Raw genomic sequence first — 56648 nt, 5'->3', positions numbered from 1 at the left:
GCCCCTGCAATTAAAAAACACTAATAAAACCTGTAACCCAACCGTGGGTTCACTCGGCTGACCCCGGCCCGCCCCCCGGGCCCGGGGCCGGGGCGGGCGACCTCACCGACTCCGGCCGCGACGTCGGCGCCTCCGGGCGTGAGATACCCGAGGGCGGGTATCCGGGTCGCGACGACGTAGCACCCCCACCGCGCAAGCGAGACCTGCGGGCGGTGTGGCTGATCGCGCCGACGATGGTGATCCTGGCGATCGTCATCCTGTATCCGGTGCTGCGGGCCATCTGGCTCTCGTTCCAGGCCGACAAGGGCCTCGACCCGGTGACGGGCACGTTCACCAAGGGCGGCTTCGCCGGCTTCGACCACTACCTGATGTGGCTGACCCAGAACTGCGGTTCGGGGATGGGCTCCTGCCCGCCCGGCACCCTGGGCGCCGACTTCTGGCCGTCGGTCGGGATCACCTTCTTCTTCGCGGTCGTCACCGTCAGCATCGAGGTCCTGCTGGGCCTGTGGATGGCGACGGTCATGGGCCGCACCTTCTTCGGCCGTTCGCTGCTGCGCGCCGCGGTGCTCATCCCGTGGGCCATCCCGACGGCCGTCACCGCCAAGCTGTGGTTTTTCATCTTCGCGGAAAACGGCATCGCCAATCGCCTCCTCGGCACGTCCATCGCGTGGACAACGGACCCGTGGGCGTCGCGGTTCGCGGTGATCGTCGCCGACGTCTGGAAGACCACGCCGTTCATGGCGCTGCTCATCCTGGCCGGGCTGCAGATGATCCCGCAGGACGTCTACGAGGCCGCCAAGGTGGACGGCGCCAGCGCCTGGCAGCGCTTCACCCAGATCACGCTGCCGCTGGTCAAGCCCGCGCTGATGGTCGCGGTCCTGTTCCGCACCCTCGACGTGCTGCGCATGTACGACCTGCCCGCGATCCTCAACGGCGACAGCGGCGCCACCCCGACCACCACGATGTCGATCCTGGTGGTCGCGGACATCCGCAACGGCAACTTCAACAGCGCGTCGGCGCTGTCGACGCTGGTGTTCCTGATGATCTTCGCGGTGGCCTTCATCATGGTGAAGTTCCTCGGCGCCAACGCGGTGCGCACGCAGGACGAACAGCGCAAGGGAGACAAGCAGTGATGGCGGGACGGCACCGCAGCGACGAGCTGGCGAAGTCGCCCTTCGGACGCAGCGACGAGCCGGCCGCGGCGACCGGGCGTCGCAAGCGGTCCCCGTGGCCAAGCGTGCGCACCTATCTGGGCGCGGCCCTGATCCTGATCTGGGGGCTGGCCCCGTTCTACTGGATGGTCATCACCGCCTTCCGGGATGTGGACCACACCTTCGACACCACCCCGTGGCCGACCCATGTCACGCTGGACAACTTCCGGGACGCGCTGGCCACCGACAAGGGCAACGACTTCCTCGGCGCCATCGTCAACAGCCTGATCATCGGCGCCGCGACCACCGCGGTCGCCATGCTGCTCGGCATCTTCACCGCGTACGCGCTGGCGCGGATCGAGTTCCGCGGCAAGTACGTCGTGACCGGCATCATCCTGGCGGCCTCGATGTTCCCCGGTGTCGCGCTGGTGACGCCGCTGTTCCAGCTGTTCGGGGACATCGGCTGGATCGGTCAGTACCAGGCGCTGATCATCCCGAACATCTCGTTCGTGCTGCCGCTGACCATCTACACGCTCACCTCGTTCCTGGGCGACCTGCCGTGGGAGCTCGAGGAGGCGGCCCGGGTCGACGGCGCCTCGCGGGGGCAGGCCTTCCGCAAGGTGATCCTGCCGCTGGCCGCGCCCGCGCTGTTCACCACCGCGATCCTCGCGTTCATCGCGACGTGGAACGAGTACATGCTGGCGAACATGCTCTCCACCCGAGCGACCGAGCCGGTGACGGTGGCGATCGCCCGGTTCGAGGGCCCGGACTCCTTCTCCCAGCCGTACACCGCGGTGATGGCGGCCGGCACGCTGGTCACGATCCCGCTGGTGATCATGGTGCTGCTGTTCCAGCGCCGGATCGTGTCCGGCCTGACCGCGGGCGGCGTCAAGTCGTGAGCTGCGGCTCGTGAAGAACCGGGCGCGGCGACGCCAGCAGGCCGAGATGGTGATCGGGATCCTCGGGTTCTTCACGCTGATGGCGTTCATCGCGGCGGTGGTCGGGATCGTGCGCGGCGACCCAGGCGTCACGGAGTCGCTGGTGTTGGCCGGCTGCGTGGTGCTGCTCGGCCTGTCCGTCGCGGTGTGGCGCAGGGTGCGCTGACCCTCACCTGCTGAGGGTGATTCTGGTGACACGCCGAGGTCCGGGCGGCGAAACTTTGGCGCGTCATTGGCCGTGCGTTCAATTGAAATGTCAGGATGCAGGGAAGACTCGGCACCCGGACAGGAATCCTGCATGTGAGCTCGCCCACCAGCATGGCCCCGCAGTCCCCGCCGCCGCCCGAAGAACCGGGTGGTGGCGATCCGCCGGGCGGTGAGCCGACTCCCCCGAAGCGGGGTCGGCGCCGCCTGATCCTGCGGATCGCGGCCGGACTGGTGGCGCTGCTGCTGATCGTGCCCGCCGCGGTGTTCGCGGTGAGCTATTGGCAGGCGGAGGTGCCGCGCCCCTCGGACATGCGCACCAACCAGGTGGCGACGATCTTCGCCACCGACGGCTCGCCGATCACCAGGGTGGTGGCGCCGGAGGGCAACCGCACCGACGTCGAGCTCGCCGATATCCCCGAGCACGTCCGGCAGGCGGTGCTCTCCGCGGAGGATCGCGACTTCTACACCAACCCGGGGTTCTCGATCTCCGGGTTCGTCCGGGCGGCCCGCGACAACGTCCTCGGCAAGGCCAGCGCGGGTGGCGGTTCCACCATCACCCAGCAGTACGTGAAGAACACCCTGGTCGGCGCGGACCGGAACGTCGTCCGCAAGATGCGCGAGCTGGTCATCTCCTCGAAGATGGCCCGGCAGTGGTCCAAGGACGACATCCTCGCCGCCTACCTGAACACCATCTACTTCGGCCGCGGCGCGTACGGCATCTCCGCCGCGTCGAAGTCCTACTTCAACAAGCCGGTCGGCGAGCTGACGGTCGAGGAGGGCGCGGTGCTGGCATCGGTCATCCAGAGCCCGTCCAGCCTCGACCCCGAGACCAACCGCGCCAGGCTCGAGTCGCGCTGGCGGTACGTGCTGGACGGCATGGCGAGCCAGGGCTCGCTCTCGCAGGCGGACCGGTCGGCCGCGCTGTTCCCGGCGGTGGTGCCGTCGAGTCAGCTGGTGGACGCGAACGCCGCGCGCGGACCGGAGGGGCTGATCCGGGCGCAGGTGCTGGCCGAGCTCGCCGCGGCCGGGATCAGCGAGCAGCAGCTGAACACGGAAGGCCTGCAGATCACCACCACCATCGACCCGAGGGCGCAGAACGCGGCGCTGGAGTCGGTGCACGAGACGATGACGGGCGAACCCCCGGAATTGCGCACCGCGGTGGTGTCCATCGATCCGCGCAGCGGCGCGGTCCGGGCGTACTACGGCGGGGCGGACGGCGCCGGTTTCGATTTCGCGCAGTCGCCGCTGCAGACAGGGTCCGCGTTCAAGGTCTTCGGCCTGGCCGCCCTACTGAAGGAGGGCAAGGGCCTGCAGACGATGTTCAACAGCGCCCCGCTGACCGTCGGACAGGTGGAGATCACCAACGTGCAGGGCGACGGCTGCGGCACCTGCACCATCGCGCAGGCGCTCAAGCAGTCACTGAACACCAGCTTCTACCGGCTCACCCTGTCGATGGAGAACGGCTCACAGAAGATCGCCGACGCCGCGCACGAGGCCGGTATCCCGTTGCAGATCCCCGGGGTCGAGGGCGAGAGCCTGACCCAGGACGGCGGCCCGCCGGAGAACGGAATCGTATTGGGGCAGTACCAGTCCCGGCCGATCGACATGGCCTCCGCGTATGCGACGCTGGCGGCGTCCGGGATCTATCATCAGCCGTACTTCGTGCAGCGGGTGGTGACCGCGGACGGTGCGGTGCTGCTGGATCGTCCTGCGCCGCAGGGTGAACGGCGGCTGGACGCGGCGGTGGCCGACAACATCAGCCAGGCGATGCTGCCGATCGCGGCGTACTCGAACGGGCACGCCCTGTACGGCGGCAGGCAGTCGGCGGCCAAGACCGGGACCGCACAGTTCGGCGACACCGGGATGAACAAGGACGCGTGGATGGTCGGCTACACGCCCTCGCTGTCCACCGCGGTCTGGGTCGGTACCGAGCAGTCGCAGGCGATCGTGAACCAGTGGGGCGGATCGATTTACGGCTCCGGGCTGCCGTCGGACATCTGGAAGGGCACGATGGACGGCGCCCTCGAGGGCACCGACTGGGAGTCCTTCCCGTGGCCGGAGCCGATCGGGGGCCAGTCCGGGGTGCCCGCCTATTCGGGGGGCACCAGCAGCGGCGACGGCACCCGCACCACCGTGGGTGGCCCGGCGCAGCAGGCCCCGGCTCCGCAGGCGCCTCCGGTTCCCGATGGCCTGCCGCTGCCGCCCGCCCCGCCGGTGTTCGTGCCGCCCGCACCCCTTCCGCCGCCGCCCCCGCCGCGGAATGTGGAGATCCTGCCGGGCATCGTCATCCCCTTGCCGGGCTGACAGTTCGGTGAGCCCCGATTGATCCGACCCTGATCGTCCCAATGTCACACTCGTTCACTTCAACTGAACGAGTGTGACATTGGGACAGTTAGACGGCGCCAGTTCGAAAAGGCCCCCGCACGCGAATCGCGTGCGGGGGCCTTCGGGCTTCGAATCGACTCTTAGTCGTCGGCGCCGATGATGAACGCCTCGAGCTCGGCGCGGGCCTTGTCGTCGGCCATCTGGACCGGCGGGCTCTTCATCAGGTACGCCGACGCCGGGTAGACCGGTCCGCCGATGCCGCGGTCGAGCGCGATCTTGGCGGCGCGGACGGCGTCGATGATGATGCCCGCGGAGTTCGGCGAGTCCCAGACCTCGAGCTTGTACTCCAGGTTCAGCGGGGCGTCGCCGAAGGCGCGGCCCTCGAGGCGGACGTACGCCCACTTGCGATCGTCGAGCCACTCGACGTAGTCCGAGGGACCGATGTGGACGTTGCGGTCGTGGACCTTGCCGGACAGCGGGCCGGTGAGGTTCGAGGTGACGGCCTGCGTCTTCGACACCTTCTTGGACTCAAGGCGCTCGCGCTCGAGCATGTTCTTGAAGTCCATGTTGCCGCCGACGTTGAGCTGGTAGGTGCGGTCGAGCACCACGCCGCGGTCCTCGAACAGCTTCGCCATCACGCGGTGGGTGATGGTGGCGCCGACCTGGCTCTTGATGTCGTCGCCGACGATCGGGATGCCGGCGTCCTTGAACTTGGCGGCCCACTCCGGGTCGGACGCGATGAACACGGGCAGCGCGTTGACGAACGCGGCGCCGGCGTCGATCGCGCACTGCGCGTAGAACTTGTCGGCGTCCTCGGAGCCCACCGGCAGGTAGGACACGACGACGTCGACCTTGGCGGCCTTGAGCGCCGCGACGACGTCGACGGCCTCGAGGTCGGAGACCTCGATGGTCTGGGCGTAGTACTTGCCGATGCCGTCGAGGGTCGGGCCGCGCTGGACGGCGACGTCGAGCGGCGGGACGTCGGTGATCTTGATGGTGTTGTTCTCGCTGGCGTTGATCGCCTCGGAGAGGTCGAAGCCGACCTTCTTGGCGTCCACGTCGAACGCGGCAACGAACTGGACGTCGCGGACGTGGTACGGGCCGAACTTCACATGCATCAGGCCGGGCACGGTGGCCGTCTCGTCGGCGTCCTTGTAGTACTGGACTCCCTGGACCAAGGACGAGGCACAGTTCCCCACGCCCACAATGGCCACGCGCACCGAGGTGCTGTTCTCACCCATGGTCGGGTTCTCCTTCTTTCTTGGGTACTGCTGTTGATGTTTGTTCGGCCACGATCAGCTCGTTGAGCCAGCGCACCTCGCGCTCGCTCGATTCGAGGCCGAGCTGATGGAGCTGCCGGGTGTAGCGGTCGAGAGATCCGGTGGTTCGACCGACGGCCTCGCGGAGCCCCTCACGGCGCTCCTCGACCTGACGTCGCCTGCCCTCGAGGATCCGCATCCGCGCCTCGGCGGGGGTGCGGCTGAAGAAGGCCAGGTGAACGCCGAAACCGTCGTCCGTGTAGTTCTGCGGACCGGTGTCGGCGACCAGTTCGGCAAACCGCTGCCGACCGGCGGGTGTCAGCTCGTACACGCGGCGGGCCCGTCGCTTGGCGGCGCCCGTCGGGCCGGCGTCCTCGGCGATCAACCCGTCGGTCTGCATGCGGCGCAGTGTCGGGTAGAGCGAACCGTAGGAGAAGGCGCGGAATGCGCCCAAGAGCCCGGTCAGCCGCTTGCGCAGCTCGTATCCGTGCATGGGTGACTCGAGAAGCAGCCCGAGGATCGCGAGTTCGAGCATCACGCCACCTCCTGAGTCATGACCGATTGATGCGACGGCAAACTATATCGCGCCGATATATAGAAGCGTACGGGAATGCGCATTTGTGGAACAAGGTGTCACGGCTGGCCGGGTGCGGGTGGGGTCTGGACGCCGGGTTAGTCCGCCGCGGGATGGATCGCGAAGACCTCTCCGTCGAACCCCGCGGTCAAGTGGCCGGACCTGCCCGCCCGCCCATCGGACAGGTACATCGACACCTCGGGGCCCTGGTCCCCCGACTCGACGGACACGTGGACCGAATCCGGTTCCGCCACGCCGAGCGTCTGCGGGGCGCCCAGCAGCAGCCCGACCACCCCCGGCACGTCCAGCCGGTCCAGATCCACGGGAACGGTCTTGGGATCGCGGCCGGTCCGGGAATCGGGTGCCTCGAGCCCGTCCCGGTAGCGGATGTCCTGGTACATGCCCGGTGCCCCCGGCTCGGCGCGCTCGATCAGCGCGTACTCCGGATAGATCGTCGCCTCGTCCACCACCGCGTCGCCGTACTCCGCGCGCAGGTCCGCGATCATCCGGGCGAGGCCGGCAGCGGACAGCACGTTCTCGGGTCGGTCGGTGGCGGTCGCGTCGCCACCCCCGAGCCGGGAGAGGACGACGAGGCCCAGCGCGACGACGGCACCAATCGCGACGACGGCGGCGATCCAGCCGCGGCCGCGATCGGCGGGCGGGACGGGCAGCGAACCCGCCAGCTCGGCCGGGATCTGGAGGTCCGCCACCAGGGAGTCGAGCTCGGAGAGCGTGCGCGCGGCCATCGCCGCCTTGGTGCGGTCGCGGTGCTCGAAGTCCGAGAGCTGGCCGTCGCCGTGGGCGGAATCGAGGAGCCCACAGACGTCGACCCGGTCGGTGTCACGCGCGCGCAGGCGCAGCGAGGGTTTGCTCGGCACCCGCCGAGCATAGGAGCGCCGACTATCCGGTGGGCGAGTATGGGTACACGGCGGCGACCTCCCCGTTGGGTCGCAGATACATGTGGCCGCTCGCGCCGGTCGCCTCGTTGTTCACGTAGACGGACACCTGCGGGCCGTACCGACCGACCTCCATGCTGATGTGGCTGATCTCCCCGCCGGGCACCCGGAGCGAGTCCGCAGCGCCGAGGAGATGGCCGGCCAGGGCGCCGACGTCGACGCCTGCCAGGTCGAACGGCGGTTCGTCGCCGGAGTGGTTCGTCACCTCACCGGCATCGAAGCCGCCGCGGAAGGCGTACGGCTGCTCGCGGCCCGGCGCGTCGGGCACCACCCGGGCGAGCCCGACGTAGTCGCCGTAGAAGGTCGCGTCGTAGACGAGGGTGTCGCCGAACTTGTCCCGATACTTCTTGACGAACTGCTCGATGCCGCCCGCGGTGACGGTGTCGATCGGCGCGATGACGGTGGGCGCGACGTCGGCGTACTTGTCGGGCGCCGCCGGATTCGGCACCTGCCCGAGCTGCGCGACGGCCGGTGCCACCACACCCGTCACCACGGCGACGGCGGCCCCGCAGACGATCAGCGCCGGGCGGGGTGACCGTGCGGGCCGGGCAGGCGCGGCAAGCGTGTCGGTGAGGGCAGTCGGCAGCTGCAGGTCGGTGACCAGGGACTCCAGCTCGCCGAGGGTCCTGGCGGACATGGCCGCGGCCGTGCGTGACTTGTGTTCCTCGAAGGCCAGCTGGCCCTCGCCGTACCCGGCGTCGAGCAGCGTGCAGGCGTTCGAGCGGTCGATGTCTCGCGCCCGGGTCGTGTTGCGGCTGGTCACGGTCGAAATGATAGGAGAAGGTGCGCGCGGAGGGCCAAAAGTCGGAAAGTGGCGCGATCGACAGTGCGGACCGGCAATCCGCCGCGGCCGCGGCGCAGTCACTGGTGGGGCGGGGTACGCCGCGGGTGTCGGTCCGGCGTGTCGCAGCTCGCGGCGCCGCCAACCCGAGACCACGCAGGATTGCCCACGTACTCTGGTCACGTGCGATTGCAGCGGCAGGTGGTGGACTACGCGCTCCAGCGGCGATCCCTGCTGGCCGAGGTCTACTCCGGCCGGACGGGTGTCGCCGAGGTGTGCGACGCCGGTCCCTACCTGCTGCGCGCGGCGAAGTTCCACGGCAGGGGCTCCGACGCGACCTGTCCGATCTGCAGGAAAGAACAGCTCACCCTCGTTTCGTGGGTGTTCGGCGACAAGCTGGGCCCGGTCTCGGGTTCGGCTCGTACGTCGGAGGAGCTGGTTCGGCTGGCGACGACACAGGAGGAGTTCTCCGTCCACGTCGTCGAGGTGTGCCGCACCTGCAGTTGGAACCACCTGGTGCAGTCGTACGTGCTCGGAGCGGTGCCCGCCCCGAAACGGGCGCGCCGCCCCTCTGGTGCGCGCGCGCCGAGCCGCCGCATTGCGAGTGAGTGAGCACCACCCCGCCGAAACGATGTAACTGACACAGCCGTGTCTACGTGAGCACTGGAGATTCCTACGTGAGTTCCCCCTACGACAACATGCAGGGTGGTCGACCCGCCGGACCGTCGCGGCCGGGTGGTCCGCCGCCTGGCGGCCGTCAGCCCGGGTACTCACAGCAGAACCCCCATCCCGGATACCCGCAGGCCCGGCCCAATCAGGCGCCCGGGTATCCGCAGGCCGGTGCGCCGCGCCCCAATCAGGCACCCGGAGCCCCCCAGCCGAACTACGCGCAGCCGAATTACGCCGCGCGCGGCCAGGCGCCCCGCCCCGCCCAGCCCCGCCCCGCCCCGCCGCGCCCCGCCGCGCCGCGGACCGCCCCGGGCGGCGGCAACGGACCCGGCGGCAGGCCCCCGGCCGGTCCGCCGCCGAAGGCCCGTGGTGGTGCGTCCGGTGGGCAGCCGCCGAAGCCGCCTGCCAAGGCAAAGTCGAACCGCTGGAAGATCGTCCGCCGCACGGTGATCAGCCTCGTCGCCGTCGGTCTGGTGGTTCCCCTGCTGGCGTTCATGGTCGCCTACACGGCCGCGGACGTGCCCAAGCCCGGCGACATCAAGACCAACCAGGTCGCGACGATCTACGCCAGCGACGGCACCTCCGTGCTGAGCACGATCGTGCCGCCGGAGGGCAACCGCACCGACGTCACCATCGGCCAGATCCCGCCGCACGTGCGCAACGCCGTGCTCTCCGCCGAGGACCGCGACTTCTACACCAACCCGGGGTTCTCGGTCTCCGGCTTCGTGCGGGCGGCGCGTAACAACCTGCTCGGCAAGGAGGACGCGGGCGGCGGCTCGACGATCACCCAGCAGTACGTCAAGAACGCGCTGGTCGGTAACGAGCGCGCGCTCAGCCGCAAGATGCGCGAGCTGGTCATCTCCTCGAAGATGGCCCGACAGTGGTCCAAGGACGACATCCTTGCCGCCTACCTGAACACCATCTACTTCGGTCGCGGCGCGTACGGCATCGCGGCCGCCTCCAAGTCCTACTTCAACAAGCCGGTTGAGGAACTGACCGTCGAGGAGGGCGCCGTGCTCGCGGCGACCATCCAGCTGCCCTCGCTGCTCGACCCGGAGACGAACCCGACCGGCGCCGAGACCCGCTGGAACTACGTCCTCGACGGCATGGTCACCGCCGACACCCTCAGCTCCGCCGAGCGCGCCGGCGCCACGTACCCGCGGGTGATCCCGCAGTCCGAGGTCGACAACGGCAGCTCGGCGAAGGGGCCCGAGGGGCTGGTCCGCAGCCAGGTGATCAAGGAGCTGGCCGAGAACGGCATCAACGAGCAGGTCCTGAACACCGAGGGCCTGCAGATCACCACCACCATCGACCAGCAGGCCCAGCAGGCCGCGGTCGACGCGGTCACCACCAACATGGAGGGTGAGGACAAGGACCTGCGTACCGCGGTCGTGTCCGTCGACCCGAAGACCGGCGGTGTCAAGGCGTACTACGGCGGCGCGGACGGCGCCGGCTTCGACTTCGCGCAGTCCGGGTTGCAGACGGGGTCGTCGTTCAAGGTGTTCGGCCTCGCGGCGGCCCTCGACCAGGGCATCCCGCTGTCGAAGATGTACGACAGCAGCCCCCTCAAGCTCGGCGGCGTCACCATCAACAACGCCGAGGGTATGTCCTGCGGCACCTGCACCATCGCCGAGGCGACCAAGCGCTCCCTGAACACCAGCTTCTACCGGCAGATGATGTCCATCGAGAACGGCCCGGAGAAGATCGCGGACATCGCGCACAAGGCCGGCATCCCCGAGGAGATCCCCGGCGTCCCCGGCATCAGCCTGCAGGAGCCGAGCGGATCCTCCGAGTACGGAATCGTGTTGGGCCAGTACCAGTCCCGGGTGATCGACATGGCGTCCTCGTACGCCACCCTGGCGGCCTCGGGCGTCTTCCGCGCGCCGCACTTCGTGCAGAAGGTCGTCACCGGCGACGGCACCGTGCTGCTCGATCGCGGACCCGCGACGGCGGGCGAGGCCCGGCTCCGGCCCGCGGTCGCCGACAATGTCACCTCCGCCCTCCAGCCGATCGCGGCCTACTCCCGCAACCACGGCCTGGCAGGCGGACGTCCGTCCGCCGCGAAGACCGGCACCGCGCAGCTCGGCGACACCGGCGAGAACAAGGACGCCTGGATGGTCGGCTACACGCCGTCGCTGTCCACCGCCGTGTGGGTCGGCACCGAGCAGGGTCTGCCGCTGCAGAACAGCTACGGCGGACTGATGTACGGCTCGGGCCTCCCGTCTGACATCTGGAAGGACACCATGGACGGCGCCCTGGAGGGCACCGACGTCGAGTCCTTCCCGAAGCCCGAGGCGATCGGCGGCCAGGCGGGCGTGCCCGCCTACACCGCGCCGTACGTGCCGCCGAAGACCAGCGCCGCGCCGACGCCGACGCCCGCCCCCGGGCTGTCGCTGCCGCCGGTCGTGATCACCCCGCGCCAGGTGGAGGTCCTGCCCGGCGTGACGATCCCGCTGCCCGGTCTGGCACCGCGGCCGACGACGCCGCCCGCCACGGTCGATCCGGGTCCGTCGCCCGGCCAGCCGACCGAGGAGGAGGTCGAGGCCGAGGAGCAGGGCCTGAACCCGGCAGGCAATGCGCAGGGGGCGCCGATCCGGCCGAACCGATAGCCGGTCGGTAACGTCACACCGGTGGCCGAGCAACCTGACGACAGCACCGCAACGGTCGTTCCGCAGGAGGTCGCGGGCGCCGCGGTTCTCGCCTCGCCGGGCCCGCTCGCGGGCGACTGCCGGTCCGCGGTCGACCGGGATCTGCCCGGGCGCACCGATCCGATGGTGGCCGAGCTGTCCGGCGTCATCGGCGGGCCGGTCGGGCGGCACGCGCTGATCGGGCGGGCCCGCTTCCTGACCCCGCTGCGGGTGATCCTGCTGCTGGCGGTGGTGTTCCTCGCCCTCGGCTGGTCCACCAAGGCCGCGTGTATCCAGCAGGCCCCGAACGGGCCCGACGGAGCGTTGGGGCTGGACTGGAGCGGCAGCCGCCAGTACACCGCGCTGTGCTATTCGGACACGGTCCCGCTGTACGGGGCGGAGCGCCTCGACGAGGGCGCCTTCCCGTACAAGAAGTCGTGGCAGGAGGAGGCCGGCGACGGGTCGATGCAGCAGCGGTACATGGAGTATCCGGTGCTCGCGGGGCTCTACCAGTACGGCTCGATGAATGTGGCCAAGGCCTGGGACGCGGTCGCCTGGCTGCCGGGGGCGCTGCAGGTGGTCCTCTACTTCAACGTGGTCGCGTTGGGGCTGTCGCTGGCGTGGCTGGTCACCATCTGGGCGACAGTGCTGCTGGCAGGCCGCCGCGTCTGGGACGCCGCACTGGTCGCGGTGTCGCCGCTGGTCGTCGTGCACGCGTTCACCAATTTCGACCCGCTGGCAACGGCTTTCGCGGCGGGCGGGTTGCTCGGGTGGGCGCGCAGGCGGCCGGTGCTGGCGGGCGTGCTGCTCGGCCTCGGCGGCGCCGCCAAGATGTACCCGCTGTTGCTGCTCGGTCCGCTGCTGGTGCTGTGCCTGCGGGCCGGCCGGATGCGGGCGTGGTGGCAGGCCGTCGCAGGCGCGGCCGCGGCCTGGCTGGTGGTGAATCTTCCCATTGCGCTGCTGTTTCCGGACGGCTGGCGGGAGTTCTTCCGGCTCAATTCCGAGCGCGGGGCCGACCCTGACTCGATCTACAACGTGATCACCTCGTTCACCGGTTGGCGCGGTTTCGACGGCCCGCTTGGCGCGGGCGAGAGTCCGACGAACCTGAATGCGGTGTCGCTGGTGCTGTTCGCGGCCGCCTGCGTGGGCATCGGGTACCTGGCGCTGACCGCCGCCCGCAGGCCCCGGGTCGCGCAGCTGTGCTTCCTGGTGGTCGCGGCGTTCCTGCTCACCAACAAGGTGTGGAGCCCGCAGTACTCGCTGTGGCTGGTCCCGCTGGCGGTGCTCGCGCTGCCGCACCGCCGAATTCTGTTGGCGTGGATGACGATCGACGCCCTGGTATGGGTGCCGAGGATGTACTACTACCTGGGTGCGGCGAACAAGGGCCTGCCCGAGCAGTGGTTCACCGCGACGGTGGTCGTCCGGGACGTCGCGGTCGTCGTGCTGTGCGCGCTGGTGATCCGGCAGATCCGTCGTCCGGAGCTGGACCTGGTGCGCGGGGGCGGCGTGGACGATCCGGTGGGCGGGGTGCTCGACGGCGCCCCAGACCGGCAGCCGGGGTGGCTGCCGTCCTGGCTGCGCCCGCGCGCCGGTCGCGGCGCACGGGCGTGGTCCGAGGCGCCCGCTACTCCCTGACCCGGCACGGATCCGGTGGATTCGACATCGAAGTCGTGCCCCCACAGGCTCAGTGCGGGCGATTTCCGGCGACGCAATCCGAGTGGAAGGGATCAGACGTTCTGCAGTTGGCCTTCCAGATAGGCCGTGCGCACCTCTGTCAGCCGGCGGCCATCCGGCAACTGCCAGAACCACCACCCGTTGGCGCTTCGCCGCTGGATGACGCGAGCAGGCCCTGAAGGGGAGGTGAAGCGCGCTCCCTCAAGAAGCAGTTCACCGGTATCCAGCACCTCGCAAGTCCGATCACTGTGCTGAGCGGGGGCGGCGTGCAGGATGGTCCCGACCGCGAGATATCCGGAAGCCACGAGTCGACGAAGAGAGACGTCCTCCGAACCCTTAGTCGGAGGAACCGGACGCACGTGACTCTCCGGGACCGGCCATGTGGCCAGAAAGCTTTCGATGATCTCGTCCGTGCGGGCGTCAATGGCCTGCTCGTCCCAGCCGGCCTCACTCGCGTCGATCACCCGCTTATTCAGCAGGTAGACCTCGTGGTTCCTGATGCTCTCGCGCTTGCCGTGCGATCCGAGCCACGGCCCGTTCGATACCGAGGCATTCAACGAGCCGGTCAACAGGGTGAGGTTGCCGAGGCGATGGATGTGCGCATCACGGTCCACTGCAGCCTGGAGACCTTCGACGCCCCAGTGCGTCTTCCACTTAACGGGCATGAGGTGCTCAATCTGGCGCGGGACGCGTGGCGCCCTCACCCCGGTCTTCGACGGCGCTGTGCCTGTGTAGCCACGAAGGTGGTCTTCGGCCGCCTCTAGGAGCATCCGCAGGCGCGCCCGCTTCATCCGGCGGTAAGCGTTCTCCGTGCGAAGGTGCGCTCGCAACTCATCGTCATCGGGCCAGTAGGTCGTGTCGGCAGTCAGACGGGTCAAGTGGTTGCGCACGCGCGCAGCCAGGTCTGAGTCGGGTACACCGAGATGCGTTCCGATCAACTCGGACACGACGCGGCCGGACGAGCTCATGCTCAGCCGGAGCAGCATGCGCCGTACAAACCAGCTCTCCACATCCTTGGTCACTGCTTTGACTGTTTCGAGCGCGTATCCGTGCCCCGGGTCGAGCAACCATAGGAGCACCGGTTTGATTGCCTCCACGTCCGACAACTGCATTCTGTAGACGCTCATCGCGACGGTGTCGAGCGGCTTGTGATCGTCCTCGATCTCGCTAGTCCAGCCCTTGTAGATAGCGGCCATCGCGTTGATCTCACCGATGAGTTGCGACATAGGGCCGCCGTATTCGTGGTCGGCAAAGTGTTTGAACCGCCCGAAAGTGGAGCTCGGGCCAACGAGCTCACCTACCCGTGACACCAACCACTGGTTGAGGAAGTGCGAACTCCGCGACATCGGGAAACGGCCCACGCTGATCTCCCGTTCCCACCACTTGGTGTCGAAGATCCAGTCGGCCTTATAGAACGCGGCCGTGTCGACACCCTCGGCCGTGAGGCGTTGGAACACGTGGTTCTTGATCAGATCCGCCGACGTGAGCGGGGTGCCGCGGGCATTGAGGGTCTCAAAGATCGCCTGAGAATCTTCGTCCGCCTTCAGGTCGATCACTACCAGATTCAGTGCGCTAGTCAGCACCACGACTAGGGCCTGCGCACGTGCCGCCGCTTCGTCGCCGTCACCGATCCACGCGCCAACCTCCTCTGAGAAGTACTTATGTGCCAGCGGGATCCGGGCGTCTGCATACTCGAGCTCTGCGTGCTCGACGGGAGGCTCGGCGGTCATGACTTCGTCGAATCCAAGGCCGTCATCGTTGCTATGGCGCAGCTTTAGCGCAGAATCGCCGGTGGCATTGAAGAATGCCGGATTGTGCGTCAGCCCCTCAAGTTGTTGCGACAGCGCCGCGAAACCCTTCTCGCTAAGAATCGCCCCAACTGAGTCAAAAACGATCTGCAGAGTCGTCAGCCGCTGCTGTCCATCGATGATGGCCCGCTGCTGCATTTGACCCATCTGGTTGTCGATCGCCTGTACCACGATGGCGCCGAGGAAGTGAGTGCTGCTCCCGCCTGACAGCCGGTGCTCCGCGAGGCGACGCAGATCGAGCCACAGCGGCTCCCATTGATGCTCTTCCTCCCACACGTAGCGACGCTGATAGATCGGCACGACCAGGTGCTGCGGGATGGTGAAGACCTCGAGAGGCGTTCGGACGGCGGTTTCCATGTGTTCATCATGCAGGGGACGATGGATACAGACCGGCCACTGCTCGGGAGTGTCGACATCGAGACCAACGGCAACGAATCGCGCCGATGATGTCGGTTTGCCTCGGTACGTTGGTCGGACATCAGGCGGCCGGTGGACAAGCGTCGGGCTTTGCCGTTTCCGCCCCTCCAAGGCCCTTACGAGGACGCGCCACGTGATCTGTCAGTCAGTCGGGCAGGCGCAGCCTTGAGCGTGCCGAGAGGCTCTTGGCCGGGCCGCGAGCGACGCTTTCGTCGTGCTGGGCGCGCGAACCGACCGGCGTTCGCGCGCGTCGCTGATCGGGAAGCTGTTAGGGCCGCCCGCGTCTATCCCCTAACCCGTGCCTCCAGCTGGGTGCGGGCCTGCGGCCAGTCGTCGTCGGTCATCGAGAAAAGGGCTGTGTTGCGCCAACTTCCGTCCACCCGACGGCGGTGCTTGCGGAGCAGTCCCTCGAACTCGGCGCCGAGCTTGGCGATCGCGCCGCGCGAGTGCGCGTTGAGCTCGTCGGTGTGCCACTCGACTCGGACCGCGCCGAGATCCTCGAAGGCCCGGCGGAGCAACAGCAGCTTCGCCTCCGGGTTGATCCGGCCGCCCTGGGCCGCGCGGGAGAGCCAGGTGTAGCCGATCGCGAGCGACTGGTGCAACGGGTCGATCTGATAGTACGAGGTGGTGCCGACCACCGCACCGGCCCCGACGTCGACCTGGGCGTACGCCAACCGTTGCGGGTCGTCCAGGGCATGCCGGATGTATTCGGTTGCGTCCGAGACGTTTTCGATCGGACGCCAGGTCCAGCGGAACAGCGTGGGGTCGTCGGCGGCCCGGTACAGGTCCTCGGCGTGTGCGAGGGTCAGCGGCTCGAGCCGGACGTGCCTGCCCGCGAGCGTGGGCTGGTCGAACCAGGGCGCGGTCATGACGCCGCCGTGCTGAGCGACGGATCCTGTCGTCCGACGGCGGGTCGGGAATCCTCCGCGGCCGGAGTCCCCTCCCAGCGCGGGCGGGCCCGGAGGAAGACGAAGAACAGCACCACCAGCAACGCGGCGCGGCCCCAGACGCCGAACTGCACGGCGAACTCCATCGCGGAAGCGTCCGATCCGATCGAGAGTTCGTAGAAGTATCGGAACACCCCGATCCCGATCGCGAGGTCGGCGACCAGGTAGCCCGCGATCAGCGCCCACGGCACCCGCAACAGCACCAGGAACGGGATGAGCCACAGCGTGTACTGCGGCGAATGCACCTTGTGCAGCAGCAGGAAGCCGCACAGCATCGCCGCGCTCACCGCGATCCACGGGTAGCTGCCCTCGCGCCGGTACCGGGCGTAGCCGAGCCAGAGCGCCAGCGCGAACGACGCCGCGATCAGCAGCGGCGAGGCCACGCTGACGAACGTCGCGTAGTCGCTGCCCGGGCCCTCGACGCCGCCGAACAGGTGCCGCACCCCCCAGTACCAGACCGAGTTGGTGGTGATGTCGGCCTGGCGGTCGGACTGGAAGGTGAACGAGGCCAGCCAGCCGGGGTAGCCGGCGACCGCGAACGGCAGGTTGATCGCGATCACCGTGCCCGCCGCGGAGGCCGCCACCAGCAGCGCGCCCTTCGGGTCGAACCGACCCCGTACCGAGGTGGGCAGCTCCGCGCCGCCCACGCCCCCGGTGAACACGAAGGCCATCAGCGGCAGCACGAAGGCGCCCGGGTAGATCTTCAGGCACAGGCCGATCGCGAGCAGCACCGCGGCGCCGATCGCCCTGGTGCGCAGCGGGATCCGCTGGTAGTACACGACCACGAAGGTCGCCGCGGTGGCGGCCGCGACGACCGGCAGCTCCCAGTTGTGGAACGCGTAGAGGACCAGCGGCGGGGCGGCCGCCCACAGCAGCGCGGGCCAGCCGGCGAGCCGGCCGAGCATCCACGCGGTGGCCAGCCCGAACGGCACCAGGATCAGCGCCGAGTTCAGCAGGAACTGGGCGTCGGTGTGCGCGCCTATGCCGCCGAGCCACATCAGCAGCCCGCTGAGCACCGGGTACTCGACGGTGCCACCGGTGAGTAGGCCGTCGGCGGTGATGCCGCCGGTGAGGTACGGGAAGACGTGGTTGTCGATGTCGCGGCCGAGCCAGAGGAACTGGATGTCGGAGTAGCAGAAGTTGCTGTCCTTGAGCCGGTCGAAGACGAGGCTGCGACCGTTCTCGGCGAACGGGGCGCCCGCGCACCTGGCCTTGTTCAGGTAGCCGAGGGCGAGGGTGAGGCCACACAGCAGGACCACGGTGACCGCCACCGCCGGGGTCCCTGCTCGGGCGCGCGTCCGCATGGGTGTCAGCCTAGGTGCTCGCGGCCGCGGGAGGGATCCGACCGCCCCCACGGCCGCCGCCGTGACGGGCGCGATTTCGCAGGTCAGGGGCCGCTCGTGTAACCTGCATGGGTTGCTGACGCAACGACCCTCCTGTCACGGATAGTCCGTGGCCGTTTCACTAGTCCATAGGAGGTGATGAGGTCTTATGCGTCATTACGAATTGATGGTCATCCTTGACCCCAGCCTGGACGAGCGCACCGTCGCTCCGTCGCTGGATACGTTCCTCAATGTTGTTCGCCAGGACGGCGGCAGTGTCGACAAGGTCGATGTTTGGGGTAAGCGTCGTCTCGCCTACGAGATCGCCAAGCACAGCGAAGGCATCTACGCGGTGATCGACATCAACGCGACCCCTGCCACCGTGAACGAGCTGGATCGTCAGCTCGGCCTGAACGAGTCGGTGCTCCGCACCAAGGTTCTGCGCCACAACAAGTGATTTCTGTCTGTGCTGGGCCCTAGGCTCGGCGCAACAGGATTCCACACACTGCAGGAGGAACCCACATGGCAGGCGACACCGTGATCACCGTCATCGGAAACTTGACGGCCGATCCCGAGCTTCGATTCACCCCCGCGGGGGCCGCCGTTGCGAACTTCACGGTCGCATCGACGCCCCGCACCTTCGACCGTCAGTCCAATGAATGGAAAGACGGCGAGGCGCTCTTCATGCGCTGCAACATCTGGCGTGAGGCCGCGGAGAACGTTGCCGAGTCCCTGACTCGCGGTTCTCGGGTGATCGTGAGCGGACGGCTCAAGCAGCGGTCCTACGAGACTCGCGAGGGTGAGAAGCGCACTGTCATGGAACTCGAGGTCGACGAGATCGGCCCCTCGCTCAAGTACGCCACGGCCAAGGTCAACAAGGCCAACCGCGGTGGCGGCGGAGGCGGCGGAGGGTTCGGTTCCTCGGGCGGCTCGGGCGGCGGACGCCCGGCGGCCAGCTCCGGCGGCGGCGAAGACCCGTGGGGCAGCGCCCCGCAGGCGGCCGGCTCGTTCGGTGGCTCCGGTGGTGGAAACGACGAACCCCCGTTCTGATCCCCGCACTGGCGACAGCGCCGGGATCTGATGCGAACGAACATTGAAAGTACGGAGAAAGACAATGCCGAAGCCGCCGCTGCGCGACAAGGTGATGAAGAAGAAGGTCTGCTCCTTCTGTAAAGAGAAGAACACGCAGATCAACTACAAGGACACGACGCTGCTGCGTAAGTACGTCAGCGACCGCGGCAAGATCCGCGCGCGTCGTGTCACCGGCAACTGCGTCCAGCACCAGCGGGACGTGGCCGTTGCCGTGAAGAACTCGCGTGAGGTTGCTCTGCTTCCTTACGTCTCGACGGCTCGCTAAGGAAAGGGAAGACATGAAGCTGATCCTCACTGCAGACGTGGACAACCTCGGTGCGCCCGGCGACACCGTTGAGGTCAAGGACGGTTACGGCCGCAACTACCTGCTGCCCCGCGGTCTCGCGATCGTCGCCACCCGTGGCGCCGAGAAGCAGGTCGACGGCATCCGCCGTGCGCAGGAAGCCCGCGCCGTGCGCGGACTCGACCACGCCAAGGAGATCAAGGCCGCGATCGAGGGCCTCGAGAGCGTCTCGCTGACCGTCAAGACGGCCGGCGACTCGGGCAAGCTGTTCGGCTCGGTCACCGCCGCCGACGTTGCCGGCGCCATCAAGGCCGCCGGTGGTCCGGTTGTCGACAAGCGCAGCCTCGAGCTGCCGAAGTCGCACATCAAGGCGACCGGCAAGCACGCCGTGGTTGTGAACCTGCACCCCGACGTCGTTGCCAAGTTCCACCTGAACGTGGTCGCCGGCTAGTCCGACCCACGTTCGCCCTCGGGGCCCCGCGGACCTATGGTCTGCGGGGCCCCGAGTCGTCTGTGGGATAAGTTGCGTGCCGTTGTGATCCTGTCCCAAGCCAAGCGTCCAGTTAGTGTGAAGCATCACTGTGATGCAGCTCATATTGCGAGGTCAGCGCGCTTCGGCAACACGCCCGAATGCCCAACCCGTGGGACACGCCGAAAGTATTTTCATCCACAGGACTGTGAACAACAAAAGGTACGATTACCTGCGCGGATGGGAAACAGCTACCTAGTTATCCTCAGGTTGTCCCCAGGGCACTAACATCGGCCAACTGACGTTTCCACAATTCATCCACAGTTGTGTACACAGTCCGTGTTGAACGAGCCGGTCCGGATGCCTAACGTCGTGCGCGCGCGTCCTGCGACGGCTGTGCCGGACCCGGATTCTCGGGGTCGGGATCAACCTGTCGGTCCGGGCGCGTATGTATTGCGTGTGGACGCACCGGACGGCGTGGCCGACCGGGCGTCGAGGTTTGCGGGAGAGGACGGTTATCGCGTGGCGGTTGTCGACGATCGTGGTCACTCGGACTACTCGGAGCAGGCTGAGCCGCCCCGCGAGGATTTCGGGCGCCAGCCCCCGCAGGACATGGCGGCCGAGCAGTCGGTGCTCGGCGGCATGCTGCTGAGCAAGGACGCGATCGCGGACGTGCTCGAGCGGCTGCGGCCCGGTGACTTCTACCGGCCCGCGCACCAGAACGTCTACGACGCGATCCTGGACCTGTACGCCCGCGGCGAGCCCGCCGACCCGGTCACCGTGGCGGCGGAACTGGACCGTCGTGGCGACCTGCGCCGGGTGGGCGGGGCGCCGTACCTGGTGACGCTCACCCAGACGGTGCCGACCGCCGCCAACGCCGGCTACTACGCCGAGATCGTCGCGGAGAAGTCGATCCTGCGCCGCCTGGTCGAGGCAGGCACCCGGATCGTGCAGTACGGCTACGCCGGGTCGGAGGGCCAGGACGTGGCCGAGGTGGTCGACCGCGCGCAGGCCGAGGTGTATGACGTCACCGAGCGCCGCACCAACGACGACTTCGTGCCGCTCGAGGAGCTGCTGCAGCCGACGATGGACGAGATCGACTCCATCGCCAGCCGCGGCGGCCTCTCCCTCGGCGTGCCCACCGGATTCTCCGAGCTCGACGAGGTCACCAACGGCCTGCACCCGGGGCAGATGATCATCGTGGCGGCGCGCCCCGGTGTGGGCAAGGCGCTCGCGCTCGACACTCCCCTGCCGACCCCCACCGGGTGGACCACCATGGGCGAGGTCCGCGTCGGCGACCGGCTGATCGACGCGCAGGGCAACCCGACCACGGTGGTCGCCGCCACCGAGGTGATGGTGGACCGGCCCTGCTACGAGGTGGAGTTCTCCGACGGCACCGTGCTGGTGGCCGACGAGCAGCACCAGTGGCTGACTGAGCTGTCCGGTATCTCGGCCGTCAGGAATACTGCGGACATCGCGACGACCGTCGATGCCGAGCACGCTGTCGTCAATGCGCGGGCGCTCCAGCTGCCCGCGGCGACCCTGCCGGTGCCGTCCTACACCCTGGGCGCCTGGCTCGGCGATGGGACGACCGCCGCGACCGCGTGGTCGGTCGATCCCGAGATCGCGATGCGAATCGAAGCTGAGGACGACGCGGACCTCCCCGCCGCCGGCGAAGTCGGTGACCGCCGGATTCCCACCGTGTATCAGCGCGGGTCGGAGTCGCAGCGGCGTTTGCTGCTTGCGGGCCTGCTGGACACGGCGGCCGAGGTCGCCGACGACGGCACGGTGCGCCTCATGGCTCTGAGCGACGGGTTGGTTCGCGACGCCGCGGAGCTGCTGGCCGGCCTGGGCTACGAGAGCCGCGTCGAGCCGACTGCCAACGGATGCGGGTTGACCTTCGCGACCGAGGACGACGTGTTCGGAGGTCCGCGAAAGGGACTGTTGCACAAGGAACGTCGCACCCATGGGGCGGGTGTGTCCGGCGTTCGTCGCATCGTCGGCGTCCGGAAGGTCGACAGCGTGCCGGTGCGCTGCGTCGAGGTCGACAACGCCGAGCATCTGTACCTGGCCGGTCGGTCGATGGTGCCGACCCACAACTCCACGATCGGCATGGATTTCATGCGGTCGTGCTCGATCAAGCACGGCATGGCCAGCGTCATCTTCTCCCTCGAAATGGGAAAGACCGAGATCGTCATGCGCCTGCTGTCGGCGGAGGCGAAGATCAAACTCTCCGACATGAAGTCGGGCAAGATGAACGACGACGACTGGACCAAGCTGGCCCGGCGGATGAGCGAGATCAGCGAGGCACCGCTGTTCATCGACGACTCCCCCAACCTGACCATGATGGAGATCCGGGCGAAGGCCCGCCGGCTCAAGCAGAAGCACGACATCAAGCTGATCGTGATCGACTACCTGCAGCTGATGTCGTCCGGCAAGAAGGTCGAGTCCCGCCAGCAGGAGGTCTCCGAGTTCTCCCGAAGCCTCAAGCTGCTGGCCAAGGAGCTCGAGGTCCCGGTGGTCGCGATCTGTCAGCTCAACCGTGGTCCGGAACAGCGAACGGACAAGCGCCCCATGGTGTCCGACCTCCGCGAGTCCGGCTCGCTCGAGCAGGACGCCGACATGGTCATGCTGCTGCACCGGCCCGACGCCTTCGAGCGGGACGACCCGCGCGGCGGCGAGGCGGACATCATCCTGGGTAAGCACCGTGGTGGTCCGACCGCGACAATCACTGTGGCGCACCAGCTTCACCTGTCCCGGTTCGTGGACATGGCGCGGGGGTAGTCAGGTCAGATCAGCAGATGTGGGCGGCATCGCACCCGCTCCTCCCGCCCCGCGGTCGCGGCCCACGCCGGCATGCTGTCGGTCCTTTGGTAGGACGGCGGACTCGAAGGCCATAGCCAGCCTCATCGGCGCGCTGCGAGGATGGGACGGTGCTCCGCCGGTGACGCGGAAGATCGTCCTCGTGGGCCCGGAGGAAGCGGGGGCGATAGCAGGTCGTGGCTGCTGTGTATCTGGATCGCTCCGGCCTGGCGCTGTCGGCGAGTAGCCACTCGCGAAACTGGTGGAGGTGACCCAGTCCCGATTCGAGCTGGGGTCATCCTCCTGTCTGGACGTTCGTCCTGCTTGCGACACAAGTCATTTCGACTCTGAGGTTGAACGGTAGGGCGGCGACTCCGATGGCGGTCCTCGTCGGTGGGGTGGGTTGTCCGGCGAAGAACTCGGCGTACTCGATGTTCATCTCGCCCCATTCCTCGATGTCGGCGAGGTAGCAGGTGATCTGGATGAGGTCGGACACCGACCATCCACAGGCATCGATGATCTGTCGGACGTTGTCGAGTGTCGCCTTGGTTTGGGCGCGGACTCCGGGGGGGATTGTTCCGTCGGGCGCGAAGCCGCCCTGACCGGAGATGTACAAGGTGTTGTTCGACTCGATAGCCGTCATGAAGGGGCCCTTCGCGTCACCGCCGGTGAGGTAGCGGCGGCCGGAGGGGGCGGTGACCATTTTCGACATTGTCTGTGTTCCTTGTCTTGCGAGGCTGGATCGTTTACTGCTGGAGGCGGGCGGTGAAGGGTGGCAGGTTTAGGTGTGGGCGCCCGCGGTGAGGGCCTCGCGGTCGCGGGCCAGCATTTCCTCGGTCAAGCCCAGCTCGACCAGATCGGGCGGGATGGGTCCACCGGAGGTCACTGCGGCACCCATTCGGGCGAGTGCGGGTGCCATTTGGATGCCGTAGCCGCCTTGCCCGACAAACCAGAACAGGCCTTCGAGGTCTGGGTCGGGGCCGACGGCCGGAGTGCGGTCGGCGGTGAAACTGCGAAGACCTGCCCAGGAGGAGCTCACCCGGCGAATGTCGAGCGTGGTTGCTTCGTTGAGCATCTCGATTGCGCGCGCGATCTCCAGTTCGTCGGGGCGTGCGTCTCCCGGTTCCTGAAAGGTCTCGTCGGCCGGCGAGCACAGGAATTGCGCACCGTCGGGTTTGAAGTAGAAATTCTCGGATGCCTGCATGGTGATGGGGATCTGGCCTGCGCACTCGTGTTGGGTGGGCACCATGAACGCAGTTCGTCGAAGAGGCTGGATGCCCACCGGCCGGGCGCCGAGCGCTAAGGCCAACTCGTCGCCCCAGGCCCCGGCTGCGTTGACAACGGTAGGGGCGCGGAAGGTACCACCATCTGAGGCCTGCAGTACCCAGGTCTGCTTCTCACGCCGACCGCTCACGATCCGCGATGACTTGACGATGGTGCCGCCACGTCGGCGGAAGCCACGTACGTATCCCTGATGAATCGCGTGGACGTCGAGTTCGAGGGCGCCGGAATCGATCACAGCCAGCTGTGTGTAGCCAGGTCGGAGCACTGGGTTGAGCGCCTCCGCTGTGGGCCCGTCGACGAGCTCGATGTGCTGACCCCGTTCGGACACATCCCGATGCAGGGCACGCAGCGTGTCGGTCTCGTGTTCGTCGGCAATGATCAGTAGCGACAACGGTGTCGTGAGCGGCCCGTCGAAATTCCCGACGGGGTCAACGAAGAAGTCGCGACTGGCCGCCGTCAACATTCGGATAGCCTTGTTCCCGTAGCTCTCGAGAAATGCTGCGGCAGAGCGTCCGGTCGTGTGATACGCGAGAGCGGATTCCTGCTCAATCAGTGCTACGGATTGCTGTTCTGCCAGTTCGTGTGCAATCGAGATCCCTGCCATTCCGCCGCCGATCACAATGGTGTCGAAAGTGGCTTCGCTCATGTGCGGCGAGTTATTCACGCGACCCCTCGCTGGAATCTCTTGGAATGTAACCTGTCTCAACGTTGAGGCTAGGCTGGCCGCAGGCTCGCGTGTTGGTGCAGAGTTACGAAATCACGGTTCAGAGGTTGTGCTCTAGAACGAAAGCGATCCCTGCCTGATAAGACGCAACTGGAGGAGCGCGTAGAAGCGATCGTCGGCATCGCCGAGATCGATTTCACCGATCTCCGAGACGCGCTTGAGGCGATATCTGAAGGTGTTGGGGTGGATGAAGGCGGCCGCGGCCGCCTTCTGCAGATCGCAGCCAGCATCCAGCCACAGCTCGAGTGTCTTGAGCAGTTGGTTGTGATGGGCAGCGTCATAGCGCTGCAGGCGTGCGATGGCTCCCGTTGGCTTGTCGCCCCGGGCGGCGACAAGGTCGCCGAGGTCATGGAGTAGGGCGTGCGAGGCGAGGTCCTCCCAGTTGGCCACTTCTCCGTACATTTTCGTCGACATCATCGCGCGCAGCGTCCGGTCGGCTTCGTGCCTCGACAGGCTCAACTCGGAGACGTTGTGGGCTACCGGGCCGATTCCGATCACCATGGGAATGCGGCCACTCATCCGTTTGAGGAAGTCGCGGGTCACGCGCTCTGCCGAATCCGAGGTCGGCTTGGTGGCCGACACCGGAATGATCGCGTACATGCTGCTGGCCACGATCGACGAGACGGCTCCCGCGCTCGACGCGGCCAAGTGGGGGATGAAGGTGTCGGAAAGGCGGTAGAGCGCAATTCTGTTCCCGTCCAACAAATCACCGGCCGGGGACCCGGACTCGGCCGCATTGATAGCGACGACCACCGCAGGAAATCTGATGTGTAGCCGTGCGAGCGCTTCAGCCGCGGAGCTGCCTCCGCTCAAGGCGGCAGACACGTTCTCGGTCAGATAGCTGCGATTGAGGTCGGATCCCGCGCGCAGTGCGAGCAGGTGTAGTGCGGCCAACCGTGCCGCATCCTTGAGGAACTGGCTTTGTTCATCGTCGAGCGGATCGTCGACTGCAGCCCAGATCGCACCCAGCACTTCGCTTCCGGCACGGACCGCTGCGACTATGCGGCCCTTGGTGATGAGGCTGCCGCCGGCGGTGTCGGCTGGTAGGTATAGCGGCTCGTTGCTCTCGTAGATGGTGTCGAGAAGGCCGGTTTCCTGGAGCTGTTTGATCAGGGGGAGGGGAACTTGCTGCCGCAGAATGGTGGAGATTCTCGACTGGTCGGCTTCATCCTGACGTCCGGAGAAGGCCAGGACGTGGAACTCTCGGTCCTCGATCGTGACCGGTGCGTCGAGGGAGGTGCTGATGACATTGGCGAGAGCGAACAGATCACCGGAGGTCACACCGCCAACGGTGTGACTCGGGTCGATCCCAGCGCGAGGCCCGGCCAAGAGCGTCCGGACCATCCACATCAGTTGTTCCCAGGTTGCGCCTGGTCGTAGCGACAGCACGGCGAGTCCTGATGCGTCTGCCGCGGCGATGATCTGCGGGGTGATCGCGACCGTGGATCGCAACACCAGTGCTGCTGCTCCGTGCTGTGCGAGGGTGGTCAGAAGCTCGGGTACGCGCGCGGAGTCGGGGCCGACTGCGAGCACGAGCGACCCTGCAACCTCTTTGGGGTCGTCACCATCCTCGAATATCACCGACTTGTGTACCCGCGCCGCAGAATCGATCTCTCCGAGACGCAACTCGATCAGGGTGGCTCCTAGGTCGTCGACGATCCGTTGCATGCTGATCCCACCACCGACCTGCACGGCACCATCACCTCGGTATCCCGAACTAGCGTTGAGTTCCCTACTTTTCGGGTCGATTCTGCCCTCCTCGGCCGGGGTGCGGGTCACTCTTGTGTCCGCACCCTCGATTTTCGCGGCCGGCTCACGATCGGACGGGGCGCCCCGGGAGCTCGCTGGCATTCAACTCCCCGCCGCTGACGACCTCGACGCCGTTGACGATGACGTAGTCGAACCCGGTCGACGGGGCCGCTGTGTCGGTAAAGGTTGCTCGATCTGAGATGGAGTCGCCGTCGAAGACGACGATGTCGGCGTCGGCTCCTTCCTGGATGCGCCCCTTACGGGACATGGAGGGTACCGACGCAGCCAGGATCTGGGCCGGGACCAGACTGCATCGTCGAATCACCTCGGACAGGCTCAGGGCCCTCGATTCGCGCCACAGGGTACGAATCGAGCGGCTGTAGGTCCCCGCCGTGCGTGGGTGGGTGACGACGTCGGGAGGCAGGGGCCACAGGAGATTGTCACGGGGAGTGGTTCTCCAGACCGGTTCGAAACCGTCACTCGCGATGGCGGTATCGGGGAAGACGAGTGCGCGGGTCAGCAGATCGCGCGCTGTGGGATCGTCTTCCTCGAGGAAGTGCACGGCGACAAGATCGCCGGGGTTGGTTCTGCGCATCTCGTTGAGCTCCTCGGCGTTGCCGAACCGCCGCCCGGTCGGCATGTGCTGAATCGCGTAGGGCGTGAGCCCGCGTCGGTGAAGCAGGCTCGGGTCGAGGAAGGCAGCGCCGATCCCGGTCATGCCGGTGCCGTACGGGTAGGCCTCGGTGGAGACCTGGGCACCGTTGGAGCGTGCCTGCTCGACGAGGCTGTGCACACGGTCGAGGTGGCGCAGCGAGGTGCTGTTGATGTGGCAGTAGTGCATGTGAGCGCCGGTTTCTCCGGCCGCTCGAATGATTTCCTCGGCACCGTCGACCGGGGTGTCCGGATCCTGATCGACCAGGTCACGGGCATGGGTGTAGGTCGGAACGTCGCGCTCGGCGGCGAGCTGCGCGACCGCGATGTACTCGGAAGGCGAAACCCGTGGTGCGTAGCCGAGCAGGATGCCCACGCCGAGAGCCCCGCTGCTGAGGTCCTTCTCGAGCAACGAGAGGATCTGGACCACTTCCTCCGGGCTCGCCTCGGCCTGCCATCCCGGCAGTCCCAGGTTCATCAGAATGTCCTCGGGGACGCCCGTGGTGGCGATCCCAGCCTTGACATGCAGTCGTGCTGCCGCCCAGCTGGTGGAGAAGCCGTAGTTGATGGGCCGTCCTTCACGTGCAGCGCGTTCGTAGGCGCGCGCAATGGGGTGCACGCCGGCCTCGAGTTCGAGAGCCGTGGTGACGCCGTCGAGTGCCTGAAGTCGCATGCCCGGGATCTCGGTGCAGTGACTGTGCAGGTCGATGAATCCGGGAGCGACAATCCGCCCTGAGACATCGAGGGTACGACGCCCTTCGAGGGGAGCCTCGCTGACGATGGTGACCGTGGCCCGGTCGATACCGACATCGAGAATTGCATCAGTTCCGGATTCGGGGTCGATCACTCGACCGCCATGGAGAACCAGATCATGCACGGGCATTGACATCACTTTCTTTCTCGGTGCTCTTGCTGGAGGATTCGACCCTTTCCCCGGGTTGCCACTGCGGGATGGTCGACGGCGTGATGATGGCGATCAGGGCAGCGCACAAGGTTGCGCCGGCGAGGAATCCGAACGCGGCGGTGTAGCTGACATGCTGCGCCAGGAAGCCCATGACCAAGGGCGCGACGACACCGGCGAATTGGCCGCCGGTGTTCACGATGCCCATGCCAGCGCCGACGTACTCCCGTGGCAGGGCTCGAAGCGGCATTCCGAGGATGCCCATGATCGCGAGACCGCTGCACGCCATGGCGCAGGCCTGCAGGATCGTGAAGGTCGTGGCCGACGTCGTCTGGAGCATCAACACGAGCAGCACGCTTGCCGCCACCAGCACGGGCACCACGAACCACTTGGCGCGGCCGTCGAAGTAGCGCCCGACCAGCCAGCCGCCGAGGACCGCGGTACCGGCGTTGATCAAAAGCGGAACCGCGGACGACACTCCAGCAGCGACGAGCGAGAGCCCTCGAACCTCGAGCAGGTAGCTCGGCACCCAGGTGATCATGCCGTAGGACAACATGTTGAAACAGCAGAACAGAAGCGCGTATCGCCAGACCACAGAATTCCGCAGAACCTGCTTCCATCCTACGATCTCCTCTTCGACCGGCTGATGATCATCGGTGAATTCGCGGGGAAGTGGAGAGGGGAGGAACCGCCACATCAACACTCCGACGATGGCCCCGACCAGGGCGATGAGCCAGAAGCTGTGCCGCCACCCGACCGAGGCGATCAAGGGCGCCATGAGCAGGGTCCCGGCACCGGCGCCGAGCGCATTCGAGGCCAGAATGAAACCGGCACTGCGAGTGCGGGTTTGCGGCGTGGTTCGCTCGGCGAGCGCCTTGAACGATGCGGGCGGGAAGAGTGCTTGCGCCACACCGAACAGGGCACGGACTACCAGAAGCAGGACCAGGCCATGAACCAGGCCGGTGGCGGCGGTGAAGACCGACCACCCGAGTAGCGATATGACGAGCAGGGGCCGGGCCCCGAACCGGTCGGCCAGCACGCCTCCGGGCAATTGGGAGAGCATGTAGGCAATCGCGAAGGCCGAGACGACGAAGCCCTGCTGTGTCTTGTCCAGGTGGAGGTCAGAGCCTATGAACGGCAGCGCCACCGAGATAGCGACTCTGTCGATGTAGTCAATGACGTACACGCCGGCGAGCAGTGCGATCGTTGTCGTCGATGTCCGCCGAATGTTGAGGGAAGAGCCTTCTTGCGTCAACAACCGATTTACCCTTCCGAAGTAACGTCGAGGTGGTCTGGCCCAGTATGTGACCGTCAGCACACTCACGTTTCGTACGGAAGTCAGAAGAATTCCGGCAGCGTTCGTAGGTTCCCACCAATTCGAGGCCGCGGTGCCGACCCGGTGTGCGCGCCGGTACCGCGGTGTCGAGATGCGGCGAAGATCGGCGAAACGCGCCACCAGATTGCCTGACCGCGCTTGCACGTCCATTTGGAGAAGGCACGACGCGTCCTAGGGCTGCACGAGCCGCTCGAGCAGCCATGACTGGACACCCTTGAGCGCCGTCTTTGCCATTGCGGTGGGGTGACCTGTGAAGCCGTGGGGTGACTCGGGATAGATCCGAAGCTCGACGTCATTGCCGGCGGCGGAAAGTCGACCTGCCATCGCGAGGTTGTCTTCCAGCAACACGTCTCCTGCCCCGACAACCAGCAGCGCCGGGGGGAGGCCGTGGAGGTCGCCGTAGACAGGCGAGATGTCCGGTGCAGTGCGGTCTTCCACGTGGCCGACGTATGCCCGGATGAAGTACTCATCTGCGATCCGACGTCCGGCGGGTGTCTGCGCGCTCATGTCGTAGGTGCCGAATTGGAGTGCGGCGCCGGTAAACCCGTCGACGGCGCCGCGATCTCTCAGTCGGAGCAGGGTTGCCAGCGCGAGTGTCGCTCCCGCCGACCTTCCGCCGATCGACAGGCGGGATGTTCCGAAGCGGGCACCGGCGTGTTCGACGAGCCAGAGCGCCGCCGCTTCACAGTCATCGGGCGCGGCCGGCCACGGGTGTTCGGGGGCCAGCCGGTAGTCGACACTGACGACGGCGATGTGGAGGGCGTCCGCGAGCGCCCGGTTACGCACGTCTTCTCCCGCCGCGGAGCCCATGTAGAAGCCGCCGCCGTGAATGTCCAGATGGACGCCTCGCGCTCGACCGTCGGCGGGGGTGAAGATCCTCACCGGCACACGCGCTCCCGCGACTTCGAGCACCTCTTCGATCGCCGGTGGGTCGGCCGGAGACGGAGACGTCCTCGCCCGCACTTCCTTCAGCTCGTCGAATGTGCTGGGGCCACGTCCCGCTGCCCGCGAGCTGTAGAAGCTCCGCGCCTCATCGACCTGCTCCGCGGGCACATCGGCCAACAGAGCCTCCAGCTCAAACCGCACGCGTTCTCCTCATGCTCTGGGGTCTCGACACGACACTGTCTACCGCGTCCGTCAATGTAGGCGCGTCACCGTGAGTCGATCCCGCACCGGGTGCCCTGCCGCCGTGCGGTGATTGCGCCGTGAGGCCGGTAGCCGCTCCCCGTCCGCGTATGTGTCTCGATCACCTCGAAGCCGGCCGTGACCAACTCCCGGCTGAGTTCAGCCATCGGCCACCGATAGGCGGTGGTGACGGCATGGTCGAAAGTCCCTGCGGTTGCTCCTTCGAAGAAGCCCACGAGCAGCCCGCCGCCCGGCCGAATCACGCGCGCGAACTCGGCGAGCGGAGTCTGGATGTCCTGCGGACGGTGGTGAATGAGCGAGTACCAGGCAAGGACACCACCCAGGGACTCTGGCGCGGCGTCCAATGCCTCGAAGCTGCCGACGTCGAAGGAGCGGTTTGGATACTGCATCCGAGCTCGTCCAACGAACTCTGGAACGAGGTCAATCCCGCTCGCCGCTGGTCCGCACTCGGCCAAGAAGTCTGTCCACTGCCCCGGGCCGCACCCCGCGTCGAGTACGGGACCTGTCAGGGCGGCGGCCCAGCTGCTCACCAGGGCTCGATCTGACGGGTGTGTCGAAGTCATGGAACCAAGGAGATCCGTGTACTCCTGGGATCTCGCCGAATAGGACTCTCGGACGATGTCGCCCGGTTGGGTGCTCGTGCTCTCCATGCGGTCAATGATCGTCGATGGGAGGCCCCGTCTTCCGGAGCACGACGGGTGCATCCTGATAACCGGCGAATCAATTCAGCTGGTGTCGCGGCTATCGCACCGCGTTCGATGTCGCGACGACCGCGAACTGGGGCGCAGTCGGGTCATACGGGGAGCCCGCGACGTCGCCGAGGATCTCGACAACGCCGAGTCCGACTTCGCCGAACTCGGCGGTCAGCTCCTCGGGCGTGAAGAACTTGGCCCAGTTGAAGTACCTCTTGGTCGCCGACTCCTCGAAGATCTCGTACTTGTCCAGAGACACCCGCTGGTCCTCGTAGCGGAAGGTGTTGACGAACCCGAAGTACGGTCGGGCCGACCAGAATCCGTCCATCAGCTCCGGGCCGTAGGCGGACTTCTCCTCGACGGCGTCAAACGCGGGTGCCGCGTCGACATCGAGGAAGAATGATCCGCCGTCGGCGAGGTGATGACGGACGACCCGAAGCAATGCTCGTCGCGCATCGGGGAGCAGGGCGCAGTAGTCGCGCATGATCATGATGATGACGTCGTACCGCTCGCTGCTGCGGTAGGTGAGGTAGTCCTGACGCAGGTACGTCGCCGTGTTGCTCGTTTCGACTGCGGTCGTCTGTGCGTGTTCGATGGATCGAGATGAGAAGTCGAGGCCTGTGACAGCGGCACCGGTCTGTGTCAGCCTGTTCGCGTACAGACCCGGCCCGCAGCCGAAATCCGCGAGGCGTTTGCCCGGGCCGAGCGCGAAGCGGCCGGTGATGAATCCGACTGCGCGCTCGATGAACTCTGCTCGGTAGGACGACATGTCGAGGTTCGGATCGAGATGTGCGGCCAGCATCTTCTCGGAGATGTAGGGGTCGGTCCACAGTTCCGGCGTAGTCGTGGCCGAATAAATCCCCGGGCGGGTATTGATCTCGGATAGTTCGTTGAACATTGAGTGCTCCAGAGCATCGGATCCGTTCGGGACCAACACTACGCATCCAAGTCTTCCCATTCACAGGCACCGAGTCCGACGCGTGAGAAGGTCGTTCAATGAAGGGTGACGTGCCGGCCGACGATCATCGGCCACAACCGGAAGACGGCCCGTTCACTCTCGCGGTCGACGGTGAACTCTTCACGGTCGTACTCCGCTCGCGGACCGAATACGACTACGCATGGGACTCCGGCCCGAACGACGGGTACGGATTCAGCACGACCGTCCACGTGGCAGGCGATCCGACCGCCGAGCCGGCACTGATGACCATCGGCCAACACCGGGAATCGATCAGGGACTTCCTCGGCTCGATCAACCCGGACACCGGATACCTCGACTGAGGGTCCTCGATCAGGCGACCAGCGCGTGCTCCCGCACTCCCTGCGCCGGCCAGCGCCGGTGCTCGGCGTCGATGACGAACACGTGGGTGTGCCGGTAGAGGCGATCGCCCACCCGGTCGGCGTCCACCAGCCGGGCGGGGTCGATGGTGCCGGCCTCGTGCAGGTGCGTGATCTCTGCCGGGTCGTTGCGTGGCCACACCCGCACCGCCACAGCGATTCCGGTGCCGGCGATCACGGCCAGCGTCACCCAGGTGGTGGTGAGTCCGGCGCCGGACAGCCACCCGGCGATCGGGTAGGTGAGCAGCCAGGCCAGGTGCGAGAGCGAGAACTGGGCGGCGAAGAGCGCAGGCCGGTCGGCGGGCTGCGACGAGCGCCGCAGCACCTGGCCGGTCGGGGTGAGCACCGCCGCGGTGCCCGCGCCGACCACGGCCCACACCGCGATCGCCGCGCCCCAGCGCCAGTCGCCGGCGTCGGCGGTCGACAGTGCGACCGCCGACCCGAGCCCGGCGATCAGGGTGGCGCCGCCCGCCAGCATCACCGGCCGGGCGCCGAGCCGGTCGAGGACCCGCGGCACCGACAGTGCGACGAGCATCGTGCCGAACCCGTTGGCGGCCAACAGCAGTGCCACGCCCGACTGGGTGCCGCCGAGAACGTCACGGACGTAGTTGACGGTGTTGACCATGATCACCGAGCCCGCGGCAGCGACGACCAGGTTCAGGCCGAGCAGTCCGCGCAGCCGCGGCGTGGCGGCGAAGATCCGCATGCCCACCGCGATCCGGTCCCGGAACGTGCCCTCGGTGGCGGCGCCGGCGTCGGGAATGCGGGTCGCGATCACCAGCACGGCCGAGACCGCGAATCCGATCGCGGTACCGACGAACAGCCAGTGGAAACTGATCAGGGTCAGCGCCACCGCCGCCAGCATCGGGCTCAGCAGGGTCTCCATCGTCGCGGCGAGCTGCGCGGCCGACAGCGCCCTGGTGTACTCGCGCTCGTCGGGGAGGATGTCGGGAATGACCGCCTGGTAGGTCGGCGTGTACGCCGCCGAGGCGGTTTGCAGCACCGCGATCAGCACGTAGATCTGCCAGATCTGGTCGATGAACGGCAGGGCCAGCACGATGGCGGCCCGAATCAGGTTGAGTCCGACCAGGAACAGTCGGCGCGGGAACCGGTCGGCGTAGGCGGCGACGACGGGAGCGACCGTGACGTAGACGATCATCTTGATGGTCAGGGCGGTGCCGAGCACCGCTGCTGCTGAGGCTCCGGCGAGTTCATAGGCGAGCAGTCCCAGCGCGACGGTGGTCAGGCCGGTGCCGAACAGGGCCGCCACCTGGGCGGTGAACAGTCGTAGGTAGTCGGGGTGGGCGAACAGGGACGGGATCGACGGCTTTCGCATCGCGAACACTTTCTCTGAGGGTGCGGAATCGGGCGGGGCGCGGGATCGCGGACAGCGGCAGGGGCACATGGGATTTCCCTTCGGGAGTGGCGGTGTCAGTGCCGGTGGGCGGCGGCGGTGAGGGTGAACGCCGCGGTGCGGACGGTGTCGCCGTGCTTGAAATCGAGGAAGAGCCGGTAGGTTCCGGCGCCGGGCACCGCGGTGTGGAAGGTGACGTCCGGTCCGGGAGCGGTGACCCCATCACCGGGCTCGCCGTTCGGGTGGACGTGGATGTAGGCCAGGTCGCCGGCCCGGAGCACCACCAGGTGGCCGAAGGCGGCCAGGTAGGGCTGCAGATCGGTGATCGGGCGGCCGTCCTTGCGGACGGTGAGCGTCAGCAGATCTCCCTCTCCGGCAACGAGATTCCCGTCGAGGGTGACCTCGTATCCGTCGACGACCGCGGTACGAGCCGGGCTCGGCGTCGGCTGCGGGTCGTAGGCACCCGCGACGGCGAGGTCGGCGCCGAGGGTGATCGTTCGCCCGAGGCTCGTCGGCGCGATGTCGGTGAACACGCGGTAGGCGCCCGCCTCGGGCAGGTTCAGCCGAACCGACCAGGTGCCGTCGGCCGCGAGTTCGGGGTGCACGTGCCAGAAGCCGGTCAGCTCGCGCCGCACCACGATCAGGTGCAGGGCGCGGTCGTGGATCGGGGTGTAGTCGGTGACCGGCTCGCCGTCCGGGCCGAGGATGCGGAACCGGAAGTCGATGTCGCCCGGGCCGACGATGGTCTCGGCGAGCTCCAGCGTGTAGCCGTCCTGGGTGATCTGGAGACCTCCCGGTGCGCTCGCGCCGTGGCCGTGGTGGTCGGCCGGGGCGTGTCCGGCATGTCCGGCGTGGTTGGCGTGGCCGGTGTGATCGGCGTGCGCCGCGGAATGTCCGTGCTGGTGGGCGGCGTGATCGGCGTGGGCGGCTGCATGGTGGGCGTGCGCGTTGGTGCTCATTTCTCGGCCTCTCCTCGGGTGGCTGTTCCGGTCATGAAGATAGTACCCCCCCGGGGTATGCGCAACCCCTATTCCGCTACCTTCGAGAGATGGATACTGCGTCGCTCATTCTCGGCTCGCCGCGCGGACGGTTCTTCTGCGCGAACGTCGGCTACCTGTGCAGCGACGACGAGCGGGCGCAGCTTTCCTATCGTCGCCGATGGTCCGGCGACGCCCTCGAAGTCCTCGCTGCCGTCGACGTTCCCGCGATAGCCCGGCTGTCGGAGCTCGAGCTGCTCGGCGCGATGGCCTACGCCGCCGACAACGCGTACTACTGGCAGCCGCCGGACGAGCAGGACCTGATGTTCGCCCGTCCGGAGATCGTCGAGGCGCTGCGGCCGATCGCCAGGGCGGTCGTGGCCTCACCCCACGCCCGGTGGTGGTCGGAGTCGGCCGACCTCGCGAATCAGCGACTGGTGGAGAAGTCCGATTCCCGCCGGGACCGGTCGGAGTTGCCCCCGCGGATCCGGCCCGCCGACGACCGCCTGGAACGGTGGAACATGAACGTCGGCGGCGAATGGTGGTCCACCCCGATGACGGTCAGGGGCGGGGTACCGGCCACGACGCGGGCGCGCACCGGCCTCGGGGCGCTGGAGCTGCTGCTCGAAGAGGATTCGATGGGTTGGGAGCGGGCGCGCGTCTGGCCGCTGCGGATCCACGGCGCACCCCGCGTTTACGAGATCACCGATCCGGCGGCCTGGGTGCGCCTGGTCGATGCCTATCCGTTCGCCGTGCCGTCCCGCCGCTCCGAGTGGCACCACACCACCGGGGTACACCACGACTGGTTCATTCCGGACTGGGCCGCGGTGGCCGTCGACTACGACGCCGTGCACCTGACCATGACCGGCTACCTCGGCACCCCCGGGATCGCGATCCCCCTGGCCGCCCAGTCCGGTGCCACCGTCCTCGCGGGCTGGGATCCCGATGCCACCTTCTGGTTGCGCAGCGGCATCATCGCCGTCGACGACGGCCCCACCGAATGGAATCGCTCGGCGGACGGGGAATGGTCCCCCGCCTGAATTCGTGACCCCCGCAACGACGCCGAGACGGGAACCGTCAGACCAACGGTTCCCGTCTCGGTGTTCAATAGGCGCGGCTCTCGGGTCCGCCTATGTCGCGCCCGCCGCCGCGGGTTCTCCCGCGGACGCGGTGCTATCCACCTCTGCTTTCGCTTGCGGCACAGTGAATGTGGCGACCACGGAGAGGATCGCGACGGCGAAGCAGGCGATCGTGTACCAGAGGTTGCCGATCGGATCGCCGTTATCGGTGACACCGTCGACGGCGCCGAAGAATTCCGGCAGCGCGGTGGCCCACAGCAGACCCATGACGGCGAGGTACACGAGGGCGTAGACCTGGACGAACCGGTTCGTGTACGGCGGCACGTCGGAGGCGCCCGCCCGCACCGCCGACCACCGGCGCACCATCACCACGACCGCGACCGCCGACAGCGCGAGGAGTTCGGCGCCGTACAGGAACCCGCGGACGGTGTCGCTGCCCATGCCGAAGACGGTCGCCGGGAGCGGCAGCATGAATACCCCGACCGACGCGGTCAGGCCGATAACCACTGTGCGCCACACCAGTTCGAGCCCGGAAAAGCGTCGGCCCGCGTCGACGTGCCTGCCGACGAAGAACTGCATGCACAGCGCCAACGACATCGGCCACAGCGCGGCGAACACCACGACGCTCGGCAGCGGGACCGAATCGAAGAAGGGCAGATTGACCTTGTTGTCGAGCGTCCACTCCCACCAGCGCAGCTGCGGCCCGAGCTGGTCGAAGATCTCGTAGAACGCGTGGTGCACGAAGCCGACGCACACCGCGCCGAGGAGCACCCCGTACCGGCGGAAGATCCCCAGCATGCGGACGATCTCGAACGCCAGCGTCGCCATGAAGGGATAGATCGCGACGATGTACAGCGGCAGGCGACCCCACAGGAACTCCACGCTGAACACGTTGTGCGCGAACATCGTGCCCAAATATTCCTCGGTGCCGAAGGTGGCCGGGAAGTAGATCGGCGGCTCGATCACGAACAGGAACGCGGTGGCGCCGAACCACAGCACCAGGTTGGTGGGATCACCGTGCCTGCGCAGCCGCACGATCGCGTAGATCAGCGCGAGCACCGAGCCGAGCACGATGGTCCACTCGAGCACCGGCAGCGTCCAGTTCTCCAGCGCGGCGGGGTTGCGGAACTCGACGAGCCCGCCTGCCTCCGCGCAGGAGAAGCCGAGCCGCGTGGCGAGGTCCTCGAAGGTGGGAGTGCACGTGGCCGACATCAGTTGGCTCCCGACGACACCGGCTCGGCGGCAGGCTGGGCGTCCGCGGAGTACCAGCGGGTGCAGTCGTAGCCGTCGTCGTAGCGGGTGAACCAGTCGTCGGCGAGGGCGGGCAGCTTCTCGTGGGCCGGGTTGTGGCCGGGCATCTGACTGCGGACGGCGCCCTTGAGCGCGGTCAGCTGCTGGCCGATCGGCAGGCCGTCGAACGCCCGCGGCATCGGCCCCTTGGTCAGGTACGGCGCGAAGGCGGTGAGCACCCTCTGCTTGGCCCGGTGCCGGGCGAACATCGACATCGAGTCGACCTTCCGATCGGCGAGCGGCACGTGCTGGTTGAAGCCGGCGCAGGCGATCCGGATCGACTTCATCACGTGCGCGAAGATCGAGGCCGCCATCCGCGCCCGGTACATCTCGTTGCCGACGATGGAGTTGTAGATGATCAGGGCCGAACTGCGGTGCTCGACCTCCTCGACGAAGTGCCACAGGAACAGCGAGGCGACCCGGTCGTCGCCGGGGGCGAACAGGGTGGCCTCGTTGTCGAGCATCAGCTTGAACACCGGGGTGAAGGTGGCCTCGAGGTCGGCGGTGTACGCGAGCCGGTAGTTGATCGAGGTGCGCTCGGTGAGCAGGTCGAACTCGCCGGTCACCGCGTCGAGGGTGTTCTGCAGGCCGGGGTAGGCCCGGATCAGGCCGGCGACGTGCTGGCGGTGCGCGGTCGAGTGGTGGCCCTCCTGACGCATGAACGCCACCGCCTCCGCGGCCACCTCGGGGTCGGTGATCAGCGGCTTGGCCTGCAGGATCAGCTTCACGATCATCTTCTCGAAGCCGATGGCCAGGAACGAGACCGCGTTCGACATCGACGACCACGCCGGATTCTCCGGGTTCCAGCAGAACGGAACGTCCTGGTCGTCGAACCCGAAGTCCATCTTCCGGGGTTTCAGATCGGTCATGCGGCGATTCCTCGTTTCCGTCGGTGCGGGCGGGCCCCGGTCTCCGGGTAGGGCGGGGCCACGATGTGGCGATCATACGACTGATCGTCGCTGTGTATGATGACTTTGGTCGAATCGGCGCCGGTTCAGCCGGTGACGGAACCGGTGCCTGGTACCGTCCGGCCGGTGGCGCGCAGACGTGGGTGGGGTGGCAGTCCGCCGGACAATGATGACGAGGCATCGCGTCGAATCGTCGCCGCCGCAGTCGATCTGATCGGACAGACCGGTTCCGCGATCAACATCGCCGACGTCGCGGAGTCGCTTGGCGTCATCCGTCAGACGGTGTACCGGTATTTCCCCAGCGCGGATGCCTTGATGAAGGCGGCGGCGATCGCGTCGGTCGACGGATTCCTCGATCGGCTGGCGCGCCACGTGAGCGGCCTGGAAGATCCCGTCGACGCGATGACCGAGGGCGTCGTCTACACGCTGGCCGAGGTGCGCCGAACCCCCCATCTGGGCATCCTGCTCACCGGCACCTACCCGAACGTCCACCCCGACGGCATCACCTCCCGCGAGGCGCAGGATTTCGGGATCACGATGATCAGACGCTTCGACGTCGAGTGGGAGCGACACGGGTACGACGACGCCTCCCTGCGCGAGCTCGTCGAGTACGTCCTGCGGACGATGCAGTCGTTCTTCGTTTCCCCGGGCAATCCGCCGCGGAACGACGATGACCTGCGGCGATACCTGCGACGCTGGATGGGATCGGCGATCGCGGCCCAGAGGGCCGTCTGATCAGACCGCTGCCTCCCGGCGGTGCCTGCGGATACAATCGACGTTCCGCGCTGGCATGGGGGGCTCGGATAGGAGCTGATCTCGGATGGCCGATCAGGCGAGACTCCTTGACTATCTGAAGCGGGTCACCGCAGAGCTCTACCAGGCGCGGGAGCAGCTCCGCGAGGCCGAGACGGTCCGCCACGAACCGATCGCCGTCATCGGGATGGGCTGCCGGTTCCCCGGCGGGGTGCGGTCGCCGCTGGACCTGTGGTGCCTGGTGGAATCGGGGTCGGAGACGGTCGCCGGGTTCCCCGAGGACCGGGGCTGGGGGCTGGCGGGACTCTACGATCCGAGGTCCGAGCAGCCCGGCACGACGTACACGGCGGCGGGCAGCTTTCTCGATGACCCGGCGGGATTCGATCCCGAGGTCTTCGGCATCTCGCCCCGCGAAGCGCTGGCCATGGACCCACAGCAGCGGCTGCTCCTCGAAACGAGCTGGGAGACCTTCGAGCACGCCGGCATCGACCCGCGGTCGGTGCACGGGCGTCAGGTCGGGGTCTTCACGGGACTGTCCGGCATCGACTACGCGGCGCGCGCGGGCGGCACGCCGCCCGAGGACCTCGCGGGCTACTTCATCACCGGCAACGCGATGAGCGTCGCCTCCGGCCGGGTGGCGTACAGCTTCGGCCTGTGCGGGCCCGCGATCACCGTCGACACCGCGTGCTCGTCGTCGCTGGTGTCCATCCACCTCGCCATGCAGGCGCTGCACAGCGGCGAGTGCGACCTGGCGCTGGCGGGCGGGGCGACCGTCATGGCGACCCCCGCGGTGTTCGTCGAGTTCAGCCGCCAGCGCGGACTGGCCCGGGACGGGCGGTGCAAGGCCTTCTCCGCCGCCGCGGACGGCACGGCGTGGGGCGAGGGCGCGGGGATGATCGCGTTGGAACGCCTGTCCGACGCACAGCGCAACGGTCGTCGGGTGCTGGCCGTGATCCGAGGCAGTGCGGTGAACCAGGATGGCGCCAGCAACGGCCTGACCGCTCCGAACAGGCAGGCCCAGGAGCGCGTGATCCGGCAGGCGCTGGTCAGCGCCGGACTCGGCCCGGCCGACGTCGACGCGGTGGAGGCGCACGGCACAGGCACGAAACTGGGCGATCCGATCGAGGCGTCCGCCCTGCTGGCCGCCTACGGGCAGGATCGGCAGGACCGGCCGCTGTGGCTCGGCTCGGTGAAGTCGAACCTCGGGCACACCCAGGCGGCCGCGGGCGTCGCCGGGGTGATCAAGATGATCATGGCGATGCGGCACGGCGTGCTGCCGAAGACGCTGCACGTCGACCGGCCGACCCCGCACGTCGACTGGTCCGCCGGATCGGTATCGCTGCTCACCGAGAATCGGGAGTGGCCGGGGACCGGTCGGCCCCGCCGGGCGGCGGTGTCGTCGTTCGGGATCAGTGGCACCAACGCCCACGTCGTCCTGGAACAGGCCCCGACGATCGAGCAGCCGACGCACGAATCAGGCACTGCAGCAGGCGAAGCCGTGGCCTGGTTCGTCTCGGGTCAGACCGGCCCCGCGCTGCGCGCCCAGGCCGAGCGGCTACGCGAGTATGCCGCCGAGCACCCCGAACTGACGCCCGCCGCGGTGGCCGGGGCGCTGCTCGGTTCGCGCGCCACCTTCGACCACCGCGCCGCCGTGATCGGCACGGAGTCCGCGAGCCTGGTGGCAGGCCTCGACGCGCTCGGCCGGGGCCTGCCCGGCCCCGACGTGGTCACCGGCGTCGCGTTGGAAGCAGGCGACCGGCCGGTGTTCGTCTTCCCCGGCCAGGGCGCGCAGTGGGTGGGCATGGCCGCGGAGCTACTGGATGCGTCGCCGGTGTTCGCCGACAGCGTGCGCGAGTGTGCCGACGCCCTGGCTCCGTACACGACGTTCTCACTGTTCGACGTTCTGCGCGACCGCGATCCGGCCTCGCTGGACCGGGTCGACGTCGTGCAGCCGGCGCTGTTCGCGGTGATGGTCGGCCTCGCGCAGTTGTGGCGCGCACACGGCGTCGAACCGGCCGCCGTGGTCGGACACTCGCAGGGCGAGATCGCCGCCGCCTATGTCGCAGGCGCGCTGAGTCTTTCCGATGCCGCGCTGGTCGTCGCGGAACGCAGCAAGGTGATCGCCGCCTCGGCGCGGCGTGGCGGCGGGATGGCCTCGGTGGCGCTGCCGGCGGACGTCGTCCGGGCGAAGATCGAACCCTGGGCAGGCGCCGTCGAGGTGGCGGCGGTCAACGGGCCGTCCGCGACGGTGCTGTCCGGCCCCGGCGATGCCCTCGATCTCCTGGTCGGCCAGTTGCAGGGCGACGGCGTCCAGGCCAGACGGATCGCGGTGGAGTACGCCTCGCACTGCGCGGACGTCGCGGTCCTGCGCGAGCCGATTCTTGACGCCCTCGCCTCGATTACGCCCCGCCGGCCCCGGATTCCGTTCTATTCGTCGGTGACGGGCGGCGCGTTGGACGGCGCCGCACTCGACGCGGACTACTGGTTCCGAAATCTGCGCCGACCGGTTCGGTTCGAGCAGGCGACTAGATCGCTTGCCGCGGACGGGTATCGATTGTTCATCGAGTCGTGCAGCCACCCCGTCCTGACCGTGCCGCTACAGGACACCCTCGATGCGGCGGGCATCGCGGGCCGGGCCATCGGCACCCTGCGGCGCGACCACGCGGGCCTTCGTCAGTTCACCGCCGCACTCGCCGAGGCGCAGGTGAACGGAGTGCACATCGAGTGGGACCGGGTGAGCTGGGCTCGACGCGACGAGCGGCAGCAGTGGGTGGACCTGCCTACGTACGCCTTTGCGCACCGCCGTTACTGGCTGGACGGCCCCGCGCCGCAGGGTGATGTCGCGTCGGCGGGCATGGAAACGGGCGGGCACCCGATGCTCGCCGCGTCGGTCGAACTCGGCGACGGCCGGGGCGCGGTGTTCACGGGCGTGCTGTCGCCGGGGCGCCTTCCCTGGCTGAGCGACCACGCCGTGGGCGGCACCGTCATTCTGCCCGGCACGGCTTTCGTGGAGCTCGCCCTGCACGCGGGAAACCGCGTCGGGTGCAGCGGGCTCGAGGACCTCACCATCGAGGCGCCCCTGATGATTCCCGCCGACGGCGACGTCGCCATCCAGGTGAGCGTGTTCTCCGACGGCGACCTCGGCCAATCGACGGTGTCGGTGCACTCCCGGCCGGCGGATGCCCCGGCGGAGACGCCGTGGACCCGGCACGCCGCAGGCACACTCACGGCGGCGCCGGACATCGCAGCTACTACCGACTCCCCAGAATCGCAGTGGCCGCCTGCCGATGCCACGCCGATAGACGTCAGGGGCCTGTACGGACTCCTCGACGAGACCGGGTACGGCTACGGCCCGACCTTCCGGGGCCTCCGGGCAGCGTGGCGCCGCAATGGCGAGTTGTACGGCGAGGTCCGGCTGGACGGCGAGGACCCGAGCGCGGCGGTCGCGGGATACGGGATCCATCCGGCGGTGCTCGACGCGGCGCTGCACGTGATCGCGCTGCGCCATTTGGATGATGGCCCCGCGGAGGCAGGCGCCAACGGCATCCGACTTCCCTTCGACTGGGGTGCAGTGCAACTGCACGCCGTGGGCGCCACCGCGTTGCGCGTGCACATCACCACCACCGGGCCCGAGCGATACCGGGTATCCGCGTACGACGTGGCAGGCAAGCCGGTGCTGACCGCGGACTCGTTGGCGCTGCGACCAATGGGAGATGCAGGGCCGCTAGGGGCTACAGCTCAGCCGACCGCCGGGGTCGGCGCAGGCCTGTACCGCATGGAGTGGATGCCGATCGGTGCCTCCAGCGCGGCCACGGCTGACCTGATGCCGCTCGAGGAGGCGCTCGCCGGGGGTGATCCCGCGGGTCGCGTGCTGTGGCTGGCCCGCGAACAGGGCGAGGAGCCGGACATCCCGACTCGGGCGCACGCCGCCGCCGAGTCGATGCTGCGGACGGTCCAGGCCTGGCTCCGCGAGGATCGCCTGGCCGAGACCCGCCTGCTGGTCACGACCAGGCTCGCGGTGGCGGTCCGCGACGACGAACCGATCGACGACGTGTCCGCCGCCCCCGCGTGGGGACTGATCGGTGCTGTGCAACACGAGCATCCAGACCGCATCACCCTGGTGGACCTGGACCCGGCGGCCGGTGAACTCGCCGACCCGGCGCTCCTGTCAATGGCCTTGGCCTGCAACGAACCTCAGCTGGCGGTCCGCGAGGGTGTACTGCTGGCGCCCCTGCTCGGCGCGGCGGCGCCATCCGCACCCGAGGCGGGCCCGGCCCCCTCCGGCTCCGCGACATTCGGCCCGAGCGGCACCGTTGTGATCACCGGTGGCACGGGAACCATCGGCCGACTGATCGCCCGGCACCTCGTGGCGCGGTACGGGGTGCGCCGGCTGGTCCTGACCGGCCGACACGAGCTCGATCCCGAGCGTGCGGCCGAACTGCGAACCGATTTCGCCGATTCGGGGGTCGAGGTCAGCGCCGTCGCCTGTGACGTGGCCGACCGCGGCGCGGTGGCGGACCTGCTCGCCGACATTCCCGACCTGTCCGGGGTGATCCACGCGGCGGGGGTGCTCGACGATGCCACCGCCACCGCCCTGAGCCCGGACCGGCTGCACGCCGTCATGCGCCCCAAGGTGGACGGTGCCTGGCATCTGCACGAGCTCACCCGCGACCGCGACCTGTCGGCGTTCGTGCTGTTCTCCTCCGCGGCCGGGGTGCTCGGCGGAGCAGGCCAGGCAAACTACGCGGCGGCGAACGTCTTCCTCGATGCGCTCGCGCAGCACCGCCGCGTCCGCGGTCTGCCTGCGATCTCGATGGCCTGGGGGTTGTGGGATCGACCCAGCGGGATGACGTCCCATCTGAATGCCGCCGACCTCGATCGCTTGCAGCGCAACGGCATCGACACCATCAGCCAGGAGTCCGGGCTGGCCCTCTTCGACGCGGCGCTTGCCGTGAACCGCCCGTTGATCGTGCCGATACGGCTCTCGGCCCCTCGATCCGACGGTGAGTCGGTACCCCGCATCCTGCGGCGGGTCCTCGGCCTCCGTCGTCGTCGCGCCGCAGCCGATGCACCCGCCGGCCTGGCCGACGAGGTGCGCGCGCTCGATCCCGGAGAGCGCCACAACCGAGTGCTGGACATCGTCACCACCCACGTCGCCGCGGTACTCGGCCACGACGGGAAAGAGGCGATCGATCCGGAACGTGCTTTCAAGCAACTCGGTTTCGACTCGCTGACAGCTGTGCAACTGCGCAACCAGTTGGCCACCGCCACCGGCGTAAAACTCGCCGCGACAGTGGTTTTCGACTATCCCACCGCGGACGCGCTCGCCAGGGAGATCGAGGCCCGCCTGCTCGGCGGCGCGGCGGCTCCGCAGCGGACCCAACCGGCTCGTGCGCGCCGGGACGACGACCCGATCGTGATCGTCGGGATGGCGTGCAGGTACCCGGGCGAGGTGACCTGTCCGGACGACCTGTGGCGACTCGTCCGCGATGGCCGCAACACCGCGGGCGCGTATCCCGACAACCGGGGCTGGAATCTCGACGAGGTGTATGACCCCGACCCGAGCCGGAGCGGAACCACGTACATGAGGGAAGGCGGGTTCCTCTACGACGCTGACGAATTCGACGCCGCGTTCTTCGGCATCAGCCCGCGCGAAGCGGTCGCGATGGACCCGCAGCACCGGCTGCTGCTGGAGTGCGCCTGGGAAGCCCTGGAACAGGCGGGGATCCGGCCGGATTCGCCCGACCTCACCGACACCGGTGTCTACGTGGGGATGATGGGCGGCGACTACGGATTCCATCTGATGAGTCAGCGAAACGTCGACGCCGAGGGTTATCTGATGACCGGGACCAGCAACAGCGTGGCCTCCGGCCGGATCTCCTACTCCCTCGGCTTCACCGGTCCCGCCGTCACCGTCGACACGGCCTGCTCGTCGTCGCTGGTGGCCATGCACCTCGCCGCGCGGGCGCTGCGGGACGGCGAATGCACGCTCGCCCTGGCGGGTGGGGCGACGGTGATGGCCACCCCGGGAGTGCTGGTCGAGTTCAGCCGCCAGCGCGGGCTCGCCGCGGACGGACGATGCAAGCCGTTCTCCGACCGGGCGGACGGCACCGGGCTCAGCGAGGGCTCGGGCATGGTGGTGCTGGAGCGGCGCAGCGACGCGGAACGCAACGGACACCGGGTGCTGGCGATCGTCCGCGGCTCGGCGGTCAACCAGGACGGCGCCTCGAACGGGATCACCGCGCCGAACGGTCCTTCCCAGGAACGGGTGATCCGCCAGGCGCTGGCCGACGCGGCGCTCGGCCCCGCCGACATCGACGCCGTCGAGGCGCACGGCACCGGCACGACGCTCGGCGACCCGATCGAGGCGCAGGCGCTGCTGGCCGCCTATGGGCAGGATCGACGGGGCGCGCCGCTCTGGCTCGGTTCGGTCAAGTCGAACATCGGGCATGCCCAGGCGGCGGCGGGGGTGGCAGGGGTGATCAAGATGGTGATGGCGATGCGGCACGGGGTGCTGCCGCCGAGCCTGCACGGCGACGCACCCACCCGCCACGTCGACTGGACCGCGGGCGAGGTCTCCCTGCTCGCCGAGCCGGTTGCGTGGCCGGACACCGGACAGCCCCGCCGGGTGGGGGTCTCGTCGTTCGGCATCAGCGGCACCAACGCGCACATGATCCTCGAGCAGCCACCCGACGTCGCGCCACCGCTGTCGGCGCCGTCGGCGTCGCCGCTGGCCTGGGTGATCTCCGGTAAGACCGGTGACGCGCTGCGTGCGCAGGCGGCGCGACTGGTGGAGTTCCTCGAGCAGAGCGAGACCGACCTTCCTGATCCGGCCGACCTCGCCTACTCGTTGGCCACCACCCGATCCGGGTTCCCCCATCGCGCCGCGGTGATCGGGGAGTCGTCGGCCGACCTGCGCGACGGCCTGGCCCGCATCGCCGAGGGGCGACCGGGCGGCAACGTCATCGCCGGGAGCAACTCGCGCGGCAAGACGGCCTTCATGTTCACCGGCCAGGGGGCGCAGCGGATCGGGATGGGCCGCGGCCTCTACGATGCCTACCCGGTGTTCGCGGAGGCCCTCGACGAGGTCTGCGCGGTGCTCGACGAGCACGTGGAAATGCCGGTGCGGCAGGTGATCTGGGACGACGCCGAGGGTGGCGACGCGCGACTCGACAGCACCGAGTACACCCAACCGGCGCTGTTCGCGGTCGAGGTCGCGCTCTGTCGGCTGTTGCGGGACTGGGGCATCAGCCCGGACTACCTGATCGGCCATTCGATCGGAGAGATCACCGCCGCACACGTCGCGGGGGTGTTCAGCTTGCCCGACGCAGCCGCCCTGGTGGGTGCGCGCGGGCGGCTGATGCAGTCGACGAAACCGGGTCTGATGATCGCCGTTCGGGCCGCCGCGGAGGACGTCGCGGCGCGGATCGACGGCCGGGTCGATCTCGCGGCCGTCAACGGCGCCGGATCGGTGGTCCTCGCGGGCGCCGAACGCGACGTGCAGGCCGTCGCGGCCGAGCTGTCCGCCGCAGGCATGAAGACCACGAGCCTGCGGGTCGAGCGGGCCTTCCATTCCGCCCTGATGGAACCCATCCTCGACCAGTTCACCGCCGTGGTGTCGGGGCTGACGCCGCAGCCGCCGAAGGTTCAGGTCGTCTCCAACGTCACGGGGCGCGTCGCCACCGCCGATGAACTGATGTCCCCGGACTATTGGACGCGGCACATCCGGCAACCGGTGCGCTTCCACGATGGCGTTCGCGCCCTCGACGGGCTCGGCGTCACCCGCCTCATCGAGGTCGGCCCCGGCGCCACCCTGACCGCCCTCGCCGCCGAGGTCGTCTCGGACGCGATCGCCACCCTGCCAGGCCGCGGGGACGAGGCGCGCGGGATCATCGCAGCGGTCGCGGCCGCCTACGTGCAGGGTGCCGCGATCGACTGGGATCGGGTGCTACCCGGTCGTCGCCGGGTTGACCTGCCCACCTATGCATTCCAGCATCGCTCGTTCTGGCCAGCGGCGCCCGCGAGGATGACCGGCGATCCGGCGGAGCTGGGGCTGAGCCCGGCGGAGCATCCGCTGCTCGGCGCGGCAGTGACACTCGACGGCGACGCGACATTGTTCACCGGACAGCTGTCGCTGCAACGGGATTCCTGGCTGGCGCCGACGCCGGTCGATGACGGCGACCCTTCGCAGGCCGATGAGGCGCCGACGGTGTCGCCCGCCGTGCTGGTCGAACTGACGTTGCATGCGGCCCATCACGTCGGCCTCGACCGCGTCGACGGACTCACCCTGCACCATCCGCTGGTGCTCCCGCCGTCGGGGCTGGCATCGATTCGGGTGCTCGTGTCGCCGTCCGGCGACGGCGGCGCGCACACCGTCACCATCTCGTCGAGCCAGGGCGAGTCCGACAGCGCGGACACCTGGGTTCGGAACGCGTCGGCCACGATCGACGCTGTCGTCAGCCCTGCCGTCGCTGCACCGCAACAGGTCTCGGGCGACACCGAGGCCGAGGTGCGGCTCGCTGACGGCATCGATCCGACCGGATACGGCATCCATCCGGAGCTGCTACGGGCGGCGCTCGAGCCCATTCTCGGGTGGGACGGCTGGCCGCAGACCTGGCTGGGAATCCGTCTGCACACCGTCGGTGCGGCCGCTCTGTCGGTGCGGTTCGCCGCGGGCGAGGATGGGCGGTATCGCGTTGAGGCCGCCGACCCCGAGGGCGAGCCGGTGCTGACCATCGATGCGCTGCGGGTGGTGCCGAGGGTGGCGGACGGGGAAGGCGCAGGCCGTTCGGCGGCTCGGCGACTGCACAAGCTCGCCTGGATTCGGGTCGAGGGTGCATCGGCGCCGCGGTCCCCCGGTCCGGTTGTCGTCCTCGGCGCCTCGGCCGTCGGCTCCTTCCCGAGCTACCCCGACCTCACCGCGGTGCGAAACGCGATGGAATCCACCATGAATGACAGCGACCGGCAGCCGTGGACGGTGCTGATCGGGTGCGCCGCCGAGGGTGAGAGCGGCCCGGGAGCGACCCACGAGCTGTGCGCCCGGGTGCTGCGACTGCTGCAGGAGTGGCAGGGCGACGCCGCGATCGCGGACTGCCAGCTGGTGATCGTGACCCGCAACGCGAGGGTCACCGACGACGACGGGGGCGGGCGTGTCGACCTTGCGGGTGCGGCGGTGTGGGGCCTGGTGGGCTCAGCCCAGAACGAGGATCCGGACCGGTTCGTCCTGATCGACCTCGACGACGCTTCGGACGCCGATGCGGCGATCGCGTTGGCACTGGCGAGCGGGGAACCGCAGACGGCGGTCAGGAACGGCACCCTGCTCGCGCCGCGGTTGCGGCGGATGTCGGCCGTCGACGAGTCCGGCTCGCCCCTCGATCCGCGCGGCACCGTCCTGATCACCGGGGGCACCGGCACGGTGGGATCGCTGGTGGCTCGGCACCTGGTGGCCGAGCACGGGGCACGGCACGTGGTGTTGACCAGCAGGCGCGGACCCGACGCCGTCGGGTGCGACGGGCTGTGCCGGGAACTGGGCGATCTGGGCGCCGAGGTGAGCGTCGTCGCCTGCGACACCTCCGACGAATCGGCGGTCGCCGGCCTGCTGGCCGGGATCCCGTCGGAGCATCCGCTGACGGCGGTGATCCACGCGGCGGGCGTGATTGACGACGCCACCCTGCCCTCACTCACCCCCGAGCGGCTCGACGCGGTGCTGCGGCCGAAGGTCGACGCGGCCTGGCACCTGCACCGGCTGACCGCGAACCGCGACCTACGGGCCTTCGTCATGTTCTCGTCGCTCGCGGGGGTCCTGGGGGCGCCAGGGCAGGCGAACTACGCGGCCGCCAACATGTTTCTCGACGCTCTGGCCCATCACCGCCACGCCCTCGGTCGGCCCGCGCTCGCGATCGCGTGGGGCATGTGGGCTACGCCGAGCGCGATGACCGACAACCTCGGTGCGATCGATCTCGCCCGCGCGCGCCGCGGCGGAATGGTTCCGATGACCGCCGGCGACGGTCTGGCCCTCCTCGACAGCGCGATGACCGCCGGTGCGCCGACCGTGGCGGCCGCCCGGTTCGACCACTCCGGTTCGGCCGCCCCCTACGTTCCCGCCCCGCTGCGGGGCCTGATCCGGGAATCGCGCCCGCGGGCCGCGGGGTCGGTCGCGACCGGATCCAACGGGTCCGGGCCGTCGGATTGGGCTCAGCGCCTTGCCGATCGGTCGATTCCCGAACAGCGGCATCTGATGCTCGATCTGGTCCGGGGCGGGGCCGCCGCGGTGCTCGGCCACGACGCTTCGGACGCGGTCGACCCCGACCAGGCCTTCAAGGAACTGGGCTTCGATTCGCTGGCAGCCGTTGCGCTCCGCAACCATCTCGGCGCCGCGACGGGGCTCCGGTTACCGCCGACGATGGTGTTCGATCACCCGAGCCCGCGTGCGGTCGCCGAGTTCCTGCGCGCGGAGCTCGTTCCGGATCCGGTGTCGGTGGCCTGCGCCGACGTCGACCGGCTGCGCGAGATCATCGTCGAGATCGGCGACGACAGCGAGGCGCGGTCCGCGATCGTGAAGCGGTTGGAGAACCTGGTGGCCGAGGTGGGGACCGGCGACAGCGGGGGGTCCGACGCGGTCGACAGGATTCACGCCGCGACCAGCGAGGAGATCCTCGACCTGATCGATCGCGGTCTGTGAGCCGACGAACGCCGGTCACGCTGGACGGAGCATGCCCGGAACCCTGGGTGGGGTTCCGGGCATGTCACACAGGCTGTTTCAGGTGAGCTTGGTGATCAGGTCGGCGCGCTGCCGGGCGCCGAGCCCGGCAACCCGACGCGTCTCGGCGATCCCGACCGATTCGGCGATGTCGCGGGCCTTGGTCTTCCCGATCTTGGGCAGCGACTCGAGGAGGTAGAGCACCTTCGTCTTCCCGACGAGTTCGTCGGTTTCCGCCTTGTCGAGGACGTCGACGAAGGTCAGTTTGCCCGACTTGAGGTCCTCCCTCAGTTCGGACCTGGCCTTGCGGGATGCCGCAGCTTTCGCGAGCGCCGCGGCGCGTTGTTCGGGGGTCAAGGTGGGCAATGCCATGAGGGGCCTCTTCTCTCGCTGTTCCCGGACAGGGCTTCAGGCTAGGACCGCGGGGCCCGCGAATCGAGGACCATCGCCCCCACGTGTCGGAGTGTCGCGAACGGGCGCGACCCCGTTCGGCGTCGGCCATGCCCTGCACCGTCGGTTACGGTCGGCCGATGCGACCACGCCTGAGGGAACACTGGAAGCTCGTCGTCCTGGCCATCGCCATGATCGTGGGCGCCGTGACGATGGTGACTCTTGCCCTCACGGACCGGCCTGCCGTCGTGGACACGGAGACCGAGCAGTTCGTGGTCGACACGTCGCTCGGTGACCGGCCCGAGCAGGCGTGGAGCCTCGCTGTTCGACGGCTCACCGACAACTCCGGCGATGTGCTGCTCTCGATGCCGTACTCCCTCGACACCTATCACGGCTACGGCGGCGTCCTCGACGCCGGCCAGATGCTGATCGCGGCCGTCGCAAACCCGCTCGCGGACAACGGCGATCAGGCGTCCGGGCGACCCGTCGGCGCCGTCACACTCGTGGGGGTCAACCCGGCCGACGGGTCCGCCGCGTGGAAGACCCGGATCGGGAACGTCAGCCAGTGCAGCCAGCAGGTGGAGGCCGTGGTCCTCTCCTGCTGGGCCGGCCGCCGCGTGTTGTTCGTCGACACCGCATCGGGAAAACTGTTGTCCGAGATGGGAACCGACTTCGACGTCAACGGAGCGCAGGTCGTCGACGACACGGTGTACGTCTCGGGGACCGAGGTCGACCGTGACGCGGGAAGGCCCGTGCTGACCAGCGGAACCGTCACCGATATCAGCGCGAACTTCCGGCGCACGTTCGAGGCCGAGGGCGAGTACCCGTCGGTGTACGCGGTCCCCGCCACCGACAGCGTCATCGCCACCGCCAGGGGCAACGGCGACCCGCAGTACGTCTACACGGTCTACGACCTCGCAACCGGGACCAAACGGTTCACCTTCGGCGGCGATTCGTTGCAGCCGGTCGGGGACGGCATGTTCCTCGCCAGTCGTGGCGGACGATCGGGAACCGTCGGCACACAGGATCTGCTGGCCGCCGACGGCGCGCTGATCCGCGCCGTGCCCATCCCGGCCTACAGCGCGGCGTCGTATCCGAGCAAGCCGTCCGTGCCTGCACCGCTGTTCCTCGGTGACGGCGCCTATGACCCGGCGACCGGTGCCGAGCGGTGGCGGAGTCCGGCCCTGGTGAAGGACGAGTCGGCAGGCAGGGACACCGCCCTCGCCGCTGTGGTCGGGCGGGCGGCGCTGGTCACCTCGCCGCAGACGCGGACGATCACGGGCCTCGACCTCGAATCGGGCCGCGAGCTCTGGCAGACGCCATGGCAGGACGCGTACTGGATCCGCGACGGGCTCACCGACGGTGAGCATTTCGTCTTCGGCGACTACACGGGCATCCACTCGATCCGGGCCCGCGATGGGAAGATCATGTGGTCGCTGCCGCTCCCGGATGGCGCCGATCCGCGCCATGTTCGGGTCTCGAGCGCGGGCGGCAGCCTGATGGTCTCCGTGCGCGACCAGTTCACCTTCTGGCGGTAGGTGCCTCGATCGACTACGCCTGCCCGGGGTTGAGCACGATGAACAGGCCGTGTGCCTCGGCGCAGAGCCGGTCGCCGTCGTGCAGGGTGGCGCGCACGAAAACCTTGCGGCCTTCTTGGCGTTCGGCCCAGGCGCGGACCTTCAACTCGGTGTTGAGCGGGGTGACGGATCGGTAGTCCACGGTGAGGGAGGCGGTTCGGGTGATCGAACCGGCGTGCATCGCGGCGGCCATGCCGAGCAGATCGTCGAACCCGACGGCCACCTGGCCGCCGTGCGCGGCGTTGTTGCCGCCGAGGTGGTAGGTGCGGAAGGTGAGACGGGCGTCGACACCGCTGGAGTCGGCGTGGTCGATCATGAAGGGCGGGAGCGTGATGTTCCCGCGGGCGGGTAGGTCGAACCGGGTCCACGTCGGCGTGGACCACTCGCTCACGACGGCCGCGTCCAGTTTGTCGTTGAGCTGCTTGAGGATGCCGATGGCGTCCAGCGCCAGCTCGTCGGTGGGGCTGGCCAGCCGCGCGCGATCCATCAGGCCGCGCACCTGCTCGATGAATTCGCCGTAGTGCGGCCCGCCCCGAGTGATGTCGGCGCCCCGTTCCTCGCGGGCATTGATCAGCTCGGACATCGGCCGGAACCCGCCCTCGTGATGCTCTTGATCGGGAAGCGAGCCGCCGGCCTGTCGTTCGTTCATGAGGACACGCTATCGATGGCGACCGGGGTGGGTGCCCGGTGGGGTTCGCGGCGGTCGGTCCTCGCGCGTCAGCGTCGATGCGAGGTCAGCAGGGTGCGCGCCGCGGTCGCGAGGTCGGCGTCCAGCCAATCCGGCAGCTCGCGTGCGTGGGCGTGGCGGCGCAGCGCGGCGTACGGGAGATCGATGACGGCGCGGCTGACGGCGTCCATCTCCCGGTCGCCGTCCGCCCCGAGGAGCTCGCGCGCCAGGCGCCGCAGGCGCTCAAACAAAAGCGCGTTCATCCGGTCGAGGCGGCCGCGGAACTCCGCGTCGGGGCCGCCGTCGAGCAGATCGCTCGGCCGCAGGTTGAGCAGGAGCTTCGCGTCGTCGGGCCATTCCCGACCGAATCGCACGGCCGCCACCGCCATCGCCACGCCAGCCTCGACCGGGTCCCGGTCGCCCGCGACCTCCATGACGCGTTCCTGGAAGCGGCCGAGCGCGCGCAGCCACACCTCGGTGAGGACGCCGTTGCGGCTGCCGAAGCGGTGGTACAGCGTGCCGACGGGCGCACCACTGGCCGCGGCGATCGCCGCGACGCCTGCCGCGCGGGGGCCGTCGGCGAGGACGAGCGCGCGGGCCGCGTCGAGGATCGCATCGGTGTCGTGCTTGCGGGGTGGCGCCATCTACTAGTACGTTCCTTCTATATGGAGCGATTGCCCTATATTGACGAGCATGCCAGATCGATCGATGCGAATCGGGCTCGGGTGTGGACGGGGTTGCTGAAGGTGGTCTGCACGGACCCGGACGACCCGTCCGCGCCGAGGGGGTTCGCGCTCGACTCGGCGGACGCGCCGGCCCGGTTGGCGCTCTCGGGCCGGCACTGGTTCTCGCGCTACGCGCTGATCTTCGAACTCGACGACGAGGGTCCGGACCGCACCCGGATCCGGGCGCAGTCGTGGGGCGAGTTCCCCGGCCTGCACGGCAGGCTCTACCGGGCGCTGGTGATCGGTAGCGGCGGTCACCGTGTGGTCGTGCGCCGCCTGCTGCGCCAGATAGCGGACGCGGCATGATCCCCAGGTAGCACGCGCGGTTCGCAGCAGGCGGGCTACAACGAGGCGTCGGTGACCGGAGTGCCCATCGCAGCGGGTCCTACGGAGCGTCCGTGCGTGTGGCGGCGTACAGGATGGTGGAGAGTCGGATGAGGTCATCGCGGTCCTCCTTGTTCAGCGTCGAGAAGGTGTTTTCCTCGACGTGATCGAGGACTCGGTCGCTCTTGGCCAGTAGTTCTCGTCCGGCATCGGTGATCGTCACGATCTGGCGCCGTCTGTCTTTGGGATCCCGTTCACGGACGACGAATCCGCCGTTCTGGAGGCCGTCGAGATAAGCGACGATGTCTCCCTGATCGAGGACGACGCGTTTCGCGAGAATCTTCTGGTGGGATGGGCCGAGTTCCTCGAGCGTGCTCAGGATCGCGTGCTGGTTGGGGAGGAGTCCGACTTGAGCGAGCGCGTCCGCGTACACCTGCTTGACCCGCAGCGCGGCACGGATGAAGGCAAATCCGGGTCGGCGTGCCAGTCGGAGGGCGTACTCGGGCGAACTCATGTCCCAACTATAGGGTCCCCTAATCTTTTAGGTATCCAACGATTTGCCGGTTCGGCCGATTCGGTGGCGCTCAGTGCCGGGCGCAGTCGAATCTGGGTTTCGGCGGCTGGCCTATGCGCCGAGGTTGATCGTGCGCGCTCGTTGGCGTTGGCGATGGCGATGGCGCTGACGGTGCAGGTGCCGATGGGGCCTTCTCTGTCGAACAGGACCGCGGACCCGGCAGCAATTCCGTTCGCGCTGACGTGGTTGTGGGCTTCGACGCCCATCTCTCAACTGACAGCTGTCGGGCTGGCGCCAGGGTGGGGTCGGCGTTGATGTAGCTCAGACCCTGGCTGCCCCCAGTTCGACGCCGGGCCCGTCACTTCGCCGACGATCGCCGCGGCCATCGTCGGCGACGGTGTCTCACCTCGAACCATGGCGATATGCCGTAACCAACCCCCGCCGAGATTAACTAGGTATTCCAAACGTTGGCAAGCCAAAGAGTTAACTCATGGGATTGCCAATGATTGGCGTACGTATGTAATGTCCCGTCGTGTCAGTCCAGGGCGACAGCCGGGGATCCGCCGAGAGGCAGGACCCCGATCGTCCCGATCGAAAGAGAGAGCGATGATTCAGGAACTGTCGTACATCGGCATCGGCTCGCCGCGTGCCGAAGAGTGGCGCAACTACGGCACCGGACTCCTCGGGGCGATGCTCGCCCCGGACGGCCCGGACGGTGCCGTCCGACTCGCCGTCGACGACATCAACTACCGCATCGCCGTCCACCCCGCCGTAGAGGACGACTTCCTCTACGCCGGTTGGGGTGTGGCCAACGAGACGGATCTGCACGCCTTCGCCGCACACCTCGAATCCCACGGCGTGACGGTGCACTGGGGAGACCCACAGTTGCTGCGTGAACGCCAGGTGGCCGAGCTGGCGTGGTTCGAGGACCCGTGGGGGATCCGCCACGAGCTGAGCTGGGGCAAGGCGGCGACGCCGTTGTCATTCTCGACCGGGCGCACCATGCGAGGCGGGTTCGTCACCGGCGACCAGGGCCTCGGCCACATCGTCTTTCAGGTCCCAGACATTGAGAAGGCCAACGAATTCTACGTCGACATCCTCGGATTCCGCCTGTCTGACCGCATCACCAACAAGTACTTCAACGTCCGCTTCTATCACATCAACGGACGCCACCACTCGCTCGCTTTGTCCGAGTTCCCGAGCCACGTCGGGTTCAACCACCTCATGCTCGAGGTCGAGCACATGGACGACCTTGGCCGGATGATTGACCTGCTCGATGAGCACAACGTCGACGTCATGCAGTCTCTCGGCCGGCACACCAACGACTTGATGACCTCGGTGTACATCGGCAGCCCGTCCGGTCTGCAGATCGAGTACGGGTACGGCGGACTGACCGTCGATGACCTCAGCTGGATCGCCCGGACCTACACCCGACCCAGCTACTGGGGCCACAAGCACTCTGAGATCGCGAAGACCCAACTGCCGGGCATCGTCAAACCACTTGTCGCCGCCGAGCTCTGACGCCGACTCGACACCGTTGCCTGCTGACGCGCAGCGGGACGTCCGCTCGTCAGCAGGCGACGGTGTCCAGGTTCAGGCGCCCTGATGGCAGGCGACCATCTCGACCGTGACGGAAACCCTGCAAGTCGCCAGACGGCCCTCGCCTCAGCCCTTGAAATAGACCAGCTGGTGGGTCGTCGCCAGCAGCGCGCCGTCGCGGCCCCACAGTTCCGCGGTCTGGTCGAAATAGCCCCTGCCGAACCGCTGGGCGCGCGCCGAGCCGAGCACGGCGTCGTCGGACTGTGCGGCGAGCACCTCCGCGTCAGCGTGGAAGTACACCGTCATCGAGACGGTTCCCGCGGGCATGTACTGGCCGCGGCGCAGGAACACACGCGGAAAGAACACGTCGCTCATGGCGGTCAGGGCGGGGAAGTCGAGCGGCCGAGCCGGTGCGTCGCGCACCCACAGCGTCGTCGTCGAGTTCGGGTGTTCGACCGCCTCGGTCGTGGGGATCCCGCCCTCGATGAACCGCATCTCGTAGTTGCGCCCCCACGCGATGAACTCGGGGAAGGCGCCTGCCTCGACGTCGCCCGCCGCCGGGACGTCCGGGATGGTGATCTCGGTAGCGGACCACGTCTCGCGGCGGGTGCCGAACACCGCGGTCGCGGTCGTCGCGACGACGCCGTCCTGGGTCAGTTCGAGTGCCCAGTGCTGGGTGCTCCGGTTCGTCCGGACCGGTCGCGCGGTGATCTCGAACGCGCCCTCGGCGATGGGTCCGGCGAAGTTGACGGTCAGCGAGAGCGGATCGCCGAGCCGGTCCGGGTGCTGCTGGACCGCCCGAAGCAGGGTCGCGGCAGTGATGCCGCCGAACGGGCCGACCATGTTGGCATAGGCCGCGGAGGTGTGCCCGTGCAGCAGTCCGTCGCCTGCGGGGGTGAGCTCGACGGCGGCGTCGAAGGGGTGCGTCGGGGCGATGGTCCGGGTCACGGTGGCTCCTCGTTGATGCTGACGGATCAGGTTCGAGTATGACGCTTGGCATAAACGGTCCGGTCATCGCCCTCGTACGTCGAGCTCCCTAAGGGGAACGGTTGCCGGCCCTGGTGCCCCTGCGTACAATTTTCTGTACGTGGGAGAAGGGGCTGAACCATGCGAACCATGACGTACTCGGAATCGCGAGCACGCTACGCGGAGGTGCTCAACTCGGTCGTCAACGACCGCGAAGAGGTGATCATCACCCGCGCGGGCCACGAGCCCGTCGTCATGGTGTCCCTCGACGACTACGAGTCGCTGAAGGAGGCGGCGTACCTCCTGAGGAGCCCGGAGAATGCCCGTCGGCTCCTCGCCGCGATCGATCGGCTGGAGTCCGGCGAAGGGGTCGTGCGGGACCTCCAGGAATGAAGCTGGTCTGGGACGAGCACGCGTGGGCGGACTACCTGTGGTGGCGGACCCAGGACCGCAAGGTTCTCAGACGGATCAACACGCTGATCGCCGACATCGCGCGAAACGGCAACGAAGGCATCGGCAAGCCGGAACCGCTCAAGCACGGCTTCCGGGGCTACTGGTCGCGACGAATCACCGACGAGCATCGGCTCGTCTGCAAACTCGTCGACGACGAGGTCCGGATCGCAGCCTGCCGCTACCACTAGAGACTGAGGACGATGAGCATCGCGAACCTGACCCGCACCGAGACCGCCGCGCGCTCGGCCGCGGTCACCGCCCGCAGGTATCGCGTCGAACTCGACGTGCTGGCCGCCCCGGACCACTCCCGGTCC

Annotated in this window: 46 protein-coding genes (1 of these 46 running past the window's edge); 22 read left to right on the top strand and 24 right to left on the bottom strand. The window is 68.2% G+C overall.

The annotated features are described in order from the left end of the window. The first annotated feature begins 233 nt into the window (after positions 1–233). The 4 genes from ACFXMV_RS01885 (at position 234) to ACFXMV_RS01870 (ending at position 4600) form a co-directional block, all read left to right on the top strand. Positions 234–1133, top strand: coding sequence for a carbohydrate ABC transporter permease (locus ACFXMV_RS01885; protein ID WP_378614195.1), 900 nt, complete (start codon positions 234–236; stop codon positions 1131–1133). Continuing rightward, a complete protein-coding gene (locus tag ACFXMV_RS01880; protein WP_378502647.1) occupies positions 1133–2050 on the top strand; it encodes a carbohydrate ABC transporter permease in 918 nt (305 codons plus the stop codon). The genes ACFXMV_RS01885 and ACFXMV_RS01880 overlap by 1 nt, the downstream gene beginning before the upstream one ends. A 10-nt stretch (positions 2051–2060) precedes the next feature. After that, positions 2061–2255, top strand: coding sequence for a hypothetical protein (locus tag ACFXMV_RS01875; protein ID WP_378502065.1), 195 nt, complete (start codon positions 2061–2063; stop codon positions 2253–2255). A 152-nt stretch (positions 2256–2407) separates the two neighbouring features. Beyond that, entirely contained in the window at positions 2408–4600 is a 2193-nt protein-coding gene (locus ACFXMV_RS01870) for a transglycosylase domain-containing protein (RefSeq protein ID WP_378502746.1), read from the top strand. A 161-nt stretch (positions 4601–4761) separates the two neighbouring features. Here ACFXMV_RS01870 and ACFXMV_RS01865 read toward each other — a convergent pair whose 3' ends face one another. The 4 genes from ACFXMV_RS01865 to ACFXMV_RS01850 form a co-directional block, all read right to left on the bottom strand. Beyond that, entirely contained in the window at positions 4762–5862 is a 1101-nt protein-coding gene (locus tag ACFXMV_RS01865; protein ID WP_378501416.1) for an inositol-3-phosphate synthase, read from the bottom strand. Continuing rightward, complete coding sequence (locus tag ACFXMV_RS01860; RefSeq protein WP_378501420.1) at positions 5855–6415, bottom strand: PadR family transcriptional regulator; 561 nt, start codon at positions 6413–6415, stop codon at positions 5855–5857. Before ACFXMV_RS01860 ends, ACFXMV_RS01865 begins: the two co-directional genes overlap by 8 nt. A 137-nt stretch (positions 6416–6552) precedes the next feature. Beyond that, a complete protein-coding gene (locus tag ACFXMV_RS01855) occupies positions 6553–7332 on the bottom strand; it encodes a DUF1707 domain-containing protein (protein WP_378501417.1) in 780 nt (259 codons plus the stop codon). Between the two features lie 22 nt (positions 7333–7354). Beyond that, positions 7355–8173 (bottom strand): DUF1707 domain-containing protein, encoded by an 819-nt coding sequence (locus tag ACFXMV_RS01850; protein WP_378501418.1) that lies wholly within the window; start codon positions 8171–8173, stop codon positions 7355–7357. Positions 8174–8374: 201 nt separating this feature from the next. Here ACFXMV_RS01850 and ACFXMV_RS01845 point away from each other — a divergent pair, with 201 nt between their 5' ends. The 3 genes from ACFXMV_RS01845 (at position 8375) to ACFXMV_RS01835 (ending at position 13122) form a co-directional block, all read left to right on the top strand. After that, positions 8375–8803 carry a DUF5318 domain-containing protein gene (locus ACFXMV_RS01845; RefSeq protein ID WP_378501419.1) on the top strand — a complete coding sequence of 143 codons (429 nt, stop codon included), beginning with the start codon at positions 8375–8377 and terminating at the stop codon, positions 8801–8803. Positions 8804–8889: 86 nt separating this feature from the next. Beyond that, positions 8890–11469, top strand: a complete 2580-nt coding sequence (locus ACFXMV_RS01840; RefSeq protein WP_378502748.1) for a transglycosylase domain-containing protein — start codon at positions 8890–8892, stop codon at positions 11467–11469. Between the two features lie 141 nt (positions 11470–11610). Then, positions 11611–13122, top strand: a complete 1512-nt coding sequence (locus ACFXMV_RS01835; RefSeq protein ID WP_378500017.1) for a glycosyltransferase family 87 protein — start codon at positions 11611–11613, stop codon at positions 13120–13122. A 92-nt stretch (positions 13123–13214) separates the two neighbouring features. Here the strand turns inward: ACFXMV_RS01835 and ACFXMV_RS01830 are convergent, their stop codons facing one another. The 3 genes from ACFXMV_RS01830 to ACFXMV_RS01820 all read right to left on the bottom strand — a co-directional run bounded on the left by ACFXMV_RS01830 (position 13215) and on the right by ACFXMV_RS01820 (position 17637). Beyond that, on the bottom strand, positions 13215–15326 hold the full coding sequence (locus tag ACFXMV_RS01830; protein WP_378500015.1) for a DUF262 domain-containing protein: 2112 nt from the start codon (positions 15324–15326) through the stop codon (positions 13215–13217). A gap of 344 nt (positions 15327–15670) precedes the next feature. Further along, positions 15671–16255, bottom strand: coding sequence for a GNAT family N-acetyltransferase (locus ACFXMV_RS01825; protein ID WP_378500014.1), 585 nt, complete (start codon positions 16253–16255; stop codon positions 15671–15673). Continuing rightward, on the bottom strand, positions 16252–17637 hold the full coding sequence (locus tag ACFXMV_RS01820; protein ID WP_378502648.1) for a glycosyltransferase family 87 protein: 1386 nt from the start codon (positions 17635–17637) through the stop codon (positions 16252–16254). Before ACFXMV_RS01820 ends, ACFXMV_RS01825 begins: the two co-directional genes overlap by 4 nt. 187 nt (positions 17638–17824) lie before the next feature. Here ACFXMV_RS01820 and rpsF point away from each other — a divergent pair, with 187 nt between their 5' ends. The 5 genes from rpsF to dnaB all read left to right on the top strand — a co-directional run bounded on the left by rpsF (position 17825) and on the right by dnaB (position 22283). Beyond that, positions 17825–18112, top strand: a complete 288-nt coding sequence (gene rpsF / locus ACFXMV_RS01815) for a 30S ribosomal protein S6 (protein ID WP_027502097.1) — start codon at positions 17825–17827, stop codon at positions 18110–18112. Positions 18113–18177: 65 nt separating this feature from the next. After that, positions 18178–18705, top strand: coding sequence for a single-stranded DNA-binding protein (locus ACFXMV_RS01810; protein WP_378502649.1), 528 nt, complete (start codon positions 18178–18180; stop codon positions 18703–18705). Between the two features lie 64 nt (positions 18706–18769). Beyond that, on the top strand, positions 18770–19012 hold the full coding sequence (gene rpsR / locus ACFXMV_RS01805; protein ID WP_027502095.1) for a 30S ribosomal protein S18: 243 nt from the start codon (positions 18770–18772) through the stop codon (positions 19010–19012). A 13-nt stretch (positions 19013–19025) separates the two neighbouring features. Further along, positions 19026–19481: a 50S ribosomal protein L9 gene (rplI, locus tag ACFXMV_RS01800; RefSeq protein WP_378502650.1), complete on the top strand. Its 456-nt coding sequence runs from the start codon at positions 19026–19028 to the stop codon at positions 19479–19481. Between the two features lie 540 nt (positions 19482–20021). Beyond that, entirely contained in the window at positions 20022–22283 is a 2262-nt protein-coding gene (dnaB, locus tag ACFXMV_RS01795; RefSeq protein ID WP_378502651.1) for a replicative DNA helicase, read from the top strand. A 313-nt stretch (positions 22284–22596) separates the two neighbouring features. On the opposite strand, the gene ACFXMV_RS01790 is transcribed toward dnaB, so the two are convergent. From ACFXMV_RS01790 to ACFXMV_RS01755, 8 genes are all read right to left on the bottom strand, one after another. Continuing rightward, positions 22597–23004 (bottom strand): RidA family protein, encoded by a 408-nt coding sequence (locus ACFXMV_RS01790; RefSeq protein ID WP_378502077.1) that lies wholly within the window; start codon positions 23002–23004, stop codon positions 22597–22599. 78 nt (positions 23005–23082) lie between these two features. Further along, positions 23083–24231: an NAD(P)/FAD-dependent oxidoreductase gene (locus tag ACFXMV_RS01785; RefSeq protein ID WP_378502078.1), complete on the bottom strand. Its 1149-nt coding sequence runs from the start codon at positions 24229–24231 to the stop codon at positions 23083–23085. Between the two features lie 132 nt (positions 24232–24363). After that, entirely contained in the window at positions 24364–26088 is a 1725-nt protein-coding gene (locus ACFXMV_RS01780) for a PucR family transcriptional regulator (RefSeq protein WP_378502652.1), read from the bottom strand. Positions 26089–26122: 34 nt separating this feature from the next. Next, the gene (locus tag ACFXMV_RS01775) at positions 26123–27556 is read right to left on the bottom strand and encodes an amidohydrolase family protein (RefSeq protein ID WP_378502653.1); all 1434 of its coding nucleotides are present in this window, start codon (positions 27554–27556) and stop codon (positions 26123–26125) included. Between the two features lie 22 nt (positions 27557–27578). Then, positions 27579–29096 (bottom strand): MFS transporter, encoded by a 1518-nt coding sequence (locus ACFXMV_RS01770; protein ID WP_378612020.1) that lies wholly within the window; start codon positions 29094–29096, stop codon positions 27579–27581. 21 nt (positions 29097–29117) lie between these two features. Then, positions 29118–30032: an alpha/beta hydrolase gene (locus ACFXMV_RS01765; RefSeq protein WP_378502655.1), complete on the bottom strand. Its 915-nt coding sequence runs from the start codon at positions 30030–30032 to the stop codon at positions 29118–29120. Between the two features lie 65 nt (positions 30033–30097). After that, positions 30098–30742: a class I SAM-dependent methyltransferase gene (locus ACFXMV_RS01760; protein ID WP_378502656.1), complete on the bottom strand. Its 645-nt coding sequence runs from the start codon at positions 30740–30742 to the stop codon at positions 30098–30100. Positions 30743–30833: 91 nt separating this feature from the next. Next, positions 30834–31682 (bottom strand): SAM-dependent methyltransferase, encoded by an 849-nt coding sequence (locus ACFXMV_RS01755; protein ID WP_378502657.1) that lies wholly within the window; start codon positions 31680–31682, stop codon positions 30834–30836. A 98-nt stretch (positions 31683–31780) separates the two neighbouring features. Between ACFXMV_RS01755 and ACFXMV_RS01750 the strand changes: the two genes are divergently transcribed. Next, a complete protein-coding gene (locus ACFXMV_RS01750) occupies positions 31781–32062 on the top strand; it encodes a hypothetical protein (protein WP_378498836.1) in 282 nt (93 codons plus the stop codon). Between the two features lie 10 nt (positions 32063–32072). On the opposite strand, the gene ACFXMV_RS01745 is transcribed toward ACFXMV_RS01750, so the two are convergent. Next, complete coding sequence (locus ACFXMV_RS01745; RefSeq protein WP_378498835.1) at positions 32073–33455, bottom strand: MFS transporter; 1383 nt, start codon at positions 33453–33455, stop codon at positions 32073–32075. A gap of 95 nt (positions 33456–33550) precedes the next feature. After that, positions 33551–34432 (bottom strand): hypothetical protein, encoded by an 882-nt coding sequence (locus ACFXMV_RS01740; protein WP_378498834.1) that lies wholly within the window; start codon positions 34430–34432, stop codon positions 33551–33553. Positions 34433–34521: 89 nt separating this feature from the next. Between ACFXMV_RS01740 and ACFXMV_RS01735 the strand changes: the two genes are divergently transcribed. Continuing rightward, the gene (locus tag ACFXMV_RS01735) at positions 34522–35490 is read left to right on the top strand and encodes a hypothetical protein (RefSeq protein WP_378498833.1); all 969 of its coding nucleotides are present in this window, start codon (positions 34522–34524) and stop codon (positions 35488–35490) included. Between the two features lie 90 nt (positions 35491–35580). Here the strand turns inward: ACFXMV_RS01735 and ACFXMV_RS01730 are convergent, their stop codons facing one another. Continuing rightward, the gene (locus ACFXMV_RS01730; RefSeq protein ID WP_378498832.1) at positions 35581–36741 is read right to left on the bottom strand and encodes a hypothetical protein; all 1161 of its coding nucleotides are present in this window, start codon (positions 36739–36741) and stop codon (positions 35581–35583) included. Then, a complete protein-coding gene (locus tag ACFXMV_RS01725; RefSeq protein ID WP_378498831.1) occupies positions 36741–37688 on the bottom strand; it encodes a metal-dependent hydrolase in 948 nt (315 codons plus the stop codon). Before ACFXMV_RS01725 ends, ACFXMV_RS01730 begins: the two co-directional genes overlap by 1 nt. A 165-nt stretch (positions 37689–37853) precedes the next feature. Between ACFXMV_RS01725 and ACFXMV_RS01720 the strand changes: the two genes are divergently transcribed. Both ACFXMV_RS01720 and ACFXMV_RS01715 read left to right on the top strand, forming a co-directional pair. Beyond that, a complete protein-coding gene (locus tag ACFXMV_RS01720; RefSeq protein ID WP_378502658.1) occupies positions 37854–38462 on the top strand; it encodes a TetR/AcrR family transcriptional regulator in 609 nt (202 codons plus the stop codon). Between the two features lie 85 nt (positions 38463–38547). Then, complete coding sequence (locus ACFXMV_RS01715; RefSeq protein WP_378502659.1) at positions 38548–49161, top strand: SDR family NAD(P)-dependent oxidoreductase; 10614 nt, start codon at positions 38548–38550, stop codon at positions 49159–49161. Positions 49162–49239: 78 nt separating this feature from the next. On the opposite strand, the gene mihF is transcribed toward ACFXMV_RS01715, so the two are convergent. Then, complete coding sequence (gene mihF / locus ACFXMV_RS01710) at positions 49240–49551, bottom strand: integration host factor, actinobacterial type (protein WP_378501944.1); 312 nt, start codon at positions 49549–49551, stop codon at positions 49240–49242. Positions 49552–49709: 158 nt separating this feature from the next. Here mihF and ACFXMV_RS01705 point away from each other — a divergent pair, with 158 nt between their 5' ends. Continuing rightward, positions 49710–51107, top strand: a complete 1398-nt coding sequence (locus ACFXMV_RS01705) for a PQQ-binding-like beta-propeller repeat protein (protein ID WP_378501943.1) — start codon at positions 49710–49712, stop codon at positions 51105–51107. 13 nt (positions 51108–51120) lie between these two features. Here the strand turns inward: ACFXMV_RS01705 and ACFXMV_RS01700 are convergent, their stop codons facing one another. Next, the gene (locus ACFXMV_RS01700; RefSeq protein WP_378501942.1) at positions 51121–51795 is read right to left on the bottom strand and encodes a PaaI family thioesterase; all 675 of its coding nucleotides are present in this window, start codon (positions 51793–51795) and stop codon (positions 51121–51123) included. A 68-nt stretch (positions 51796–51863) separates the two neighbouring features. Further along, the gene (locus ACFXMV_RS01695; protein WP_378502660.1) at positions 51864–52457 is read right to left on the bottom strand and encodes a TetR/AcrR family transcriptional regulator; all 594 of its coding nucleotides are present in this window, start codon (positions 52455–52457) and stop codon (positions 51864–51866) included. A gap of 21 nt (positions 52458–52478) precedes the next feature. Here ACFXMV_RS01695 and ACFXMV_RS01690 point away from each other — a divergent pair, with 21 nt between their 5' ends. Then, positions 52479–52844: a hypothetical protein gene (locus tag ACFXMV_RS01690; RefSeq protein ID WP_378502661.1), complete on the top strand. Its 366-nt coding sequence runs from the start codon at positions 52479–52481 to the stop codon at positions 52842–52844. Between the two features lie 79 nt (positions 52845–52923). Here the strand turns inward: ACFXMV_RS01690 and ACFXMV_RS01685 are convergent, their stop codons facing one another. Then, positions 52924–53376 carry a MarR family winged helix-turn-helix transcriptional regulator gene (locus ACFXMV_RS01685; RefSeq protein WP_378502662.1) on the bottom strand — a complete coding sequence of 151 codons (453 nt, stop codon included), beginning with the start codon at positions 53374–53376 and terminating at the stop codon, positions 52924–52926. Between the two features lie 606 nt (positions 53377–53982). Here ACFXMV_RS01685 and ACFXMV_RS01680 point away from each other — a divergent pair. Then, complete coding sequence (locus ACFXMV_RS01680) at positions 53983–54897, top strand: VOC family protein (RefSeq protein WP_378499983.1); 915 nt, start codon at positions 53983–53985, stop codon at positions 54895–54897. A gap of 144 nt (positions 54898–55041) precedes the next feature. On the opposite strand, the gene ACFXMV_RS01675 is transcribed toward ACFXMV_RS01680, so the two are convergent. Beyond that, on the bottom strand, positions 55042–55863 hold the full coding sequence (locus ACFXMV_RS01675; RefSeq protein WP_378499984.1) for an acyl-CoA thioesterase: 822 nt from the start codon (positions 55861–55863) through the stop codon (positions 55042–55044). 159 nt (positions 55864–56022) lie between these two features. Here ACFXMV_RS01675 and ACFXMV_RS01670 point away from each other — a divergent pair, with 159 nt between their 5' ends. The 3 genes in view from ACFXMV_RS01670 to pepN are tightly spaced (at most 12 nt apart) and all read left to right on the top strand, a layout consistent with a single transcriptional unit that may run on beyond the window. Then, positions 56023–56274: a type II toxin-antitoxin system Phd/YefM family antitoxin gene (locus tag ACFXMV_RS01670; RefSeq protein ID WP_378499985.1), complete on the top strand. Its 252-nt coding sequence runs from the start codon at positions 56023–56025 to the stop codon at positions 56272–56274. Beyond that, positions 56271–56522, top strand: coding sequence for a Txe/YoeB family addiction module toxin (locus ACFXMV_RS01665; protein ID WP_378499986.1), 252 nt, complete (start codon positions 56271–56273; stop codon positions 56520–56522). Before ACFXMV_RS01670 ends, ACFXMV_RS01665 begins: the two co-directional genes overlap by 4 nt. Positions 56523–56534: 12 nt before the next feature. After that, positions 56535–56648: the start of an aminopeptidase N gene (pepN, locus tag ACFXMV_RS01660; protein ID WP_378499987.1), read on the top strand. It continues 2388 nt past the right edge of the window; 114 of the gene's 2502 nt are visible here — the first part of the coding sequence; its start codon is at positions 56535–56537; its stop codon lies beyond the right edge, outside the window.

It is taken from the genome of Rhodococcus sp. NPDC059179 (genome assembly GCF_042754885.1).
GTDB lineage: Bacteria > Actinomycetota > Actinomycetes > Mycobacteriales > Mycobacteriaceae > Rhodococcus_G.
The sequence above is the reverse complement of the archived record's forward strand: the minus strand, read 5'-3'. Positions and strand labels throughout refer to the sequence as shown.

What these genes read in the sequence shown, in the direction of transcription:
- ACFXMV_RS01885 (WP_378614195.1), top strand. Translation starts at nt 234, where the DNA reads ATGGTGATCCTGGCGATCGTCATCCTGTATCCGGTGCTGCGGGCCATC.
- ACFXMV_RS01880 (WP_378502647.1), top strand. Translation starts at nt 1,133, where the DNA reads ATGGCGGGACGGCACCGCAGCGACGAGCTGGCGAAGTCGCCCTTCGGA.
- ACFXMV_RS01870 (WP_378502746.1), top strand. Translation starts at nt 2,408, where the DNA reads ATGGCCCCGCAGTCCCCGCCGCCGCCCGAAGAACCGGGTGGTGGCGAT.
- ACFXMV_RS01865 (WP_378501416.1), bottom strand. Translation starts at nt 5,862, where the DNA reads ATGGGTGAGAACAGCACCTCGGTGCGCGTGGCCATTGTGGGCGTGGGG.
- ACFXMV_RS01860 (WP_378501420.1), bottom strand. Translation starts at nt 6,415, where the DNA reads ATGCTCGAACTCGCGATCCTCGGGCTGCTTCTCGAGTCACCCATGCAC.
- ACFXMV_RS01840 (WP_378502748.1), top strand. Translation starts at nt 8,890, where the DNA reads ATGCAGGGTGGTCGACCCGCCGGACCGTCGCGGCCGGGTGGTCCGCCG.
- ACFXMV_RS01830 (WP_378500015.1), bottom strand. Translation starts at nt 15,326, where the DNA reads ATGGAAACCGCCGTCCGAACGCCTCTCGAGGTCTTCACCATCCCGCAG.
- ACFXMV_RS01825 (WP_378500014.1), bottom strand. Translation starts at nt 16,255, where the DNA reads ATGACCGCGCCCTGGTTCGACCAGCCCACGCTCGCGGGCAGGCACGTC.
- ACFXMV_RS01820 (WP_378502648.1), bottom strand. Translation starts at nt 17,637, where the DNA reads ATGCGGACGCGCGCCCGAGCAGGGACCCCGGCGGTGGCGGTCACCGTG.
- rpsF (WP_027502097.1), top strand. Translation starts at nt 17,825, where the DNA reads ATGCGTCATTACGAATTGATGGTCATCCTTGACCCCAGCCTGGACGAG.
- ACFXMV_RS01810 (WP_378502649.1), top strand. Translation starts at nt 18,178, where the DNA reads ATGGCAGGCGACACCGTGATCACCGTCATCGGAAACTTGACGGCCGAT.
- rpsR (WP_027502095.1), top strand. Translation starts at nt 18,770, where the DNA reads ATGCCGAAGCCGCCGCTGCGCGACAAGGTGATGAAGAAGAAGGTCTGC.
- rplI (WP_378502650.1), top strand. Translation starts at nt 19,026, where the DNA reads ATGAAGCTGATCCTCACTGCAGACGTGGACAACCTCGGTGCGCCCGGC.
- ACFXMV_RS01790 (WP_378502077.1), bottom strand. Translation starts at nt 23,004, where the DNA reads ATGGTCACCGCCCCCTCCGGCCGCCGCTACCTCACCGGCGGTGACGCG.
- ACFXMV_RS01785 (WP_378502078.1), bottom strand. Translation starts at nt 24,231, where the DNA reads ATGAGCGAAGCCACTTTCGACACCATTGTGATCGGCGGCGGAATGGCA.
- ACFXMV_RS01770 (WP_378612020.1), bottom strand. Translation starts at nt 29,096, where the DNA reads ATGGACGTGCAAGCGCGGTCAGGCAATCTGGTGGCGCGTTTCGCCGAT.
- ACFXMV_RS01760 (WP_378502656.1), bottom strand. Translation starts at nt 30,742, where the DNA reads ATGGAGAGCACGAGCACCCAACCGGGCGACATCGTCCGAGAGTCCTAT.
- ACFXMV_RS01755 (WP_378502657.1), bottom strand. Translation starts at nt 31,682, where the DNA reads ATGTTCAACGAACTATCCGAGATCAATACCCGCCCGGGGATTTATTCG.
- ACFXMV_RS01750 (WP_378498836.1), top strand. Translation starts at nt 31,781, where the DNA reads ATGAAGGGTGACGTGCCGGCCGACGATCATCGGCCACAACCGGAAGAC.
- ACFXMV_RS01745 (WP_378498835.1), bottom strand. Translation starts at nt 33,455, where the DNA reads ATGCGAAAGCCGTCGATCCCGTCCCTGTTCGCCCACCCCGACTACCTA.
- ACFXMV_RS01740 (WP_378498834.1), bottom strand. Translation starts at nt 34,432, where the DNA reads ATGAGCACCAACGCGCACGCCCACCATGCAGCCGCCCACGCCGATCAC.
- ACFXMV_RS01735 (WP_378498833.1), top strand. Translation starts at nt 34,522, where the DNA reads ATGGATACTGCGTCGCTCATTCTCGGCTCGCCGCGCGGACGGTTCTTC.
- ACFXMV_RS01730 (WP_378498832.1), bottom strand. Translation starts at nt 36,741, where the DNA reads ATGTCGGCCACGTGCACTCCCACCTTCGAGGACCTCGCCACGCGGCTC.
- ACFXMV_RS01725 (WP_378498831.1), bottom strand. Translation starts at nt 37,688, where the DNA reads ATGACCGATCTGAAACCCCGGAAGATGGACTTCGGGTTCGACGACCAG.
- ACFXMV_RS01715 (WP_378502659.1), top strand. Translation starts at nt 38,548, where the DNA reads ATGGCCGATCAGGCGAGACTCCTTGACTATCTGAAGCGGGTCACCGCA.
- mihF (WP_378501944.1), bottom strand. Translation starts at nt 49,551, where the DNA reads ATGGCATTGCCCACCTTGACCCCCGAACAACGCGCCGCGGCGCTCGCG.
- ACFXMV_RS01705 (WP_378501943.1), top strand. Translation starts at nt 49,710, where the DNA reads ATGCGACCACGCCTGAGGGAACACTGGAAGCTCGTCGTCCTGGCCATC.
- ACFXMV_RS01700 (WP_378501942.1), bottom strand. Translation starts at nt 51,795, where the DNA reads ATGAACGAACGACAGGCCGGCGGCTCGCTTCCCGATCAAGAGCATCAC.
- ACFXMV_RS01695 (WP_378502660.1), bottom strand. Translation starts at nt 52,457, where the DNA reads ATGGCGCCACCCCGCAAGCACGACACCGATGCGATCCTCGACGCGGCC.
- ACFXMV_RS01690 (WP_378502661.1), top strand. Translation starts at nt 52,479, where the DNA reads ATGGAGCGATTGCCCTATATTGACGAGCATGCCAGATCGATCGATGCG.
- ACFXMV_RS01685 (WP_378502662.1), bottom strand. Translation starts at nt 53,376, where the DNA reads ATGAGTTCGCCCGAGTACGCCCTCCGACTGGCACGCCGACCCGGATTT.
- ACFXMV_RS01680 (WP_378499983.1), top strand. Translation starts at nt 53,983, where the DNA reads ATGATTCAGGAACTGTCGTACATCGGCATCGGCTCGCCGCGTGCCGAA.
- ACFXMV_RS01670 (WP_378499985.1), top strand. Translation starts at nt 56,023, where the DNA reads ATGCGAACCATGACGTACTCGGAATCGCGAGCACGCTACGCGGAGGTG.
- ACFXMV_RS01665 (WP_378499986.1), top strand. Translation starts at nt 56,271, where the DNA reads ATGAAGCTGGTCTGGGACGAGCACGCGTGGGCGGACTACCTGTGGTGG.